This window comes from Streptomyces guryensis (assembly GCF_021261325.1).
Taxonomy (GTDB): Bacteria; Actinomycetota; Actinomycetes; order Streptomycetales; family Streptomycetaceae; genus Streptomyces; species Streptomyces guryensis.
In genome coordinates this window covers 115,343-170,841 of sequence record NZ_JAJSBI010000009.1, presented here as the reverse complement: position 1 = coordinate 170,841, position 55,499 = coordinate 115,343, and the positions used below count along the sequence as shown (strand labels likewise).

The 55,499-nt window shown below is 71.5% G+C and carries 53 protein-coding genes and 2 pseudogenes (2 of these 55 running past the window's edge); 30 read left to right on the top strand and 25 right to left on the bottom strand.

Annotated features, from left to right (window positions below; translation table 11 throughout):
• The 4 genes in view from LJ657_RS19885 to LJ657_RS19870 are tightly spaced (at most 54 nt apart) and all read left to right on the top strand, a layout consistent with a single transcriptional unit that may run on beyond the window.
• Positions 1–982, top strand: partial view of a class I adenylate-forming enzyme family protein gene (locus LJ657_RS19885; RefSeq protein ID WP_232650003.1) — the 3' portion only. The gene continues 596 nt to the left of window position 1, outside the view; only the last 982 of its 1,578 coding nucleotides appear in the window; its start codon lies off the left edge, out of view; its stop codon occupies positions 980–982.
• Between the two features lie 54 nt (positions 983–1,036).
• Positions 1,037–1,900: a class I SAM-dependent methyltransferase gene (locus LJ657_RS19880; protein ID WP_232650001.1), complete on the top strand. Its 864-nt coding sequence runs from the start codon at positions 1,037–1,039 to the stop codon at positions 1,898–1,900.
• Entirely contained in the window at positions 1,897–3,699 is a 1,803-nt protein-coding gene (locus LJ657_RS19875; protein WP_232650000.1) for a CoA transferase, read from the top strand. Before LJ657_RS19880 ends, LJ657_RS19875 begins: the two co-directional genes overlap by 4 nt.
• Entirely contained in the window at positions 3,696–5,384 is a 1,689-nt protein-coding gene (locus LJ657_RS19870; protein ID WP_232649998.1) for a class I adenylate-forming enzyme family protein, read from the top strand. The genes LJ657_RS19875 and LJ657_RS19870 overlap by 4 nt, the downstream gene beginning before the upstream one ends.
• Before the next feature lie 340 nt (positions 5,385–5,724).
• Here the strand turns inward: LJ657_RS19870 and LJ657_RS19865 are convergent, their stop codons facing one another.
• A complete protein-coding gene (locus tag LJ657_RS19865; protein ID WP_232649997.1) occupies positions 5,725–6,147 on the bottom strand; it encodes a secondary thiamine-phosphate synthase enzyme YjbQ in 423 nt (140 codons plus the stop codon).
• A 121-nt stretch (positions 6,148–6,268) separates the two neighbouring features.
• Between LJ657_RS19865 and LJ657_RS48975 the strand changes: the two genes are divergently transcribed.
• From LJ657_RS48975 to LJ657_RS19845, 5 genes are all read left to right on the top strand, one after another.
• Complete coding sequence (locus LJ657_RS48975) at positions 6,269–6,352, top strand: putative leader peptide (protein WP_351276907.1); 84 nt, start codon at positions 6,269–6,271, stop codon at positions 6,350–6,352.
• A 126-nt stretch (positions 6,353–6,478) separates the two neighbouring features.
• Positions 6,479–7,381: an ABC transporter permease gene (locus LJ657_RS19860; protein WP_232649995.1), complete on the top strand. Its 903-nt coding sequence runs from the start codon at positions 6,479–6,481 to the stop codon at positions 7,379–7,381.
• The gene (locus LJ657_RS19855) at positions 7,354–8,094 is read left to right on the top strand and encodes an ABC transporter ATP-binding protein (RefSeq protein ID WP_232649994.1); all 741 of its coding nucleotides are present in this window, start codon (positions 7,354–7,356) and stop codon (positions 8,092–8,094) included. Before LJ657_RS19860 ends, LJ657_RS19855 begins: the two co-directional genes overlap by 28 nt.
• Positions 8,095–8,136: 42 nt before the next feature.
• Entirely contained in the window at positions 8,137–9,159 is a 1,023-nt protein-coding gene (locus LJ657_RS19850; RefSeq protein ID WP_232649993.1) for an ABC transporter substrate-binding protein, read from the top strand.
• A gap of 74 nt (positions 9,160–9,233) precedes the next feature.
• A complete protein-coding gene (locus LJ657_RS19845; protein WP_232649992.1) occupies positions 9,234–10,319 on the top strand; it encodes an NAD(P)-binding domain-containing protein in 1,086 nt (361 codons plus the stop codon).
• Positions 10,320–10,334: 15 nt separating this feature from the next.
• On the opposite strand, the gene mltG is transcribed toward LJ657_RS19845, so the two are convergent.
• Positions 10,335–11,315 carry an endolytic transglycosylase MltG gene (mltG, locus tag LJ657_RS19840; protein ID WP_232649991.1) on the bottom strand — a complete coding sequence of 327 codons (981 nt, stop codon included), beginning with the start codon at positions 11,313–11,315 and terminating at the stop codon, positions 10,335–10,337.
• A gap of 43 nt (positions 11,316–11,358) precedes the next feature.
• Entirely contained in the window at positions 11,359–13,161 is a 1,803-nt protein-coding gene (locus LJ657_RS19835; RefSeq protein ID WP_232649990.1) for an ABC transporter ATP-binding protein, read from the bottom strand.
• 93 nt (positions 13,162–13,254) lie between these two features.
• Here LJ657_RS19835 and LJ657_RS19830 point away from each other — a divergent pair, with 93 nt between their 5' ends.
• Positions 13,255–13,713, top strand: a complete 459-nt coding sequence (locus LJ657_RS19830) for a MarR family winged helix-turn-helix transcriptional regulator (RefSeq protein WP_232649989.1) — start codon at positions 13,255–13,257, stop codon at positions 13,711–13,713.
• Between the two features lie 127 nt (positions 13,714–13,840).
• Here LJ657_RS19830 and LJ657_RS19825 read toward each other — a convergent pair whose 3' ends face one another.
• The 3 genes from LJ657_RS19825 to LJ657_RS19815 form a co-directional block, all read right to left on the bottom strand.
• Positions 13,841–15,187: a cation:dicarboxylate symporter family transporter gene (locus LJ657_RS19825; protein WP_232649988.1), complete on the bottom strand. Its 1,347-nt coding sequence runs from the start codon at positions 15,185–15,187 to the stop codon at positions 13,841–13,843.
• 168 nt (positions 15,188–15,355) lie between these two features.
• Positions 15,356–16,951 carry a peptide-N4-asparagine amidase gene (locus LJ657_RS19820; RefSeq protein ID WP_232649987.1) on the bottom strand — a complete coding sequence of 532 codons (1,596 nt, stop codon included), beginning with the start codon at positions 16,949–16,951 and terminating at the stop codon, positions 15,356–15,358.
• Between the two features lie 57 nt (positions 16,952–17,008).
• Positions 17,009–17,746: a L,D-transpeptidase family protein gene (locus LJ657_RS19815; RefSeq protein WP_232649985.1), complete on the bottom strand. Its 738-nt coding sequence runs from the start codon at positions 17,744–17,746 to the stop codon at positions 17,009–17,011.
• 133 nt (positions 17,747–17,879) lie between these two features.
• On the opposite strand from LJ657_RS19815, the gene LJ657_RS19810 reads away from it, so the two are divergent.
• Both LJ657_RS19810 and LJ657_RS19805 read left to right on the top strand, forming a co-directional pair.
• A complete protein-coding gene (locus LJ657_RS19810) occupies positions 17,880–19,685 on the top strand; it encodes an ABC transporter ATP-binding protein (RefSeq protein WP_232649983.1) in 1,806 nt (601 codons plus the stop codon).
• Positions 19,682–21,463, top strand: coding sequence for an ABC transporter ATP-binding protein (locus LJ657_RS19805; RefSeq protein ID WP_232649982.1), 1,782 nt, complete (start codon positions 19,682–19,684; stop codon positions 21,461–21,463). The genes LJ657_RS19810 and LJ657_RS19805 overlap by 4 nt, the downstream gene beginning before the upstream one ends.
• Before the next feature lie 48 nt (positions 21,464–21,511).
• Here the strand turns inward: LJ657_RS19805 and LJ657_RS19800 are convergent, their stop codons facing one another.
• Positions 21,512–22,021 carry a COG4315 family predicted lipoprotein gene (locus tag LJ657_RS19800; protein ID WP_232649981.1) on the bottom strand — a complete coding sequence of 170 codons (510 nt, stop codon included), beginning with the start codon at positions 22,019–22,021 and terminating at the stop codon, positions 21,512–21,514.
• Positions 22,022–22,125: 104 nt separating this feature from the next.
• On the opposite strand from LJ657_RS19800, the gene LJ657_RS19795 reads away from it, so the two are divergent.
• From LJ657_RS19795 to LJ657_RS48135, 6 genes are all read left to right on the top strand, one after another.
• A complete protein-coding gene (locus tag LJ657_RS19795) occupies positions 22,126–22,725 on the top strand; it encodes an RNA polymerase sigma factor (RefSeq protein ID WP_308117061.1) in 600 nt (199 codons plus the stop codon).
• The gene (locus LJ657_RS19790) at positions 22,712–23,356 is read left to right on the top strand and encodes an anti-sigma factor (protein WP_232649979.1); all 645 of its coding nucleotides are present in this window, start codon (positions 22,712–22,714) and stop codon (positions 23,354–23,356) included. Before LJ657_RS19795 ends, LJ657_RS19790 begins: the two co-directional genes overlap by 14 nt.
• Before the next feature lie 240 nt (positions 23,357–23,596).
• Complete coding sequence (locus tag LJ657_RS19785; RefSeq protein ID WP_232649978.1) at positions 23,597–24,067, top strand: DUF5709 domain-containing protein; 471 nt, start codon at positions 23,597–23,599, stop codon at positions 24,065–24,067.
• 28 nt (positions 24,068–24,095) lie between these two features.
• The gene (locus LJ657_RS19780) at positions 24,096–24,353 is read left to right on the top strand and encodes a type B 50S ribosomal protein L31 (RefSeq protein WP_232649977.1); all 258 of its coding nucleotides are present in this window, start codon (positions 24,096–24,098) and stop codon (positions 24,351–24,353) included.
• 97 nt (positions 24,354–24,450) lie between these two features.
• Complete coding sequence (locus LJ657_RS19775) at positions 24,451–24,621, top strand: hypothetical protein (protein ID WP_232649975.1); 171 nt, start codon at positions 24,451–24,453, stop codon at positions 24,619–24,621.
• A gap of 31 nt (positions 24,622–24,652) precedes the next feature.
• Positions 24,653–24,784, top strand: a complete 132-nt coding sequence (locus tag LJ657_RS48135) for a hypothetical protein (RefSeq protein ID WP_269786680.1) — start codon at positions 24,653–24,655, stop codon at positions 24,782–24,784.
• A gap of 70 nt (positions 24,785–24,854) precedes the next feature.
• On the opposite strand, the gene LJ657_RS19770 is transcribed toward LJ657_RS48135, so the two are convergent.
• Positions 24,855–25,649: a metal-dependent hydrolase gene (locus LJ657_RS19770; protein WP_232649974.1), complete on the bottom strand. Its 795-nt coding sequence runs from the start codon at positions 25,647–25,649 to the stop codon at positions 24,855–24,857.
• A gap of 145 nt (positions 25,650–25,794) precedes the next feature.
• Here LJ657_RS19770 and LJ657_RS19765 point away from each other — a divergent pair, with 145 nt between their 5' ends.
• Positions 25,795–28,308 (top strand): DEAD/DEAH box helicase, encoded by a 2,514-nt coding sequence (locus tag LJ657_RS19765; RefSeq protein WP_232649973.1) that lies wholly within the window; start codon positions 25,795–25,797, stop codon positions 28,306–28,308.
• 31 nt (positions 28,309–28,339) lie between these two features.
• A complete protein-coding gene (locus LJ657_RS19760; RefSeq protein ID WP_232649971.1) occupies positions 28,340–29,206 on the top strand; it encodes an acyl-CoA thioesterase in 867 nt (288 codons plus the stop codon).
• A 1-nt stretch (position 29,207) separates the two neighbouring features.
• On the opposite strand, the gene LJ657_RS19755 is transcribed toward LJ657_RS19760, so the two are convergent.
• Both LJ657_RS19755 and LJ657_RS19750 read right to left on the bottom strand, forming a co-directional pair.
• On the bottom strand, positions 29,208–30,263 hold the full coding sequence (locus LJ657_RS19755; RefSeq protein ID WP_232649970.1) for a DUF6397 family protein: 1,056 nt from the start codon (positions 30,261–30,263) through the stop codon (positions 29,208–29,210).
• Positions 30,264–30,389: 126 nt separating this feature from the next.
• The gene (locus LJ657_RS19750) at positions 30,390–30,803 is read right to left on the bottom strand and encodes a roadblock/LC7 domain-containing protein (RefSeq protein ID WP_232649968.1); all 414 of its coding nucleotides are present in this window, start codon (positions 30,801–30,803) and stop codon (positions 30,390–30,392) included.
• Positions 30,804–30,896: 93 nt separating this feature from the next.
• On the opposite strand from LJ657_RS19750, the gene LJ657_RS19745 reads away from it, so the two are divergent.
• A complete protein-coding gene (locus LJ657_RS19745; RefSeq protein WP_232649967.1) occupies positions 30,897–31,325 on the top strand; it encodes a PPOX class F420-dependent oxidoreductase in 429 nt (142 codons plus the stop codon).
• A 25-nt stretch (positions 31,326–31,350) separates the two neighbouring features.
• Here the strand turns inward: LJ657_RS19745 and LJ657_RS19740 are convergent, their stop codons facing one another.
• The 5 genes from LJ657_RS19740 to LJ657_RS19720 form a co-directional block, all read right to left on the bottom strand.
• Positions 31,351–31,956, bottom strand: coding sequence for a GTP-binding protein (locus LJ657_RS19740; protein ID WP_232649966.1), 606 nt, complete (start codon positions 31,954–31,956; stop codon positions 31,351–31,353).
• 63 nt (positions 31,957–32,019) lie between these two features.
• Complete coding sequence (locus LJ657_RS19735; protein ID WP_232649965.1) at positions 32,020–32,433, bottom strand: DUF742 domain-containing protein; 414 nt, start codon at positions 32,431–32,433, stop codon at positions 32,020–32,022.
• A gap of 22 nt (positions 32,434–32,455) precedes the next feature.
• The gene (locus LJ657_RS19730) at positions 32,456–32,893 is read right to left on the bottom strand and encodes a roadblock/LC7 domain-containing protein (RefSeq protein ID WP_232649964.1); all 438 of its coding nucleotides are present in this window, start codon (positions 32,891–32,893) and stop codon (positions 32,456–32,458) included.
• Entirely contained in the window at positions 32,890–35,412 is a 2,523-nt protein-coding gene (locus tag LJ657_RS19725; RefSeq protein WP_232649963.1) for a sensor histidine kinase, read from the bottom strand. The genes LJ657_RS19730 and LJ657_RS19725 overlap by 4 nt, the downstream gene beginning before the upstream one ends.
• Before the next feature lie 44 nt (positions 35,413–35,456).
• Positions 35,457–36,233: an MHYT domain-containing protein gene (locus LJ657_RS19720; RefSeq protein WP_232649962.1), complete on the bottom strand. Its 777-nt coding sequence runs from the start codon at positions 36,231–36,233 to the stop codon at positions 35,457–35,459.
• 153 nt (positions 36,234–36,386) lie between these two features.
• On the opposite strand from LJ657_RS19720, the gene LJ657_RS19715 reads away from it, so the two are divergent.
• Entirely contained in the window at positions 36,387–36,986 is a 600-nt protein-coding gene (locus LJ657_RS19715; protein ID WP_232649961.1) for a class I SAM-dependent methyltransferase, read from the top strand.
• Positions 36,987–36,990: 4 nt separating this feature from the next.
• Here LJ657_RS19715 and LJ657_RS19710 read toward each other — a convergent pair whose 3' ends face one another.
• Positions 36,991–37,746: an alpha/beta fold hydrolase gene (locus LJ657_RS19710; RefSeq protein WP_232649960.1), complete on the bottom strand. Its 756-nt coding sequence runs from the start codon at positions 37,744–37,746 to the stop codon at positions 36,991–36,993.
• Positions 37,747–37,868: 122 nt separating this feature from the next.
• Here LJ657_RS19710 and LJ657_RS19705 point away from each other — a divergent pair, with 122 nt between their 5' ends.
• Positions 37,869–38,393 (top strand): PadR family transcriptional regulator, encoded by a 525-nt coding sequence (locus tag LJ657_RS19705; protein ID WP_232649959.1) that lies wholly within the window; start codon positions 37,869–37,871, stop codon positions 38,391–38,393.
• Here the strand turns inward: LJ657_RS19705 and LJ657_RS19700 are convergent.
• The gene (locus LJ657_RS19700) at positions 38,379–39,275 is read right to left on the bottom strand and encodes an oxygenase MpaB family protein (protein WP_232649958.1); all 897 of its coding nucleotides are present in this window, start codon (positions 39,273–39,275) and stop codon (positions 38,379–38,381) included. The genes LJ657_RS19705 and LJ657_RS19700 overlap by 15 nt on opposite strands.
• Before the next feature lie 99 nt (positions 39,276–39,374).
• On the opposite strand from LJ657_RS19700, the gene LJ657_RS19695 reads away from it, so the two are divergent.
• On the top strand, positions 39,375–39,671 hold the full coding sequence (locus LJ657_RS19695; RefSeq protein ID WP_232649957.1) for a hypothetical protein: 297 nt from the start codon (positions 39,375–39,377) through the stop codon (positions 39,669–39,671).
• Positions 39,672–39,807: 136 nt separating this feature from the next.
• Positions 39,808–40,695, top strand: a complete 888-nt coding sequence (locus LJ657_RS19690) for a hypothetical protein (RefSeq protein WP_232649956.1) — start codon at positions 39,808–39,810, stop codon at positions 40,693–40,695.
• A 167-nt stretch (positions 40,696–40,862) separates the two neighbouring features.
• Here LJ657_RS19690 and LJ657_RS19685 read toward each other — a convergent pair.
• Positions 40,863–41,036: pseudogene (locus LJ657_RS19685) on the bottom strand (MBL fold metallo-hydrolase); the annotation flags it as partial.
• 242 nt (positions 41,037–41,278) lie between these two features.
• Here LJ657_RS19685 and LJ657_RS19680 point away from each other — a divergent pair.
• Positions 41,279–42,620, top strand: a pseudogene (locus tag LJ657_RS19680) (tannase/feruloyl esterase family alpha/beta hydrolase).
• A 4-nt stretch (positions 42,621–42,624) separates the two neighbouring features.
• Here the strand turns inward: LJ657_RS19680 and LJ657_RS19675 are convergent.
• On the bottom strand, positions 42,625–42,807 hold the full coding sequence (locus LJ657_RS19675; RefSeq protein ID WP_232649955.1) for a tail-anchor membrane protein: 183 nt from the start codon (positions 42,805–42,807) through the stop codon (positions 42,625–42,627).
• A gap of 131 nt (positions 42,808–42,938) precedes the next feature.
• A complete protein-coding gene (locus LJ657_RS19670) occupies positions 42,939–43,991 on the bottom strand; it encodes a fatty acid desaturase family protein (RefSeq protein ID WP_232649954.1) in 1,053 nt (350 codons plus the stop codon).
• Positions 43,992–44,240: 249 nt separating this feature from the next.
• Here LJ657_RS19670 and LJ657_RS19665 point away from each other — a divergent pair, with 249 nt between their 5' ends.
• Positions 44,241–47,105, top strand: a complete 2,865-nt coding sequence (locus tag LJ657_RS19665; protein ID WP_232649953.1) for an SCO1167/SCO6262 family helicase — start codon at positions 44,241–44,243, stop codon at positions 47,103–47,105.
• Positions 47,102–48,376: an SWF or SNF family helicase gene (locus LJ657_RS19660; protein WP_232649952.1), complete on the top strand. Its 1,275-nt coding sequence runs from the start codon at positions 47,102–47,104 to the stop codon at positions 48,374–48,376. Before LJ657_RS19665 ends, LJ657_RS19660 begins: the two co-directional genes overlap by 4 nt.
• A gap of 365 nt (positions 48,377–48,741) precedes the next feature.
• Here LJ657_RS19660 and LJ657_RS19655 read toward each other — a convergent pair whose 3' ends face one another.
• From LJ657_RS19655 to LJ657_RS19645, 3 genes are all read right to left on the bottom strand, one after another.
• Positions 48,742–50,466: an acyl-CoA dehydrogenase family protein gene (locus LJ657_RS19655; protein WP_232649951.1), complete on the bottom strand. Its 1,725-nt coding sequence runs from the start codon at positions 50,464–50,466 to the stop codon at positions 48,742–48,744.
• Between the two features lie 110 nt (positions 50,467–50,576).
• Positions 50,577–51,149, bottom strand: coding sequence for a PadR family transcriptional regulator (locus tag LJ657_RS19650; RefSeq protein WP_232649950.1), 573 nt, complete (start codon positions 51,147–51,149; stop codon positions 50,577–50,579).
• Between the two features lie 92 nt (positions 51,150–51,241).
• A complete protein-coding gene (locus LJ657_RS19645; protein WP_232649949.1) occupies positions 51,242–52,405 on the bottom strand; it encodes a hypothetical protein in 1,164 nt (387 codons plus the stop codon).
• A 17-nt stretch (positions 52,406–52,422) separates the two neighbouring features.
• Between LJ657_RS19645 and LJ657_RS19640 the strand changes: the two genes are divergently transcribed.
• Positions 52,423–52,659, top strand: coding sequence for a hypothetical protein (locus tag LJ657_RS19640; protein ID WP_232649948.1), 237 nt, complete (start codon positions 52,423–52,425; stop codon positions 52,657–52,659).
• 519 nt (positions 52,660–53,178) lie between these two features.
• Here the strand turns inward: LJ657_RS19640 and LJ657_RS19635 are convergent.
• Both LJ657_RS19635 and xylA read right to left on the bottom strand, forming a co-directional pair.
• The gene (locus tag LJ657_RS19635) at positions 53,179–53,592 is read right to left on the bottom strand and encodes a hypothetical protein (RefSeq protein WP_232650193.1); all 414 of its coding nucleotides are present in this window, start codon (positions 53,590–53,592) and stop codon (positions 53,179–53,181) included.
• Positions 53,593–53,760: 168 nt separating this feature from the next.
• Positions 53,761–54,927: a xylose isomerase gene (xylA, locus tag LJ657_RS19630; protein WP_232649947.1), complete on the bottom strand. Its 1,167-nt coding sequence runs from the start codon at positions 54,925–54,927 to the stop codon at positions 53,761–53,763.
• A 195-nt stretch (positions 54,928–55,122) separates the two neighbouring features.
• Between xylA and xylB the strand changes: the two genes are divergently transcribed.
• A protein-coding gene (gene xylB, locus LJ657_RS19625; protein ID WP_232649946.1) for a xylulokinase crosses the window boundary here: on the top strand, positions 55,123–55,499 show its 5' portion. Its footprint extends 1,066 nt past the window's final position; the window shows 377 of its 1,443 coding nt (coding positions 1–377); it begins with the start codon at positions 55,123–55,125; its stop codon lies beyond the right edge, outside the window.

The following is a 55,499-nucleotide window of genomic DNA, read 5'->3' as shown; positions in this document are numbered from 1 at the left end:
CTACCCGGGCATCGGCCTGCGCCGGGACGACACCCTGTGCAACGCCAGCGCCTACGCACACGGGCGCACCTTCTGCTGGACGGCGGTGGTGACGGCGCTCGCACCCGCCAGGATCGTGGTCCTCACCGGCGACGAACCGGACACCGCCGACCCGTTGCTGCGGGCGTACCCGCCGACCGTGATGGAGGCGCTGCCCGCCACCTACGTCCGGCTGCGGCCGCTCACCGCACGGCTGGACAACCCGTTCCGGCGCGTCCGCCTGTACATCAGCACCTACGACGCGATGCACCCGCCCGCGCTGCGCGCGTATCTGGCCGCCAGCCGCCGAGCCCACCCGCTGTGGATGCAGGGCTGGGGCCAGACCGAGACCGGACCGCTGACGTTCCGCTTCCACACGCGGAGCTCCGCGCTCGCACCGGACGCCGCGTCCACGACGCGTCGGCTGGGACGTCCGGTGCCGGGCCGGACCCGGCTGCGCGTGGTGGACCCGGACACGCTGTACCCGGTGCCGCGCGGCCGCCCGGGTCTGCTCCTGATCCGCACACCGGCCCTCGCCCTGGGCTACGTCGGTGAACAGGAACGCTGGGAGGCCAAGCGCGTCGGCGACTGGTGGTCCTCGGGTGATGTGGGGGTGCACCACCGCGACGGCAGCGTCAGCGTCCTGGACCGCGAGGCCGACACCCTGCCCGGAATGAGCTGTCTGCGGACCGAGGACCTGCTCGAGCAGCGGCTGCCACAGGCCCTGGAATGCGTGATCGTCGGCGCCCCGGACGGCGACCCGCTGCCGGCCGTGGTCACCGCCGACGGCCGGCTGGATCCGGATGCCTGGAAACAGGCCGTCCAGGGGCTGCCGCCGATGCGTCAGCCCGCGGTCCTGACCTGGGACGAAGTCCCTCGCACCGGCACCGGCAAGGTTCGCCGCGCCGCGCTGGCCCGGCACCTCACCGGCACCGCGGTCACCGGGACCGGCCGCTGGACCTGACAAGCCACCACGTGACGACCTGACGAGCCACCACATGACGAGTGGAGTCCTGCCGTGTCCCAGCCGTCTCCCGATACCGTGTCTCAGCCGTCCTGCGCCCGGGAGCCGTCCTACGCCCAGGAAGGTGCCCGCGCGGTCTTCGGCAACGGCACCGCGCACAGCCGCGACCAGCACCGCTGCCTGGCTGCCGCGTACGACCCGGTGACCCTGCCCCGGCTTGCCGCCGCCGGTGCCGGTCCGGGCTGGCGCTGTCTGGAGGTCGGTGCCGGCGGTGGCAGCATCGCGCGCTGGCTGGCGGACCGGGTCGCACCGGGCGGCTCCGTGCTCGCCACAGACCTCGACCCCCGCGACCTGGTACCCGGCCCGGGCCTTGAGGTCGCTGCCCTCGACGTGTCCCGCGACCCGCTCCCGGAGGCAGCCTACGACCTGGTGGTGGCCCGCCTGATCCTGCAGCACGTGCCCTTCCGGGACATCGTCCTGCACAAGCTGGTGCGCGCCCTCAAACCCGGTGGCATGTTGCACATCGACGAGATCGACGCCTCCTACGAACCGCCACTGCTCACCCCGAACCCACAGGCCGAGGCACTGTACGTCCGGTTCCTCGAGGCCAAGACGGCGGCGCTGCGCGCCGCGGGCGGCGACCCGTGCTGGGCACGGAAAGTACCGGCCGCCATGCGGGCGGCCGGACTGACCGCCCTCGACGTCCACCTCCACATCGGCGTACGACACGCGAAGGACCCCGGCCTGGGGCTCCAGCTGAACCACACCCGCAACCTCCGGGACCGGCTCAAGGAGCAGGGCATGACCGACGACGACCTGGACCGGGTGCGGGATCTGATGCGGGACCCGTCCTTCCGTGCCGCCTCCAGCGTCTTCTACTCCGTACAGGGCCGTCGGCCCGCCGAGGAGCGACCGTGACGCCGGGACTGCGGGCCGAGGCCCGGCCGGCCGTTGCCACCACGATCGCGGAGCGTCTGCTGCGGCACACCGCACAGGCCCTGCCGGAGGGGGCCGGCGCCGGCCCGGACCCGGTGCGGTTCCGCATCGAGTGGGCGGGCCCCGTCGCGACGGAGCTGCCGGACGAGCGCGCCGTACAGGCCGCCTGCGGTCTGATGCACGTCCACGGCCGGGCCACGGGCGGGCCCGCCCCGCTGGCAGTCGACTACGCGTCGGTCGTGGCAGGGGTGCTCGCCGCTCTGGGCGCCACCGCCCTGCGCGTCGGGCGAGCTCGCGGGCTGGACCTGTGCGAGGTGCGGAGCTCGGTGGCTCAGGGAGCGCTGCTGGCGGTCGGCCAGTACCTGGCCGCCGCGACGGCCGGGGGGAGCGGTGGACCGCCCGAACTCCCATTCCTGCCCGACTCCGCGAGGCAGGCGGGCGGCCCGGCGACCCTGGTCACGTCCGACGGTGTCCGGGTGGAGATCGAGACCCTCGACCCCGACGCCTGGCGGGAGTTCTGGGTCCGGCTCGGTGTGGCGCCCGCCGTCGCGGGCCGCGGCTGGCTTCCCTTCCAGCAACGGTTCGCCACCGCTGTCTGTCCGTTGCCCGACGCGCTGCGGCAGGCCGCACACCGTTGCACGCTGCCGGATCTGCGTGCCGCCGCACACCACAGCGGGGTCAGCCTCCTCGTCGTACGTTCCGACCCGGCCCCCGCCGTCCGCCCCGAACCCTGGGAACTGGCTCCCTGGCCGGAACCGGCGCGGGGCCGTGGGCCGCACGCGGACAGCGCCGTCGGGTTCCCCTCCCCGCGCCCGGCCCGCGATGCCGCCCTGCCGCTGACCGGGATTCGCGTCGTGGAGTCCACCCGTAGAGTGCAGGGCCCGCTCGCCGGGCACATCCTGCGGATGCTGGGCGCTGACGTCGTACGGATCGAGCCGCCCGGCGGCGACCCGATGCGCTGGCTCCCCCCGCTGGCGGGAGAGTGCTCGGCCCGGTTCCTGGCACTCAACGCGGGCAAGCCGGTGATCGAGGCCGACCTCACCACCGCGCACGGCCGCCGCACCATCCGCACCCTGACCGCCGATGCCGACGTGTTCCTGCACAACTGGGCCCCCGGGAAAGCCTCCCGTCTCGGTCTGGCCGCCTCCGACCTGCCGCCCGGTAGGTCCGCTCTGGTGTACGCCTGGGCATCCGGCTTCGGCGACACCTTCGGTGACCGGCCCCCGGTGGGCACCGACTACCTCGCCCAGGTGCACAGCGGACTCGCAGCCGCGCTACGACCGGCCGACGAACCCCCGGCCCCGTCCCTGATGACCCTCACCGACGTGCTCGGCGGGCTGGTGTGCGCCCAGGGCGTGCTGACCGCGCTGGCGGTCCGCGAGGCGACCCACCAGGGCAGCCAGGTCCACTCCAGTCTGCTCTCCGCGGGCGCGCTGGTCCCCCGTCCCGCGCAGCGGGTCCGCTGGACACCACTGGACCGGCCGCTGCGCACGGCGGACGGCCACCTGTACCTCGGCCCCGGTGCCCGGCAACGCCCCGACGCCGTGCGCCGCCTCCTGGACGGCGCCGACACCGCGTCCGCGCAGGACGTCACGGCCCGCTTCGCCCGCCGTACCACCGAGGAGTGGCGGGTGCGACTGGCCGAGGCAGGGCTGACGGCGACACCCGTGCGGACCGAGCTGTCCGACCTGCACCACGACGCCGCCTTCCAGACGGCCGTCGCGCCGCCGGACCCTGCCAACGGGTACGCCCGCCCGTACACACCGTGGGAGTTCGCATGACAGCCCCCACCACGCCGGAGACGACGGGTACGACGGGTACCGAGCAACCGGTGTGGACCTCACGCGCCGGAGTCCCCTTCCCCGACCACGTGCCCCGCGACCGGCGACGGGCCTGGGTGGCGGCCGGCTTGTGCCCGGACACCGACCTGTACAGCCTGTTCACCGCCCATGTCCAGGAACACCCGGACCGTGAGGCGCTGGTGGACGACGCCGGGGTGCTGTCCTATGCGGCCCTCGATATCGAGGTGCGCCGCATCGCCGACGTGTTCGAACAAGCAGGGCTCAGGGCCGGGGACCTGGTCGCGCTGCGGCTGCCCAACGGACGCGACGCCGTCGCCGCGGAACTCGCCGTTTACGCGATCGGCGCGGTGGCCCTCCCGCTCCCTCCGGGCGGCGACGACCACGACCTGCGGGCGCTGCTCGCCCGCTCACGGGCCCGCGGTGCCGTCCTCACCGGGGCGCCTCAGGCGCGGGTCGTCGTGGGTCTTCCCCACCTCCGCACCGTGTTCGTACCCGGCCCCGGCGGGGGACGGACCCAGGGGCTGCACGCCCCGCATCCCACGGCCCGGCACGGCCGGTGGCACCGGTCGGCCGATCCGTACGGCCCCGCCCGCATCCTGGTGTCCTCGGGTACCGAGGCCGAGCCGAAGATGGTCGCCTACAGCCATCACGCCCTGGCCGGCGGCAGGGCCCGCTACGTCCGGGCGCTGCACCCGGACTCCTCGGTGGCGCCCCGTCACCTCGTCCTCGTCCCGCTTGCTTCCTCCTTCGGCTCCCTCGGCACGCCCGTCACCCTCGCCGCCCTCGGCGGCACTCTGATCATGCAGTCGGGGTTCGACGCGGAGGGCGCGCTGCGGCTGGTAGCCGAGCACCGCCCCACCCACCTCTTCGCGGTGCCCACGATGCTCCGCCGGCTTGCCGACCTCCCACCCCGGCCCGACGAGGACACCTCGTCGCTGCGTGTCGTCGTCTCCAGCGGCGCGGCGCTGCCCGCAGCGACCGCTGACGCGTGGCTCAGGCGGTTCGCCCGGCCGGTGGTGAGCGTCTACGGCTCCTCGGACGGCGTGAACTGCCACACCGCGAGGGAGAACCTCCCGCCCGGCGACAGCGTCGGCACCCCCGACCCCACGGTCGCCCGCGTGCGGATCACCGGCCCCGACGGCACACCCCTGACCACCGGGCACACCGGCCAGATCGAGGCCAGAGGCCCCATGACACCGATGTGCTACGTCAACGCGCCGGAACTGGACGCCCTTTACCGCACGTCGGACGGCTGGGTACGCACCGGCGACCTCGGCCGGCTGGACGAGCACGGACGGCTGCACGTCCTGGGACGGCTCAAGCGCATCGTGATCCGCGGCGGCCTCAACATCAGCCTCGCCGAGGTCGAACGTGAACTCGGCAGCCATCCAGCGGTGGCCGAGGCGGTCTGCGTTCCGGTACCCGACCCGGCCTTCGGCGAACGCGTGTGCGCCTGCCTCCGCACGGCACCCGGCGCCCCCGCCCCCACCCTGTCCGACCTCACCACCCACCTGCTGAACCGCGGCCTGGCCCGCCGCAAACTCCCCGAACTCCTCCTGGTGGTCGAGGAGATGCCCCTCGGCCCTACCGGCAAGATCTGTCATCGCACCCTGGCCGCCCGGGCGATTCAGCAGCGCGTCCCGGACCGGTCGGGAGGCGGGTGACGACCTGCCGCTCACACCCTCAGCACTACCCCGGAGGGCAGGCGCCGACCTGTCACCGGCAGGCGCGCACGAGGGCCTGCGGACCAAAGTGCCCCGCGCGCGTCAGGCCGCGGGCGATACCGCTGCGTGCCGCGACGAGAGGCGTTTTCCGTTCCCTCGCCCGGCACGGCGAGCATGTCGCGGACCAGGCCTGGACGTCGTAGCCGCAGAGGTCGAACGGCCGCCCTCCAGCTGCTTGATCCACGACAGCTGCCTTACGCGCAGCAGCATTTGACGCAGCCGTCGTAGGGCGAACACGCAAGGAACGGAGATGCCGCGGCCACCCTCAGGGCGATCTTGCTCAGGCCAAGAAGCTCAGGCGAACCCGACGGTTGGCATTGTCGATGTTGGTATCCACCAGACACACCGACTGCCAGGTCCCCAGCTCCAGCCGCCCGCCCACCACCGGCAGCGTCGCATGCGGTGGTACGAGCGCCGGGAGGACGTGGTCGCGGCCGTGGCCGGGGCTGCCGTGGCGGTGCTGCCAGCGGTCGTCGGCGGGGAGGAGGGTGTGGAGGGTGGCGAGGAGGTCGTCGTCACTGCCGGAGCCGGTTTCGAGGATCGCGATCCCGGCCGTGGCGTGGGGGACGAAGACGTTGAGGAGGCCGTCACGGCCGGCGGTCGCCTCCCGGAGGAAGGCCTCGCAGTCGCGGGTCAGGTCGACGACCCGCTCCGTGGAGCCGGTGGCGACGTTCAGGACTCGGGTGGTGAAGGCATCTGGCATGCCCCCATCCTGACCCACACGCCGGGTTTCGCAGGTCAACGGCCGTTCGTGGGTTGATACCGGCGGTCCAGTCCGCGAGACGCCATTGACCGTGCACCGACGATCTGGCTACTTTCGCCGCATGTTGCGTTCAGCCATGCTCACCACGCGCGGTCACATCGACCTGCTGCGGGTGGCCTCCGCCGCGTGTCGCCGCGGCTGCTGACGCCCCTCCCCCTCTTTCTCACTGCCTCATTGCCTGAACTCCGCCATATCCGCACGCCCGTGTGACGTGGCGGCGCCGAGGCGTACCCCTCCCTCACCGGACGCTCTCCTCTCCCATGGAGCACCCATGAGCATCAGCCGTGCCCCGCCCGGCTCCTCCGAACCCGACATTTCCTCTATATCACCATTGAAGAAGGCCAAGGCCGGTACCCCTGCCCTGGCGTCCCTCGATCTCACGCCCATCGTCCCCGCATCCTCCCGCCGCACCCGCGTCCCACGCTGGCTGCGCCGTACCGCGGGCCCTCTCCTGCTGCTCGCACTGTGGCAACTCCTCAGCACCACCGGCGTGTTGGCGTCGGACGTCCTCGCCTCGCCCGGCCGGATCGCTCAGGTCGCCGGGGATCTGATCGGTGACGGTTCGCTGGCTTCGGCCATGGGCACCTCACTGCAGCGCGTGGCGTTCGGGCTGTTGCTGGGCACCGTCGTCGGGACCGGACTCGCACTGGTCTCAGGCCTGTTCAGGATCGGTGAGGACCTGGTTGACGCCCCGGTGCAGATGCTGCGGACCGTGCCGTTCGTCGGCCTGATCCCGCTGTTCATCATCTGGTTCGGCATCGGCGAAGCCCCGAAGGTCGCCATCATCACGCTCGGCGTGACCTTCCCCCTCTACCTCAACGTGTACGCCGGAATCCGCGGTGTGGACGCCCAGTTGGTCGAGGCCGGGGAGTCCCTCGGCCTCTCCCGCTGGGGGCTGGTGCGGCATGTCGTGCTGCCGGGGGCCCTGCCCGGCGCGCTCACCGGGCTGCGCTACTCCCTCGGTATCGCCTGGCTGGCGCTGGTCTTCGCCGAGCAGGTCAACGCCGATTCCGGCATCGGCTTCCTGATGGTGCAGGCGCGGGACTTCCTGCGGACCGACGTGATCGTGGTCTGCCTGATCGTCTACGCCTTCCTCGGTCTGCTGGCCGACTTCATCGTCCGCTCCCTCGAAAGGCTGCTGCTGCAATGGCGACCGACGTTCACCGGCCGGTGACCCCGCAGACCGCGGTACGGGTCGAGGGGCTGACCCGCTCCTTCGACGGCCGTGCCGTCATCGACGACCTCCGACTCGGCGTGCGGCCGGGTGAGTTCGTCGCCCTGCTCGGTCGCAGCGGCTGCGGCAAGTCCACGCTGCTGCGCATCCTCGCGGGTCTCGACCGTGACATCCAGGGCACCGTCCTGGTGCCGCGCCGCAAGGCCGTGGCCTTCCAGGCGCCCCGGCTGATGCCGTGGAAGAAGGTGTGGCGCAACGTCCTGCTCGGCCTGCCCGGCAAGCCCGCCCGCGCCGTCGCCGAACAGGCCCTGGACGAGGTGGGCCTCAGCCACCGCCCCGACGCCTGGCCCAAGACCCTCTCCGGCGGAGAGGCCCAGCGCGTGTCCCTCGCACGGGCGTTGGTCCGCGAGCCCGATCTGCTGCTGCTCGACGAGCCGTTCGGCGCGCTCGACGCGCTCACCCGCATCAAGGCGCAGCGCCTGGTGGGCGAGTTGTGGCAGCGCCGGGGCTGCGCGGTGCTGCTGGTCACGCACGACGTCGAGGAGGCCGTCCTGCTCGCCGACCGCGTCCTGGTGATGGACGAAGGCGTCATCGCGTACGAGCAGGAGATCGATCTCGACCGGCCACGCGACATCGCCGACCCCCGGTTCGCCCAGCTGCGCGCCGGCCTGCTGGAACGGCTCGGCGTCGACACCGCCGCCGAAACCGCCTGAACTCCCTTTCCTCCAAGTCCAGTTGCACAGAACGGATCCCCCATGCGACGACGTCACGTCCCCGCCGCGCTGCTCCTCCCCATTGCTCTCCTGCTCACCGCCTGCGGCGGGAACTCGTCCGCGAGCACAGGGACCGACACAGACGGCAAGGGCTCCCTCACCCTCAACGTGGGCGACCAGAAGGGCGGTTCGGAGGCCATCCTGCGGGCGGCCGGGGAGCTCAAGAACCTCGACTACAAGATCAAGTGGTCCACCTTCACCTCCGGCCCGCCGCTGCTGGAGGCCGTCAACGCCAGGGCCGTCGACATCGGCGGGGTCGGCAACACCCCGCCCGTCTTCGCCGCAGGCGCGGGTTCGAAGATCACGGTCGTGGCCGCCTTCCACGGCACGTCCAAGGGCGACACCATCCTCGTACCGAACGACTCGAAGCTGTCCAGGCCCCAGGACCTCAAGGGCAAGTCGGTCGCCGTGGCGCAGGGTTCCTCCGCGAACTACCAGATGGTCGCCTCCCTGAAGGCGGCCGGGCTGAGCCTGAGCGACGTCAAGGTCAAGTACCTCCAGCCGGCCGACGCGCTGGCCGCGTTCACCTCCGGCAAGGTGGACGCATGGGCGGTGTGGGACCCGTACACCTCGCAGATCCTGCAGGCCAAGCAGGGGCGCGTCCTCACCACCGGCGAGGGCATCACCAACGGACTCACCTTCCAGGTGGCGGCGCCGAATGCGCTGCAGGACAAGAAGAAAGCCGCCGCCATCAAGGACTACCTGGAGCGGCTGCGGCGGGCCACGGCGTGGGTCCACGGCCATCAGGAGGAGTGGGCGAAGGTCTGGGCGAAGGACACCGGTCTGCCGTACGAGGTGGCGCTGGCCTCGGTGCGGCGCACCAACGCCACGCGGATCTCGGTCGCCGTCGACAAGCCGCTCATCGCCTCCGAGCAGCAGATCGCCGATGCCTTCACCGAGTTGAAGCTCATCCCGAAGAAGGTGGACTTCGCCGACTTCGTGGACACCCGCTACAACGGCAGGCTGCCGGCCTCGACCACGCCCGCCCGGGCGTCGGAGGACTGAGCACGGGGCGGTGATCCGGCAGACCTCGGACCCGCCACGGGAAGATCCACGGCCGCGGCGCGGTTGGTGGAAGCGTGAACGATGCGCGTGAGGTCGAGGTAGTCGTCGTGGGCGCTGGGCAGGCGGGTCTGTCCAGCGCGTATCACCTGCGGCGCACCGGTTTCGAGCCGGGGCGTGACTTCGTGGTGCTCGACCGCTCCCCCGGGCCGGGCGGCGCCTGGCAGTTCCGGTGGCCGTCGCTGACGTACGGCAAGGTGCACGGTATGCATGCGCTGCCGGGCATGGAGCTGGTGGGCGCCGATCCGGCGCGGGCCTCGTCCGAGGTGATCGCCGAGTACTTCGCCTCGTACGAGCGCACCTTCGACCTGCGGGTCCGGCGGCCCGTCGATGTCCATGCCGTACGGGAGGGCGTGGGTGGCCGACTGCTCGTCGGGACCTCGGACGGTGACTGGTCGACGCGGGCGCTGATCAACGCGACCGGAACCTGGGACCGGCCGTTCTGGCCGCGGTATCCCGGTCAGGAGAGCTTCCGGGGGCGGCAGTTGCACACGGCGCAGTACCCAGGGCCCGCGGCGTTCGCCGGGCAGCGGGTGGTCGTGGTGGGCGGGGGCGCCTCGGGTACGCAGCATCTGCTGGAGATCGCCCCGTACGCGGCTGCCACCACGTGGGTGACCAGGCGGCCGCCGGTCTTCCGCGAGGGCCCCTTCAGCGAGGACGTGGGGCGGGCTGCCGTCGCGCTCGTCGAGGAGCGGGTGCGGCAGGGGCTGCCACCGAAGAGTGTCGTCTCGGTCACCGGGCTGCCGCTCAACGACGCGCTCCGGCAGGGCATCGCGGACGGGGTTCTGGACCGCCGGCCCATGTTCGACCGGATCACACCGGACGGGGTGGAGTGGAACGACGGGGGCCGGGTGGAGGCCGACGTCATCCTGTGGGCCACCGGCTTCCGAGCGGCGATCGACCATCTGCGGCCGATGCGGCTGCGCGAGCCTGGCGGCGGGATCCGCGTCGAGGGCACGCGCGCGGTCGCCGATCCGCGGGTCCATCTCGTCGGCTACGGACCGTCGGCCAGCACTATCGGCGCCAACCGGGCGGGCCGGGCGGCCGTACGCGACATCCGGCGGCTGCCGGCCGGGCGGCCGACCGAGCCCGTCGCCGCCTGACGGCCGCCCCGCGGGCTACTTCGTGGCCTGCGGAGCGGGGCTGTTCTGCGTGGCCTGCAGAGCGGGGCTGTTCTGCGCGGTCTGCGGAGCGGAGCTGCTCTGCGCGGTCTGCGGAGCGGAGCTGCTCTGCGTGGCCTGCGAAGCGGGGCTCTGTGCTGGACGAGCACCGCTCTGCTGGGCGTTGAACTCGGCCACATTGCGCTGGTGCTCGGCGAAGTCGGCGGTGAAGCGGGTGTCGCCAGGCTTGACGGTGACGAAGTACAGCCAGTCGCCCGCGGGCGGGTTGATCGCGGCGCGCATCGCCTCCTCGCCCGGGTTGTCGATCGGCGTCGGCGGCAGGCCCATGCGCTGGTAGGAGTTGTAGGGGCTGGCGAGCTTCGTGTCGTCGGCGCTGGTCTTCAGCGTGGCGCGCTTGAGGGCGTAGTTGAGGGTGGAGTCCATCTGGAGCGGCATCCCGCGCTCGAGCCGGTTGAAGACGACCCGCGCCACCTTGCCCATGTCGGCCTTCGAGGCGGCCTCGGCCTGCACGATGCTCGCGACGGTGACCGCCTGGTAGACGTTCATCGCGTTGCGCTGGGCGCCGGCTGCGACCGGGGCGCCGTTGAACTTCTTGTTGGCGGTGTTGACCATGAACGACAGCAGGGACTCGGGCGTCGTCTTCTTCGTGACGGGATAGGTCGCCGGGAAGAGGTAGCCCTCCGGATTGCCCGCCGCGTCGCTCGGCAGCTTCAGGCGGGCCTTCGCGAGTGCCTTCTCGGTGCTGCCGGCGGGCAGGGCGAGGGCCTTGTCGACGGCGCCGTAGACCTGGCTCGCGCGCCAGCCCTCCGGGATCACCAGGGAGGCGGGCTTGGCCTCCTCCCCGCCGTGCCGCAGGTTGAGCAGCGGCATGACCAGGGCGGTGCCGGCCACCACGGCTCCGGTCGCGAGGAGGATCAGGACGAGTCGGCCCCGGCGCGTCAGTCGGATCGTGCTCCGTGGCGGAGTGTTCTGGTGCATGCGGGCACGGTAACCCGCATATCACCATAAACCCGACAGATCTTCAGCCTGTCGGTTCCAGTTGGGCATCCCGGCGTACCAGGGCCGCGTACCGGCCGTCCTGTTCCAGTAGATCTTCGTGGGTACCCCGTTCGGCGGCGCGGCCCGAGTCGAGGACCACGATCTGGTCGGCGCCACGGATGGTGGACAGCCGGTGCGCGATCGTGAGCGTGGTGCGATTGGCCGACAGGGCGTCGATGGCGTCCTGGACGGCTGCTTCGGTGCGGTTGTCCAGGGCACTGGTCGCCTCGTCCAGGATCAGCACCGGCGGGTCGCGCAGGATGGTGCGGGCGATGGCCAGGCGCTGCTTCTCGCCACCGGAGAAGCGGTGGCCGCGCTCGCCGACGACCGTGTCGTAGCCGTCGGGCAGCGACGCGATGTGGTCGTGGATCTGGGCCGCCCCGGCTGCCGCGTGCAGTTCCTCGTCGGTGGCGTCCGGCTTGGCGAAGCGGAGGTTCTCCGCGACCGAGGCGTGAAAGAGATAGGTCTCCTGGGAGACGACGCCGACCGCGCGGGCGAGGGTGCCGAAGTCGAGGTCACGCACGTCGACGCCGTCGAGGGTGACGCGGCCGCCCGTGACGTCGTACAGCCGGGGTACGAGATAGCCGAGGGTCGACTTTCCGGCGCCGGTGGGACCGACGACCGCCAGGCTGCTGCCCGCGGGAACGGTGACGTCGATGCCGTCGAGAGTGGGGCCGCTCTTGTCGTCGTAGCGGAACTCGACGTTCTCGAAGCGGACTTCGCCCTTGATCCGGTCGAGGTGGACCGGGTTCTCCCGCTCGGTGATGTCGATCGGCAGATCGAGGTACTCGAAGATGCGCTGGAAGAGCGCGAGCGAGCTCTGGATCTGGACGCCGGTCGACAGCAGGCTGACCGCCGGGCGGAACAGGCCCTGCTGGAGAGAGACGAAGGCAACGATGGTGCCGATGGAGATGTCGGGGCCGCCCGCCTGGAGCGCGATGCCCGCGGTCCAGTAGATGACGGCAGGCATGGCGGCCATGACGATCGTGATGACGGCCATGCGCCAGCGGCCGGACATGTTCGACCTGACCTCGAGGTCGACCAGGCCCTCGGACTCCTCGGCGAAGGACTTCGTCAGCGAGTCGGAGCGGCCCATGGTGCGGCCCAGCAGGATGCCGCTGACGGAGAGCGACTCGGTGACCGTGGCGGCCATGGCGGCCATCTGCTTCTGGCGCTCGGTGGTGATCTTCTTGCGTTCCTTGCCGACCCGGCGGCTGATCCACACGAAGACCGGGAGCAGGAGCAGCGAGACGACGGTCAGGCGCCAGTCGAGGGCGATCATCGCGACGATGGTGGCGACCACGCTGGTCAGGTTGGAGACCAGGGAGGTGGCGGTGGAGGTGACGGTGGCCTGCATGCCGCCGATGTCGTTGGCTATGCGGGACTGGACCTCGCCGGTACGCGTGCGTGTGAAGAACGCCAGCGACATGCGCTGCAGCCGGCCGTAGACGGCGGTGCGCAGGTCGTGCATGACGCGCTGGCCGACCGTCGTGGAGATCAGGGTCTGGAGCACCCCGAAGACGCTGGTGAGGACGGCGCTGAGGATCATGCCGAGCGCGAGCAGGCTGAGCAGGCCCGTGCGGCCCTGCGGAATCGCGACGTCGAGTGTGGCCTTCAGCAGGAAGGGCGTGGCGACGGAGACCAGCGAGGAGGCTCCGACCAGCAGCCCGACGACGGCGAGGCGGGCGCGGTAGGGGCGGAAGAGTTTCAGGATGCGGCGGACCTGCCGGGGTTGCTCCTTGGCATCGGCCGGCGGTGTCCAGCGGGGTTCTCGATCGGGGTGCAATGGACTCCTAGGGAGTGAGGTGACGAGGACTGGCGGAGCTTAGCTCATTGTTACCTATGCTCACAATGAATTAGATCCTGATATTGTTCCCGCATGGCCACCCCCGATTCCGACAGCCTGCTCGCCGAGCAGCTGCTGCGGTTCACCCGCCGTGTGCACCGCATCCAGAAGCGGCACATCGAGCAGTGCGGCCTGGGCGTCACCCCGGCCCAGTCCCGGCTGCTGCGCACACTGGCGCACTGGAGCTCACCGCCGCGCATGGCCGACCTGGCCGAACGCCTCGAGGTGGTCCCCCGGGCCGTGACGACGCTGGTCGACGGGCTGGAGGCGGGTGGCAAGGTGCGGAGGGTGCCGGATCCGGCCAATCGCCGGGTCATCCGGATCGAGCTCACGGACGACGGGCGGAAGGCGCTGCGGGAGTTGCGCGAAGCACGCAGGTCGGCTGCGGCGGAGATCCTGGCGCCGCTGAACGATGATCAGCGCGAGGTGCTGGGCGGGCTGCTGGACACGCTGGTGGACGGGGCGCCGGAGCGCTGCAGCCAGGGGGCTTGACGGTTCGCGGGCGGCTGCGGGTGAGTGGGGGTTGATCGCGCAGTTCCCCGCGCCCTTCAGGGGCGCGGGGAACTGCGCGACAAGCCACGAACCACCCGCAGCCGCCCGCGAACCAGGGCACTCCGAGCTACTGGGCGACAGGCACCGTCGGCTCCGACACCGAGGACTCCGACTCGTCAGCGCCGGCCGAACCGTCCAGCACCTTCTTCGCCCGCTCCACGTCCAGCGCCCCCTCCCAGCGCGACACCGCGAACACGGCGACGCAGTTGCCGAGCAGGTTCGTCACCACGCGCATCGAGTCCATGATCCGGTCAACCCCCAGCAGCAGCGCCACCGCTCCGGCGGGGATGGCCCCCAGCGAGGAGGCGGTCGCGGACAGGGCGAGGAAGGCGGAACCGGGGATGCCGGCCATGCCCTTACTGGTCAGCATCAGGACCAGGACGACGGTGATCTGCTGGCCCAGGCTGAGGTCGACGCCGACGGCCTGGGCGATGAACAGTGTGCCGATGGAGAGGTAGAGCGAGGCTCCGTCGAGGTTGAAGGAGTAGCCCGTGGGCAGCACCAGGCCCACCGCGTCGTCGCGGGCGCCGGCCTTGCGCAGCTTCTGCATCACCCGCGGCATGACGGACTCCGTGGACGCGGTGCCGAGCGCGAGGAGCATCTCCTCGCGGATATAGCGCAGGAACTTCCACAGACTCAGCCCGGTGACCATGCGCAGGGCGACGGCGAGCAGCGCGACGAACAGCGCCGCGGCGACGTAGCACAGGATGATCAGCTTGGCGTACGTCTCGATCACCCCGAGCCCGTACTGGCCGATCAGAACGGCCATCGCGCCGAACACCGCGATCGGGGCCAGCCGCATGACGAAGCCGACGATCGCGAAGATGATCTCCTGTGCCTGCTCGATCGCAGGCAGCACCTGCGGCACCTTGGTGTGGCCGAGATGCAGCAGTGCGGCACCCACCAGACAGGCCAGGACGAGCACCTGGAGCAGGGAGTTCTCGGCGAAGGCGCCCATGAAACTGGTGGGCAGCGCGTTGACGATGAACTCGGTCGTCGAGGGCAGCGCGCCGCCGCCCGTCTTCGCGTCGACCGCCTTGGTGCTCAGCGTGGAGGGGTCGACGTGCATGCCCGAACCGGGCTGGACGACGTTGGCGGCGACCAGGCCGATGATCAGCGCCGCGGTGCTCGCGACCTCGAACCAGATCAGGGCCTTGAGCCCGATCCGGCCGAAGGCCTTGAGGTCACCGGCCTTGGCGATACCGACGACGACCACGCAGAACACCAGCGGCGAGATGATCGTCTTGATGAGCCGGGTGAAACCGTCGCCGAGCGGCTGGAGGTCCGCGGCGAAGCCGGGCCACAGCTTCCCGACGACGATTCCGAGTACGAGCGCACAGAGAACCTGCACGAAGAGAGAGGTACGCAGTATGTGTGCGACGCGTCGCGGGGCGGACGGGACGGACGGCGGCACGGGCACTCCTAGTGGGGACGTCAACCTCACAGAAGCCGGGGGGACTTCTGCGATACGGAAAGCGGCTTCCGTGACGATCACTTTCGCGCTCCGGATGATCCCGTCCGCAACCTCCGTGTTGCGGACATGTAAATCACACCCCATGTGACACATCGCACACCACCGGCCTCAGCAGCCGTCCCGATCCTCCGTGAGCACCCCCTGAACGGTCGTCAGGGAGCGGTCGTAGCAGCCCGCCGAGCCGTACAGCCGGTACCGCTCGCCGGTCGTGCCGACCGCATGCCGCTGGTCGCGCGGCACGCCCGTCGTGTAGCCGGCGTCGCCGGTGACCGTGTCGTCCAGCCGCGACCAGCTTGTCCGCCGGCCGCCGCGCGTCTCGACGACGGCGGCACGGTCGCCGAGCGTCAGCACGGTGCGCAGCCGGGCGTCGCCGCCGATCGTGGTCGAGCCGTCCATCGTGTAGGTGCGGTGGGTGAGCGTCGTGCGGGCCGGCCCACGCCCCTCGACGGTGACCGACTCGTCGTCGTTCCAGGTGGCGTCGAGGCTGTCGACGTTCTCGCCGTCGGTCCACTGGTGCGCGGAGGTGTTGGCGAGCGTGCGGCTGAACGTGGTGGTCACGCGCCCGTGCGAGGTGTCGACGTATCCGGAGACCGTCAGGCGGTGACCGGCCTGCGTGTCCACCCGCTCCGGCGAACCGGCCGTATACGTGGAGGAGTTCGCGAGGTCGCCCGCCCGGTCGAGGGTGAGCTTCCCGGGCACGTGCGCCCGCCCGGCGTCCTGCCAGACGAGCACATTGACCGGCGCGCTCCAGCCGCTCTGCCCCTCGGGCACGCCCACGACCGAGACGTCGACCTTGTGCGGGCGGCCGTCATTGAGCAGCCCCGCGAAGGGGGTCAGGTCGTATTCGATCGGCTTGACATCGAAGGCGCGCGGTGCCGGAACGACGTACCAGAGGAAGGGATTGGACCAGCCTCCGGTCCACACGTGCGGGAACGGTGCGGCGATTCCGGCCAGTTGGCCGTCGACCTTGATCTGCACCTCACGGTAGGGGCCGCCGTCGGCCTGGCAGGAATACGGCGCCTTGGCGGGCACCGCGAGGTACCAGAACTCCTCGCAGCCGCCGCCCGATCCGGTGGCGTACACCTCGGCGAGGATGCGTTCGCTGTTGCGCGGGGTGGTGAGGGTGTTGCCGTCGCCGAGGGTGAGGACCTTGTCCGCGGGCGCGGCGGCCGGCCTGCCCGGGTAGAAGGTCAGCGTGGCCTTGACGTCGATCACGCCGGTGTAGGTGTCGTCGACGACGTTCCCGATGAGCATCTCGACGTCCTGCCTGCTGCGGAAGGTGTCGCTGTAGCGCGTGACGTCCTTCTCGACGGACCATCCGATGCCGTCGGGCGAGGGCTCGGGGGTGGACGTGCGAAGGATCTCGACCCCGCCGACGTGCAGATAGCCGAGCCGGTCGAACTGCCGCCCCTTGACCTTGCCGTCGAGGCGCAGCACCACCTTGCTCCAGCGGTCGCCGCAGCCGTCGGGGGGTGTGTACGTTCCCTTGTAGGGGGTGAAGTCCTTGAACTGGGCCTCGGCGAGGGTGACTTGGCAGGACTTGCCGGCCGGCTTGGTGATCGGCGGGGCGGCGGTCACCGGGTCGTGCCAGTCGGTGCCGAACTCCGCGGGCACGTCGGCGGCTCGCGCCGGGCCCGCCCCGAGGAGGGTGCTCGCCAGGAGGGACGCTCCCGCGAGCATGGACATGACGATCCGTCTCTTCATGGCCGGTGTTCTACGGGCAGTCGGCGCCTCGTGGCAATGAGGCCTCCGTCAGAAGTGCTATGCCTCCAGGTCCGCTCTGTCCCCCATCACCACCACGGGATGCCGATCCGGGTCGAGCGTGCGCAGCAGGTACTCCATCGCTGCCCTGGACAGGCTGACGCAGGCCGACGTACCGGTGCCGTGGTCCATGTGCAGCCAGATGCTGCCGCCCTTCGCCTCGCCCTCGGGGCGGGTCGGATCGTTGGGCGCGGTGCCCCTGACCCGGTTGTAGTCGATGGCGATGACGTAGTCGAAGTCGTGCCAGTGCGATGCGGCCCACTGGCGCGGGGCCGCGAAGGACGCGTCGCGGGTGTACGGGAGCCGGGCGCCGGGGTCGGGCAGGACGCCGCCCGCGTCGGTGAGGGTGAACACGCCGACGGGGCTGCGCCGGTCGCCCTCGTGGTGGTCGGCGGTCCACCCTTTCCTGCCGTTGTGCGCCGGCCAGCTGCGGGTCCGCTCCCAGGCCGAGCCGTGCTTCGTGTACAGCACGACCGTGGCGTCCGCGGAGTCCCTGCCCGCGCCGTAGACCGCCACGACCTGACGGGAGTTCGCGGGAATCCGCTGTCCCAAACGGTCGCCGATGCCGGGGATGCGGGTGCGATCGGCGGTACGCGCGCGCGTGGCGGCCATGTTGCCGGCGGCTCCTGTCTCTGCGGTACTGCTGTCCTGCGCGCCGCCGCAGGCAGACAGGGCCGTCAGAAGGGTTCCCAGGGCCGCCACCGCGACCGCCGCACGCGGTGCACCGATCTTTCGCATCGCCCCATTCTGTACGGCTCCACGGAAAACCGTTTGCCTCCGACCACGCTGCGACGCGAACCTGTCACGGTTTGCTGCCGCCGTTCGCGGCTCCCCCCACCCCCTGACACGAGCCACTGGGACGTCAGTCGTCATGCAGATTCAAGACCTTCCGTATTCCGACCCCGGTGTGCCGGACGCGCGCTCGGGTCCCCGATTCCTCTGGTGGCTGGGCCGTAATCAACTGGGCGGTCAGTTCAAGTCACTGGCCTGGGGCCTGCTGCACTTCGTGTCGGTCTCCGCGCTGCCCTTCTGTGTCGGCACCGCCATCCAGGCCGTCGTCGACCGCTCGGGCAGCCGACTCGCCCTCGCGGGTGCGCTGCTGGCGCTGGCCGGCTTCGGCACCGCACTCGGCGACACGTTCCTGCACCGCGCCGCGGTCACCAACTGGATCACGGCCGCCGCCCGCGTCCAGCAGCTGCTCGCCCGCAGGGCCGCGGTACTGGGCTCGGCGCTGACGCGGCGCGTCGCGGCCGGTGAGGTCGTGGCCGTCTCCACCGGTGACGTCGAGAAGATCGGCTGGTTCGTGGAGGCCGTCTCGCGGTTCACTGCGGCGGCCCTCACCGTGGTGCTCGTCTGCGTCGCCCTGCTCGTCTACCAGCCGGCGCTCGGCGTGGTCGTCGCCGCGGGCCTGCCCCTGCTGGCCATCGCGGTGCTGCCCCTGCTGCCGCGGGCGACCCGGCGGGCCGACCTCCAGCGCGAGAAGGCGGGGCGGGCCACCGAACTGGCCTCGGACACCGTCGCCGGACTGCGCGTACTGCGCGGCATCGGCGGCGAGGAGCTGTTCCTCGACCGCTACCGCCGCGCCTCCCAGGAGGTCCGGCACGCGGCCGTGCGCAGCGCCCGCATGTGGTCCCTGATCTCCGCGATCCAGGTGCTGCTGCCGGGTCTGCTGATGGTCGTGGTCGTCTGGTACGGCGTCCACCTGGCCCGCCAGGGCCGCATCACCGTCGGTGAACTGGTCACCGTCTACAGCTCGGTGATGGTGCTGACCTATCCGTTGCGGCACTTCGAGGAGATCGCCATGGCGTACTCCTTCTCACGGCCCTCCGCCAAGCGGGCGGCGCGCGTGCTGTCGCTGGAACGGGCCACGGACACCGAGGGCTCACGCACGGCCGACGTCCCCTCCGGGGACCTGTACGACCCGGCTACCGGGCTGCTCGCACCCTCCGGCCGGCTGACCGCGGTGGTGTGCGGCGACCCGGACGCGGCGGGCCTGCTCGCCGAACGGCTCGGCGGACACCCCGCCGAGCAGAGTGACTCCGTCCTGCTGGGCGGCGTCCCTCTCGACGAGCTGCCGCTGGACACAGCCCGGGAGGCGGTGCTCGTCCAGGACAAGGACCCGGTGCTGCTGTCCGGTTCCCTGCGCGAGCTGCTCGACGTGCCCGGTTCGGGCCATGTCGACGCGCGCGACGCGCTGGCGGCCGCCCAGTGCGGGGACGTCCTGGAGGCGCTCGCCCAGGGGTCGTTGGACGCCGAGGACCCGATGGACACCCGGATCACCGAGCGCGGGCGGTCGCTGTCCGGTGGGCAGCGGCAGCGGCTCGCGCTGGCCCGGTCGCTGGTCACCGACCCGGCGGTGCTCGTTCTGGACGAGCCGACCTCGGCCGTGGACTCACACACCGAGGCGCGGATCGCGGAGGGCGTGCGCGCCCTTCGGGAGGGGCGCACGACGGTGGTGTTCACCTCCTCGCCGCTGCTCCTGGACCACGCGGACCGGGTCGTGCTCGTCCACGAGGGCGAGGTCGCCGCGGTGGGCGTGCACCGCGAACTGGTGCACACCGAGCCCCGCTACCGGGCGGTGGTGACCCGGGAGACCGAGGACGAGGCCGCCCTGAGCGGCGTACTCGAAGAAGACCACGTACTGAACGCACTGGAAGAGATCGAGGAGACAGCATGATCGGCGTGGCGCCACCGGCGTACGACCCGGCGGCCCCGACGACGGCGCACACCCTGCCCGTCGGCGCTCCCGCGACCGTACGCGCCTATGTGGCCGAGCTGTTCCGCCGGCACCGCCGCGCCTTCCTGGTCCTGATCGCCGTCAACACGGCGGCCGTACTCGCCTCGATGGCGGGCCCATGGCTGCTGGGCGACCTGGTCGAGCGGGTGTCGGACGGCGCACGGGACCTTCGTCTACCGCCCACCGTGTCGCTGTTCGTCCTCGCGCTGCTCGTCCAGGCCGTCTTCGTACGGCAGGTGCGGCTGCGTGGGGCGATGCTCGGCGAGCGGATGCTGGCCGACCTGCGCGAGGACTTCCTCGTACGGTCGGTCGGGCTGCCGCCGGGCGTCCTGGAGCGGGCGGGCACGGGCGACCTGCTGTCCCGGATCACGACGGACATCGACCGGCTCGCCAACGCGATGCGCGAGGCGGTGCCGCAGCTGGCGATCGGTGTGGTGTGGGCGGTGCTGCTGCTCGGCGGTCTCGTCGTCACGGTGCCGCCGCTGGCGCCCGCCGTGCTGGTCGCCGTGCCGCTGCTGGTGGCCGGCTGCCGCTGGTACTTCAAACGGGCGCCGTCCGGCTACCGCTCCGAGGCCGCCGGGTACGCCGCGGTGGCCGCCGCCCTGGCGGAGACCGTCGACGCCGGGCGCACCGTGGAGGCGCACCGCCTCGGCGAGCGCCGGATCGAACTGTCCGAGCGCCGAGTGAAGGAATGGACTGCCTGGGAGAACTACACGCTCTGGCTGCGGTCCGTGCTCTTCCCCGTCATCAACCTCACCCATGTGACGGTCCTCGCCTCGGTCCTGATGATCGGCGGCGTGTTCGTCCTGCAGGGCTGGATCGGCGTGGGCCAGCTGACGACGGGGGCGCTGATCGCGCAGATGCTCGTCGACCCTGTGAACCTGATCCTGCGCTGGTACGACGAGCTGCAGGTGGCCCAGGTGTCACTGGCCCGGCTGGTCGGCGTGCGGGACATCGAACCGGACGCCGGCGAGGAGTCGTCCGCTCCGGACGGGCGCGCCGTGCACGCGGACCGGGTGCACTTCGGCTACCGCGAGGGCGTGGACGTGCTGCGCGAGGTGTCCCTGCGGGTCGCGCCCGGCACCCGGCTGGCGCTGGTCGGCCCCTCAGGCGCGGGCAAGTCCACCCTGGGCAGGCTCCTGGCCGGGATCTACGCACCGCGGCAGGGCCGCATCACCCTCGGCGGTGCCGAGCTGTCCCGCATGCCCGCCGAGCGCGTGCGCTCCCATGTGGCCCTCGTCAACCAGGAGCACCACGTCTTCGTGGGGTCCCTGCGCGACAACCTCCTGCTGGCCCGGACGGACGCCGCGGACGCCGAGCTGCGGGCGGCGCTGGGCGCGGTCGACGCCGACGGGTGGGCGCGTGCGCTGGACGACGGTCTGGACACGGAGGTCGGCTCGGGCGGGCTGGCGCTCACCCCGGCGCAGGCCCAGCAGATCGCGCTGGCCCGTCTGGTGCTGGCGGACCCGCACACGCTGGTCCTGGACGAGGCGACCTCGTTGCTGGACCCCCGTGCGGCACGCCACCTGGAGCGCTCCCTCGCCCGCGTCCTCGACGGCCGCACGGTGGTTGCGATCGCCCACCGGCTGCACACCGCCCATGACGCGGATGTGATCGCCGTCGTCGAGAACGGCCGCATCAGCGAACTCGGCAGCCACGACGAGCTCGTCGCGGCCCAGGGGGCGTATGCGGCGCTGTGGCGGTCGTGGCACGGGTGAGCGTTCCCGGCCCGGTCGGGGCCCGCCGTTCGGCGGTACCCGACCGGGTCAGTACCCATATCCACCGCCACCGCTGTTGTTCGACGCCGGGACGGCCTTCTTGATCGCCGTGCCCTTGGCGTTCAGGACGTACCAGATCTTGTCGATGCCCTGCCCCTTCAGATCGCCGGCCTTCCGGTCCTTGGCGTAGTAGTACAGCGGGTGTCCGGCGTAGGTGACCTGAGGGGTTCCCGACCCCTTCGTGTGGCCGATGAGGTGCGCGTCGACGCCGGCGCCCGCGTGCGGCTTGCCCTCCATGTGCGGCCACAGCTTCATGCATGCGGCGTTGCAGTTCATCGAGTTGGTGTTCTTGCCGTCCTCGGTGAACAGGTACAGCGTGCGTCCGCCGCCGTCGACGAGGATGTCGCCCACCGCTGAGTGGCTTGTCTTGAGGGTCGAGGTGTTCATGGTGGCCGCTGCCGGGCTGACGCTGTGGGCGCTGCCGCTCGCGCCGCCGCAGCCGGCAAGCGCCAGACCTGCGAGTGCGATCCCCGCCACGGTGATCCTGGTTCGCCTCATGGTCTCTCCGTCCCTTCTGTCGGGGGTTGTACGGGCGAACGATGTGGACGGATTGGGGCGGATTGCGCTCAATCCTTTCGGTGTTCCCGTGCGTACATATCTACGTGGAGCTGTTCCCACGGGCCGACCGGGTCGACGACGCCTCACTCGTCGCCGGTTTCGCGCTGGGCGACGAGCAGGCGGCGGTCGCCTTCGTGCGCCGGTTCCAGGACGCGGTGTACGGGCTGGCGGTGTCGGTGACCCGGGACCCGGTCCTGGCCGAGGACGTGAGCCAGGAGGTGTTCGTACGGGCCTGGCGGGCCGCGGGCAACTACGACCCCCGGCGGGCCTCGGCGCTCACCTGGCTGCTGACCATCACCCGTAACGCCGCGATCGACGCCGTGCGGGCGCGGCGCTCCACTCCCGTCCTGGCCGAGACCCTGGAGCGGCTCCTGGATGTGACCCTGCGGGCCGAGAACGACTCGGACGGCACGGAAAGGCTGGCCCTGATCGCCCTGGAGAGCGAGCGCGCCCTCGACCGGCTGCGGGCCCTGCCGGTCGAGCAGGCCAGGGCGGTCGCGCTCGCCGTGCTCGGCGGCTGCACCGCCGCCGAGGTGGGCAGGCACGAGTGCATTCCGCTGGGCACCGCCAAGACCCGTATCCGTACCGGCCTGCGCAGGCTGCGCGACGCACTGAAGGAGGGAAGCCGCGATGGAACATCCTGACGAGGACGAGCTGACCGCCCTGGCCCTCGGCACCCTCCCCGGCGAACCGGCGGAGCTGCTGCGCCACCTCACCGCCTGCGCCACCTGCCGCAGGGCCTACGACGACCTGTCGGCGGCCGTCGACGCCGTGCTGCCCGCGACCCCGGCCGTCGCGGCCCCGCCGGGCTTCGACGGCCGGGTCCTCGACCGCCTGGAACTGCGCCGTCCCTCCCCCGCCCGCCGGCGCCACCGGACCCCGCTGCTGGTCGCCGCGGCCGCCGCGGCCGGACTGGGTCTGGGCACGGTCGGCACCGCACTCCTGCACCACGACTCGGCCCCGGTCCAGGTGACCGCGAGCGATCACGGAGCCCTGCTGCTCACCGGCACGGGGGCGCGGGTCGGCAGCGTCGAACCGAGCCGCGCCGGCGCGGAGCACGTCGTGGTCATGCAGATCACTGCCGGGCTGCCCGGCACCCACTACACCTGTCGGCTCCTCCTCAAGGACGGCTCCACCCGTGACGCCGGCCAGTGGTGGATGCCGTCCTCCGGCCGGGCCACCTGGATCGCCTACGGAGCGGCCAACGCCATCGACCGTGTCGATCTCGTGACGGACGACGGCCATGTCTGGTCGTCGGCCGAGCTGCACAGCTGACGTCGGCCCGCGGCACCCGGCCATGACCCACGGCGCCGCTTTCCCCCCGGCACCGCACACCTCCTGCTGCCGTGCCGTTGCGCAGTCCCGAAAAGGGGTGGAAGGCTGGATATCGGCACCGGCTCGGGGAGCGCCCTGGGACCGACGGTTCCTCCCGGGCGCAGCCTGTGCTCCGCGTCATGGCACACCGACGCCCCACGCGGTGAGAAACGGGCCCGTCCCCACCACCTGGAGGTACCCGTGAACAGCGCCGACGGATGGGGAGACGACGTCTACCAGCCCGACGGATCCGAGATCCAGGAGGACTCCGGGCTGCTCGACGTGGAGGACACCCTGGTCGACGACGGTGTCGACGACCCCCTGGACCGGGGCTGGTCCCCTCCGGACCGACCATGGGCGGTGGAGCGGGCCGATGTGACGGCGGCGGAACGGCAGCACGGGGAGACCCTGGACCAGCGGCTCGCCGAGGAACTGCCGGACCTCGTGATGCCCGACAGCGACGGCATCGGCGACTGCGAGGGAACCGACGGCGAGCTCCTGGACAACGAGGTCGGCGCCGTCCGCTCCGGCCGTCTCGTGGCACCGGACGAGGGCGCGCACGAGGACGAGGAGAGTGCGCTCGTCGCCAGGGACGTGGGCATCGACGGCGCGGCGGCCTCCGCCGAGGAGGCTGCCATGCACATCGTGGACGAGGACGCCCTGTCCGGCTGACCAGCCGTCGACCAGCCAAGGAGCACACATGCAGCAGGACAGGCACCCCGACTACCACCAGGTCGTCTTCCGTGACCGCGCCGCAGGCTACGCGTTCCTGACCCGGTCCACCGCGACCAGCGACCAGACCATCGAGTGGGACGACGGCGAGACCTACCCGGTGGTGGACGTGGAGATCTCCTCCGAGAGCCACCCGTTCTACACCGGCAAGGCGCGGACGGTGGACACGGAGGGGCGCATCGCCCAGTTCGTGCGGCGCTACGGCGGCGGTAAGGACGACGCCTGAAGTACGCGCGGACGTGCCTGACGCCGGGCGGTCGCATCCGCCCTTCGGGATCCGTCAGTGCGACGTGAGCGTCCCGAAGGCTCCGGAGGGAAACGTCATGACCACGCGGCCGCGTCCGTCCAACCCCGTCAGGCTCGTCCCCGAGTTCGGTCCGATCAACGAAGCCCTGTTCAAGGCCACCGGCAACGGCTCGGTTCCGCAGAGCGCCATCAGCGCCGGCCAGCCGGTCGGCAACACCGCGCCGGCGCGACCCGCTCGGCGTCGGTGAAACAGGGCCGTCCCTCCAGGTCGCCAACCCCGTGTTCCGCTCCTCGGACTCGCCGGCCTTGCGCAGGTTGCCGTCGTTCATCACGGTCAGACAGGTCTGCTTCTTCATCCCGCTCGCCGTGATCGGCAGGCCGCTGCCGGGTGTCTCCCCCGCCCAGCAGTGAAGAGACTGACTCGGAGGGCTTGGAGGGTGGGGCCACGGCAGGCGCGCCCCACTCCCGCGGGCCGGTTTCCTCAGATGAAGTTCAGGGCCGCCGCGCAGCCCACCCCGCCCAGCAGCATGAACACCGGCATCAGCACCTTGAGCTCGACCCAGCTGCCGGCGCGGAAGCGCATGACCTTCGGCGGTCCGATCGGGTACCAGCGCTTGCGGCCCACCGGGATCGGCCACAGGATCGGGCAGCCGGAGACCGTCAGCGCGTCCCCGATGTCGTGGACTATCGCGCCCAGCACGATCGGCAGCCCCAGCCACAGGTACTGCTGGCCGGGCTGGGTGAACAGCCAGTCCGAGCCGTTGCCCGGCTTGTCCAGCACACCGGCGAGGATCCACGCGCTGGTAGCGGCCAGCAACCAGACCAGGACATCGGCGCTGGAGCCCCGGGTCGCCCGCCACAACAGCCCCTCGATGGCCAGCACCACGTGGACGAAGAGGATGGCGAGCACCGCCCAGCGGCCACCGGTGATGGCGGCGACCGACGTACCCCCACCGATCAGGACCGCCCACAGCCAGGTGTGGGTGAGGGTGCGGTGGCCGCCGGAGCGGCGCGGGTCGCCCTGCTTCTTCGTCGCCTTGTAGACGGCGTAGGAGAGCTTGTCGACGATCTCGCACAGGCCGCGGGAGAGGGGACCGAAGGCCCGGGAGATGGTGGCCGCCTTGTGGTCCAGGTCCGGGGCGAGAGCGGCTCCGGCGCAGATCAGAGCGCCGACCAGGATGACCGGCCAGGGCATCGGGTGGCCGGCAGCGGCAGCCGCCGCGCCGACGCCGAGCCAGGCGGCGGCGCCCGACAGTGAGTGTGCTGGTCCCATCATGGCCGTTGCCCGCCCCATTCCTCGTGTGCCGCTGTCCAGTTGACCGGGTGCGCTGACACTCCGTCGGCGACACAGCGTACTGGTCGTGATCTTCCTGCCGACAACCGATTCCCCTATGGGGGAGGTCGCCAGGCAAGATGGGTGCGTGACCCTCATCGATCAGCTGCCGCCGACCGCCGACCCCGACGCCCTCTACGAAGCCTTCGAGTCGTGGGCCCAGGAGCGAGGTCTCACGCTCTATCCCCATCAGGAGGAGGCGCTGATCGAGGTGGTCTCCGGTGCGAACGTGATCGTGTCGACGCCGACCGGCTCCGGCAAGAGCATGATCGCGGCGGGCGCCCACTTCGCCGCCCTGGCCCGGGACGAGGTCACTTTCTACACCGCGCCGATCAAGGCGCTCGTCTCGGAGAAGTTCTTCGAACTCTGCAAGATCTTCGGCACCGAGAACGTCGGCATGCTCACCGGCGACGCGTCCGTGAACTCGGACGCGCCCGTCATCTGCTGCACCGCCGAGGTGCTCGCCTCGATCGCGCTGCGCGACGGCAAGGCCGCGGACGTCGGCCAGGTCGTCATGGACGAGTTCCACTTCTACGCGGAGGGGGACCGCGGCTGGGCCTGGCAGATCCCGATCCTGGAGCTGCCCCAGGCGCAGTTCGTCCTGATGTCGGCCACCCTCGGCGATGTCTCGATGTTCGAGAAGGACCTCACCCGGCGCACCGGCCGCCCCACATCGGTGGTCCGCTCGGCGATCCGCCCGGTCCCGCTTTCGTACGAGTACCGGCTCACCCCGCTCACGGAGACACTGACCGAGCTGCTGGAGACCCGGCAGGCTCCGGTCTACATCGTGCACTTCACTCAGGCGCAGGCCGTGGAGCGGGCGCAGGCGCTGATGAGCATCAACATGTGCTCGCGGGAGGAGAAGGACCAGATCGCCGAGCTGATCGGCAACTTCCGCTTCACCACCAAGTTCGGCCGCAACCTCTCCCGGTACGTGCGGCACGGCATCGGCGTCCACCACGCCGGCATGCTCCCCAAGTACCGGCGCCTGGTGGAGAAGCTGGCGCAGGCCGGCCTGCTGAAGGTGATCTGCGGTACGGACACACTCGGCGTGGGCGTCAACGTCCCCATCCGCACGGTGCTGTTCACGGCCCTGACCAAGTACGACGGCAGCCGTGTGCGCACGCTGCGCGCCCGTGAGTTCCACCAGATCGCGGGCCGTGCCGGGCGGGCCGGTTTCGACACCGCGGGCTTTGTCGTCGCCCAGGCCCCCGAGCATGTCGTGGAGAACGAGAAGGCGCTCGCCAAGGCGGGCGACGACCCGAAGAAGCGCCGCAAGGTGGTCCGCAAGAAGGCGCCCGAGGGGTTCGTCGCGTGGACGGAGAACACCTTCGAGAAGCTCATCACCTCCGATCCGGAGCCGCTGACGTCCCGCTTCCGGGTGACGCACACCATGCTTCTGTCGGTGATCGCCCGCCCGGGCAACGCCTTCGAGGCGATGCGGCATCTGTTGGAGGACAACCACGAGCCGCGCAAGCAGCAGCTGCGGCACATCCGGCGGGCGATCGCCATCTACCGCTCGCTGCTGGACGGCGGAATCGTCGAGAAGCTCGACGAGCCGGACGCCACCGGCCGCATCGTCCGCCTCACCGTGGATCTGCAGCAGGACTTCGCGCTCAACCAGCCGCTGTCCACGTTCGCGCTCGCCGCGTTCGAACTCCTCGAACCCGAATCGCCGTCCTACGCCCTGGACATGGTGTCCGTCGTCGAGTCGACGCTGGACGACCCGCGGCAGATCCTCGTCGCCCAGCTGAACAAGGCCAAGGGCGAGGCCGTGGCCGCGATGAAGGCGGACGGCGTCGAGTACGAGGAGCGCATGGAGCGCCTCCAGGACGTCAGTTACCCCAAGCCCCTGGAGGAGCTGCTCTTCCACGCCTACAACACGTACCGCAAGAGCCACCCGTGGGTGGGCGACCACCCGCTGTCGCCGAAGTCGGTCATCCGCGACATGTACGAACGGGCGATGTCCTTCACGGAGTTGGTGTCCTTCTACGAGCTGGCGCGCACCGAGGGCATCGTGCTGCGCTACCTCGCCAGTGCGTACAAGGCCCTCGACCACAACATCCCCGACGACCTCAAGTCCGAGGACCTGCAGGACCTCATCGAGTGGCTCGGCGAGATGGTCCGCCAGGTCGACTCCAGCCTGCTGGACGAATGGGAGCAGCTCGCCAACCCGGCGGAGATGACCGCCGAGGAGGCCCAGGAGAAGGCCGACGAGGTCAAGCCGGTCACCTCCAATGCCCGCGCCTTCCGGGTCCTGGTCCGCAACGCCATGTTCCGCCGCGTCGAGCTGGCGGCCCTGGACCAGGTCGAGGAACTGGGCGAGTTGGACGCCGACTCGGGCTGGGACGCCGACGCGTGGGGCGAGGCGATGGACAAGTACTGGGACGAGTACGACGACCTCGGCACCGGCCCGGACGCGCGCGGCCCCAAGCTGCTGCTCATCGAGGAGGAGCCGGAGCACAGCCTGTGGCGCGTCCGTCAGACCTTCGCCGACCCGAACGGCGATCACGACTGGGGCATCAGCGCGGAGGTCGACCTCGCGGCCTCCGACGCCGAGGGCCGTGCGGTCGTCCGCGTCACCGACGTCGGCCAGCTGTGAGCCACGTCGTGAGCCAAGGAGAACCCCACGCATGACGAACCCGGCCGAGAGTCTGGTCGACCTGCTCGACCTGGAGCAGATCGAGGTCAACATCTTCCGTGGCCTGAGCCCGCAGGAGTCCCTGCAGCGGGTCTTCGGCGGCCAGGTGGCGGGCCAGGCGCTGGTCGCCGCCGCCCGCACCACCGATGGCGAGCGTCCGGTGCACTCCCTGCACGCGTACTTCCTGCGGCCGGGCCGTCCGGGTGTCCCGATCGTGTACCAGGTCGAACGGGTGCGGGACGGCAGGTCGTTCACCACCCGCCGGGTCACCGCAGTGCAGCAGGGCCGCACGATCTTCAACCTCACCGCCTCCTTCCACAAGCCTGAGCAAGGTTCCTTCGAGCACCAGCTCCCGCCGGCCCGCAAGGTCCCGGACCCGGAGTCCCTGCCGACGGTCACCGAGGAGATCCGGGAGTATCACGGCGAGCTGCCCGAGCAGTTGGAGCGGATGGCCCGGCGTCAGCCCTTCGACATCCGCTATGTGGACCGGCTGCGCTGGACGCCCGAGGACGTCAAGGACGCCGAGCCGCGCAGCGCCGTGTGGATGCGCGCCGTCGGACCGCTCGGCGACGACCCGGTCGTGCACACCTGCGCGCTGACCTACGCCAGCGACATGACGCTCCTGGACGCAGTCCGTATCCCGGTCCAACCCCTGTGGGGTCCACAGAGTTTCGACATCGCGTCCCTGGATCACGCCATGTGGTTCCACCGGCCGTTCCGCGCGGACGAGTGGTTCCTCTACGACCAGGAGTCACCGATCGCGACGGGCGGCCGGGGCCTGGCACGCGGGCGGATCTACGACGTCGAGGGCCGGCTGCTGGTGTCGGTGGTCCAGGAAGGTCTGTTCCGGGCGCTTTGACTTATGGCGTTCTGCGGCGCAGCCGGCCCAGCAGACCGCGTGGGCGTCCCGGTTCTTCCGGCGTGTTCGGATCTTGTTCCACGGTCGTCGAAGGCATGGGCGGGGCCTGTTCCACGGTCGTCGACGGCACGGTTGGGTTCTGTTCCGCGGTCGTCGACAGCACTGGTGGATTCTGTTCCACGCCCGTCGACAGCACGGGCGGGCCCAGTTCCCCGGCCGTCGGCGTTGTGGGTTGTTCCTGTTGCCGTGCTTCCGCCGGCCTCGGCCTTACGGTCGGGCGTGGTGCGGGCTGGACTGCGCGCGCATGGCTGACCGCCTGTGCGAGATCGGCCCGCAGCCAGTCGATCTCGTCCGGGTCCTGCGCCATGGTGAGGCTCTCGGCCAGGTGCGCGGCGGGCGAGTCCGGTGCGCCGTGCGCCTGCGGCCTGGCCCGGAACCGGTTCAAGTGGACGCGCTCGTAGGGGTCCTGCACGATTTCCGCGACCTGGACGGCGTCGAGCTGGGAGGCCACGGCCGCGGCGCACGCCCACGGATGCCTGTCGGCCCGCCGCAGCAGGAATCCGAGGTTCCGCGCGCGCCAGTTACGGGGCCGCAGATCCAGCCCCGCCACCAGCTGCTCCCGCGGGCCTGCGGGCGTACGGCCCTTCAGCAGCGGCGCCTTGTTCTCGTCGGCCGCGAACTGCCGTAGCTCTTCGGCCAGATAGAGCCAGACAACGGCCCGGTACCGGTTGAGGTAGAACTTGACGGGCTTGACCACGCCGAGCCGGGCCAGCCGCGTGAACCTGCCGGGCGTGACCTGCAGAAGGTCCGCTCCTTCCTTGGTGCCCACGGTTTCGACGCGTTGCTTCAGGGTCTCGGGGAAGCCGCCCTCGGCGCGCAGCCGGTCGATCTCGGTGCGGGTGACCCGTCGGCCCCCACCCCCTTCGTCGGGCACGGTGCGGATGCATCCGAGGTCCACGGCGAGATCGAACTCGCCTCGCCTGAGCCCCAGTTCGCGTGCCGCCCGGCTCGGCGTGCAGGAGGTGGGGTGCGGTTGTGTGACGGTGTTGCCTGACATGGCCGGTCTCCCCCGTGGAGTCTGTGGCTCACGCCGTTCGCGTGGCCTCGGGAAAAACCGTAGCCGCTTCGGCGGATCTCGTGGCAAGCCTGTGGATAACTCCAGGGGAGAGGATAAACGTGCAGGTCAGCTCTCTGTGGTCGGGGTTCGCTCGGGCTGTCGGGCCTCTACGCCGAGGTGTTCGCCGACTCGGTTGACGAGCAGGGTCATCTCGTAGGCGATCTGGCCGATGTCGGCCTCCGCTCCGCTGAGCACGCACAGACAGCTGCTGGTGCCGGCGGCGGTGACGAACAGCACCGCGTCGTCGAACTCGATCATCGTCTGGCGCACTCTGCCCGCGCCGAAGTGGCGTCCCGAGCCCTTGGCCAGGCTGTGCAGTCCGGACGAGACAGCGGCAAGATGCTCGGCGTCCTCGCGCCTCAGCCCCGTACTCGCTCCCGTCACCAGACCGTCGTTGGACAGGACCAGTGCGTGCCGCACATGTTCGACGCGCTCGGTCAGGTCGTCCAACAGCCAGCCAAGTCCCTGGTTCTGCACCATGATCCGGTCTCCCCGCGTGATGACTCCCCCTGGCCGGAGGATCTCCACGCCAGCCTTCACCACGACCGCTGCGCGGGCAAGGAGGATAGGGGCATGGCGCAGAAGATGACCGACAAGGAATGGCGGGACTTCGTCTCGCAAGGCACCCGTACCGGAAAGCTGGCGACCGTCCGGGCCGACGGAAGTCCGCACGTGACCCCGATCTGGTTCGTACTCGACGGGGACGACGTGGTGTTCAACACCGCGAGCACGAGCGTGAAGGGGCGCAATGTCGTGCGCGACGGCCGGGTCGCGCTGTGCGTGGACGACGACCGGCCGCCCTTCGACTTTGTCGTCCTGCAGGGCCGTGCCCGGATTTCGGAGGACCTCGACGAGCTCAGGCGGTGGGCCGCCCGCATCGGGGCGCGCTACATGGGCGCGGACCGTGCCGAGGAGTTCGGGGCCCGCAACGGGGTGCCGGGGGAACTCCTCGTCCGTGTCACGATCGACAAGGTGCTGGCGGAGAAGGCCGTCGCGAGCTGAGCGAGGCGCCCGCCGGGAACCTCCGTCAGCCGACCGAGTCGAGGAGCCGGGCGGTGTGCATCCGCCCGGCGTACTCGACGAGCCGGATCAGCACTTCCTTCCCCGAGTCGCGGTCACGGGCGTCGCACAGCACCACCGGTGTTCCCCGGTCGAGGTCCAGGGCGCGTGAGACGTCCTGGGCGCCGTAAGCGCGGGCGCCCGTGAAGCAGTTGACGGCGACCACGAACGGGATGTGCCGGTGCTCGAAGTAGTCCACCGCCGGGAAGCAGTCCTCCAGGCGCCGGGTGTCGGCGAGGACCACCGCGCCGAGTGCTCCCTGGGACAGTTCGTCCCACAGGAACCAGAAACGGTCCTGGCCCGGTGTGCCGAAGAGGTACAGGGAGAGGCCGGACCTGATGGTGATGCGCCCGAAGTCCATGGCGACGGTCGTGGTGACCTTCTGGTCCACACCGTCGGTGTCGTCCACCAACTGGCCCGCCTCGCTGAGCAGTTCCTCGGTGCGCAGCGGCCTGATCTCGCTGACCGCGCCCACCAGGGTGGTCTTGCCCACGCCGAATCCGCCGGCGACCAGTATCTTCAACGCCAGTGCGGCCGTCTCGCCGTCCTGCGCGTCGGAGTGCTCGGAGACCATCGATCACTTCTCTCGGGAGTGCCGGGTTGCCCTGTGCGGGACCGGGTGGTGGTGAAGGTTCATCTACAGCGCCCGTAGCCCTTCGATCACCTCGCGCAGAATCCGTTCGTCAGGAAGCTGTGCGGGCGGTACCGGACGGCTGACGGTGACGCAGCCGAGTTCCAGCAGGTCGCCGAGGAGCACGCGGACCACGCCCACGGGCAGGTCGGCGCCAGCGGCGAGTTCGGCGACCGACTGGGTCTCGGTGCGACACAGGCCGATGAGGGCACGGTGTTCCGGCCCGAGCCCGGTGTCGTCTTCGACGCCTGGTGCGCCCGTGTCCAGGGTGACCAGGGCGATCAGGTCGAAGCGGACCCCGGTGGGGCCGGGCCTGGTGCGTCCGCCCGTCATGGCGTACGGCCGGACGAGGGGCCCGGCCTCGCCGTCGTACCACTGGCTGCCCGGCTCGGGCAGGGTGCCGGTGCTGTCCGCGTTCATGCGCGCGCGCCACCCTCACGCCTCATCGGGCGGCCGGCGGCCGCGCGGCCACGCGCGTCGGCGTGTACAGGTGCTCGCCCACGCGTTTGACCAGTCGTGCCATCTCGTAGGCCACCAGGCCTATGTCGGCGGTGACGGCGGTGAGTACGGCGAGGCAGGAGCCGTCGCCCGCGGCGGCCACGAACAGGAAGCCGTCGTCCATCTCCACCATGGTCTGGCGCACACCCCCGGCACCGAAGTGCCGTCCCGCGCCCTTGGCCAGGCTGTGGAAGCCGGAAGCCACGGCGGCGAGGTGCTCAGCGTCCTCGCGGCGCAGGTCGGTCGAGGCGCCCACGGCGAGTCCGTCGTTGGAGAGCACCACGGCGTGCCGTACTTCGCTCACACGCAGCACCAAGTCGTCCAGCAGCCAGTCGAGTTCGCCGGATCGCCGGTCGGCCCTCGTGCTCGGGTCCTGGATCATGCGCGGTCTCCTTCACTGCTGTCGCTGCGCGGTGTGGGTTCCGGTTTCACGCCGCGGCCGGGTTGCCTGCCGCCGCCGCGCGTCCAGCCCTCGCGGTAGGCGGCCATGCGGTCCCGCACGATCTCGGGGGTACGCCGGTCGTCGCGGGCGGAGGCCGGCGGGTGGGCGGGCTCCTCGGTGCGCTGTTCGCGCAGTTGGGGGGCGAGACTTGCCTGGCGTACGCGGCGGGGCAGGTCGTCGGACTCTTCGGTGTCCTCCGGGGGACGGTGCAGGCGCAAGGTGGTGACTCCGGGGGGTGGGGTGTCGGACGTCGTGTCCACCACGGCCGGTGCGTGGGCCACCAGCGCGGGCCGCTCGGTCGTCGCCGGGACGGAGTCCTGGGTCGGGGTGCCGCCGGGCACGCGCGCGTACTCGCGTTCCGTCGGCCGCTGCGGGTCCGCGGCCTTGCCGGGGGAACGTTCCGCCGCGCCGCCGTGCAGGAGGGCGGTGGGCAGCAGGACGACTGCGGTGGTGCCGCCGTAGGGGGAGGTGCGCAGGTGCACCTTGATTCCGTGGCGGGCCGCGAGCCTGCTGACCACGAAGAGACCGAGCCGGTCGCTGTCGAAGAGGTCGAGGGCCTCGGACTGCTCGATGCGGCGGTTGGCCTCGGTGAGGGTCTCCGAGCCCATGCCCAGGCCGCGGTCCTCGACCTCGATGACGTAGCCGTTGCCCACGGGTTCGCCGGTGATGCGCACGCGTGTGTGAGGCGGCGAGAACTGGGCGGCGTTCTCGACGACCTCGGCCAAGAGGTGGGTGAGGTCGGCGACGACCGAGCCGACGACGGCTGACTCGGGGAGCTGTCGCACCTCCACGCGCGCGTAGTCCTCGACTTCGGACACGGCCGCGCGCACCACGTTGGTCAGCGAGACCGGCATGCGCCAGGCCCGGCCGGGTGCCGCGCCGGAGAGGATGATCAGGCTCTCGGCGTGGCGCCGCATCCGGGTGGTGAGGTGGTCGAGGCGGAACAGGTCGCTCAGCTCGTTCGGGTCGTCGGAGCGGCGTTCCATGCTGTCGAGGAGGCTCAGTTGGCGGTGGACGAGGATCTGGCTGCGGCGGGCGAGGTTGACGAAGACCCCGGAGATGCCGCTGGCGAGTTCGGCGCGCTCCACGGCGGCCCGCAGGGCGGCGCGGTGGACCGTGCCGAGGGCCTCGGCGACCTGTCCGGTCTCGTCCTCGGCCGGTGGTCCCGGCGGGGCCTCGGCCTGGATGTCGATCTCCTCGCCGGCACGCAGCTTCCGCATGGCTTCGGGAAGGTTGCGGCGGGCGATCTCCAGGGCGCTGTTGCGCAGGCTCACCAGCTCGACGACGAGGCCGCGTCCGATGCGGACCGAGATGACGAGCGACGCGGCCACCGCGGCAAGGCCGAGGAGCACCGCGGCGCCGGCCGGGGTGAGCAGGCCGCGCGTGAACGGGTCGGCGCGGTGTGCGACGCCGCGCCCGGCGTCCTGCTCGATCGTCCGCATGCCCTCCTGCACGCGCGTGTGCGCCGTGTTCCAGGTGGCTTCGGGTGCTGCCGCGACCGCCCGCCCACCGGGGGCGGCGGTGAGGATCCGGTCCTCCGTGCTGCCCAGAGCGGCATAGGCGCTGTCGTCGGCGAGGTCGCGCCAGGCGGTGCGTTCGGGGCCGCTCAGGTCGGCCACGGCGCCCTGGGTGAGCGTGCGGCGGGTGTCGACGGCACCGGTGAACAGCCGCAGCCGCTCGCCACTGAGACCACCGGCCAAACGGGCACCCGAGAGCACCGAGTCCTCCTGGGCCAACGCCTCGCCCGCACGGGAGAATTCGAGCAGTACGCGCGCGTCGGAGCCCAGGTCGGCGTCCTGGATGCCGGTGAGCGCGCCACCGACCGCGAAGGCGCTGTTGATGGTGCTGGTGTACTGCCCGTATGCCATGTCCCAGTGCGCGCGGCGGTCGAGCACCGCGGTGCGCAGGGAACGCAGCTGTTGGGCACCGGCGACGAAGGCCTTGAGCCGCTGGGCCACTCCGGAGGGCAGTTCCTCACTGTCGGCCACCGTGTTGCCGCCTCCGAGCCGCAGCGCTGCGACGGCCTGGTCGGTGCGGTCCGCGACCTTCTGGTAGTCGTCGCTCCGCCCGGCCGACGGGGCGGTCGCCCAGCGCACCGCCGCCGAGCGCTCGGCCTGCAGTGCGGCGACCGCCGTGGCGATCGGGGTGCGGATCTCGGAGTCGACGCGCTGCAACTGCCGTAGCCGCGCCACGTCCTGGGCGGTGGTGACGGTGGCGTACGCCCACAGGGCCAGCAGCGAGACGACCGGAACCATCAGCAGGCAGACGATTTTGGCGCGGACGGTGCGCGGCCGTATCCGCCAGCGGCCCCCGGGCGCGGGTGCATCGGTCGGCAGCACGTCCGCGGGTTCGTCGGGGGCCTCGTCGGCGGGTGGACCGGCGTGGGCGCGACGGCCGCGCACGGGAGGCGTTGGCGGCGCCTCGGCGCCGCGGCTGGGGGTCCTACGGGGTGTACGCATGGCCTCCTCGCTCGGGAGTGGTTCGGGGGCGGACCGGGCCGTCGTCAGTTGGCGACGGCGCTCTCGACCGGCCGCTGGGCCGAGGCGGATGCCTCGCGCTCCCCGGTCGTCGGCGACAGCGCGACGAAGGCCGAGGTCAGGAAGAGGTAGGAGCCGAGGCCGACGGCGAGGGGGAAGATGAACTGCATCGCCGTGGCCCCGGGCAGGGCCTGGCCGGACGGTGTGACATGGACGCGCACCGCGAACATCGCGGTGTAGTGCATGCTGGTCACGGCGGCGCCCATGATCAGGGAGGCGACGGTGACGGCGATGGGCGACTTGATGTTGAGCCCCGCCCACAGGGCCGCCGTCGCCGCGACGACGGCGATCAGGACGGAGAGCGCGACGAGCGCCGGGTCGTAGCTGACGTGGCCGTGCAGCCGTACCGCGGCCATGCCCAGATAGTGCATGCTCGCGACGCCGATTCCGGTGGTCAGTCCACCGAGGAAGAGCGCGCGGGTGCGATCACGGCTGTAGCCGACGGCGAAGACGCCTGCCCAGACCACGATCATGGCGACGAGCAGGCTCACGATGGTGAGCGGCACGTCGTAGCGGATGTCGGTGCCGCTGACGCCGAAACCGAGCATGGCCACGAAGTGCATGGTCCAGATGCCGGTGCCGATCGCGGAGGCGGCGGTGATCAGCCAGTTGCGGCGCGAGCGCCCGGTGGCGCCCAGCGCACGGACCGTACAGCGCAGACCCAGTGCGGCGCCTATGCAGGCCATCACATACGACAGCACGGGGGTAAGCCAGCCGAAGGTGGCGTGGTCCAGGTGTCCCATGGCCCCGGGACGCTAGTCCCCACAGGGGCGCACAAAGGGCGCGCATTTCGAAAGCTGTTGGAATATGACACAGAGAGGTACCTGAACGATCGCGCCCCGCTCGAACGTGTGCGCAGCAGCGCCCATCCGTTTCGGTGAGGGATCATGCGGAACATGAGCGACGACCACACGCATGTCCAGGAGTTCTTCGGCGCCCGCGCCACCGACTGGGACAGCCGGTTCCCCGACGACGGTCCCGCCTACGCCGCCGCGGTGGCCGAGTTGGGGCTGCGCGAGGGCGCCCGGGTACTCGACGCGGGCTGCGGCACCGGGCGCGCCCTGACGCCGCTGCGCGCCGCCGTGGGGCCCTCGGGAGTGGTCCTCGGGGCCGATCTGACCCCGGCCATGCTCCGGGCCGCCGTACGGGCCGGAAGGGGCCACGACGGACAGCTGCTGCTCGCCGACGTCGCCGCACTGCCGCTGCGCTCCGAGGCGCTGGACGCCGTGTTCGCCGCCGGGCTCATCGCCCATCTGCCCCAGCCTGCGGAGAATCTGCGGGAGTTGGCCCGCGTGGTCCGGCCGGGCGGCACGCTGGCGCTGTTCCACCCCATCGGCCGGGCGGCGCTGGCGGCCCGCCAGGGCCGCCGGATCACTCCGGACGATCTGCGCGCGGAGCCCAACCTCTGTCCACTGCTGGCCGGTTCGGGCTGGCGCATGACCTCGTACACCGACGAGGACGCCCGCTTCCTGGCACTGGCCGTACGGGAGGACTGACGGCTCAGCAGCGGCTCTCGACCGCTGCCACGAAGGCGTCGGGGTTGTCGAACATGACGTTGTGGCCCGCACCGGCCACGGTCACCACCCGGACGCCCGCCGCTTCCAGGGCTTGTCTGCCCGCGAGTTCACCGCTCAGCTCGCCCTGCAGGTAGACGCGCTCGATCGGCAACTGTTCGAGGATGGAGCGCATGACGGGCTCGGAGCCGCGCCGCAGGCCGACGGCAGAGCGGTGCAGGGCTCGCGGGTCGGCCAGCCGCATGGTCGCCGCCCACAGGGGGCCGACGTTCTCCAGCACGCGCGCGTGGGCGCCGTCGACGAACGCGTCCTCCTCATGGGAGGCGATGCCGCTGCTTCCCGCGGTGGGCGGCGGGAAGGCGTCGAGGTTGGCCTCCGTGAGCACCAGCCGGGATACCAGATCGGGCCGCCGGTGGGCGAGCACGATGGCGACGGCACCGCCCATGCTGTGCGCCACCAGCTCGGCTCCCGTCAGGTCCGCCGCGTCCAGGGCGGCGGCCAGCGCGTCGGCGTGCTCCTGGAGGGTGTAGCCGAAGTGTTCGGGGCGGTCGCTGATGCCGTGCCCGGGGAGATCGACGAACAGGCTGCGCCGGCCGGCGAGTTCGGGGCGGGCCGCGATGTGCGCGTGGTACACGGCCGACATCGAGCCCAGGCCGTGCACATACACGCGCGCGGGTTCCTCGCCGGGCGTCTCCGTCCATCGGATGCAGCTTCCCCTGCCGTCGAACTCGGCCTGCTTCATCGCGTCTCCTTCATGCGCCACGTTCTTTCCCGATCGGACAGGAAGATACATCGTCACCGATGTATAGCGAAGTCGATATACCAGGGTAGTGATGTACAGCGCTGGTGCGGGAGAATGCGGGCATGCTGGAGCTGGCCATCCTCGGATTCCTGTACGACACCCCACTGCACGGCTACGAGCTGCGCAAACGCATCACCGCGCTGACGGGCCATGTGAAACCCGTCGCCGAGAGCACCCTGTACCCGGCGATCAAACGCCTGGAGAAGGCGGGCCTGCTGGCGCGCGCCACAGAACCCGGCTCCGTGGCCGCCCCGCGCCACGTCCTGACCCTCAGCGAGGAGGGCAGAGCCGAGTTGCGCCGGCGGCTCGCCACACCCGACCGGCGCGACATCACCGACGAGAACAGGTGGTTCACCGTGCTCGCCTTCCTGCGCCACCTCGACGACACCGCGGCGCAGGCCGCCGTGCTCCGGCGCAGGCTGTCCTTCCTGGAGGAACCGGCGAGCTTCTTCTACGAGGGTGACCGGCCGCTGCGCGCCGAGGAACTGGACGATCCCTTCCGCCGCGGGCTGCTGACCATCGCACGGGCCACGTCCCGGGCCGAACTCACCTGGCTGCGGGAGACCATCGGGTCACTCGACGGCTGATCCGTTCACGTGCCGCACCGGACATCCCTGTACGCCGGGAACCGGGCGGGTGCCCAGTTCGTTCAGCTCGTAGCCGTTCGGATAGCCCTTGACCTCCCAGTTCTGCCGCGCGTGGTGCGGCGCGCGCCGGGGCGGGAGGAGGCGCACGACGCGTCCACGCGCGCGTACGGCGCCGCGTACCAGTGCGCGGGTGGCGGCGCCCGGGGGCGGGTAGCGGAAGGCGGTCAGGAGGCGGTCGTCGAGCAGGGCGAGGGTCGAGGTGCGCAGGAGGGGGGCGAGCGGGCGCGGGTACCAGGAGGCCATCAGCGCGAGGGTGGCGTCGGAGACGCGGCGCGCGTCCTCGTCCCAGCCGAAGTGCGCCTCCTCGTAGGCGTCGAGGCAGGTCTCGAAGTCCTCGTAGGACTCCGGGATGTCCCGGATGCCCATGTGCCGGCCCAGGGTGCGGTAGTGGACGGCGGCGGCGACGGTCTCGTGGCGCGACAGCCGGCGCCACCCATAGGCGTCGATCCACCGCTTGGGCATCACCACGAAGGTGCACAGCACGTAGCGCATGTCGCCGTCGGCGATGTCGTAGCTGCGGTGCATCTGGTTGATCCTGCGGATCGCTGTGCCGGCCTGCGGGCTGCCGAAGCCGTGCTCGACGACGGCGTCGAGGAGGAGGGTGGTGTCGTCGTAGCGCTTCTGGGACCGCTGGGTGAGTTCCGCCGTCTCGGCGAGCAGGCGCCCGATGCCGGGTACGGCGTAGGTGCGGTACAGGGCCAGTTCGAGGGCGCGGGTGAAATCCCACGGGAACTCGTAGGCGGCGCTGAGCCGGTAGATCTCGGAAGCGTCCTTGCAGGGGTCCATCCGCAGGATCTGTTCGAGCCGTTGGAAGCGCTTCACCGTTGCGTCCCCCTTCTGCCGCCGGAGCTCCAACTCTACGTTGAACAGCAGGAGATGAACGTTCCGCCAGGGCAACCACGCAGGGGGAAGGTGGTCAGCATGTTGGGCAGGGTGCGCAAGTCCTGTGCAAGATTCCTCAACGCCGTTCGCGCGGACAGCGGCAACGGCCGGGAAAAACATACACACAATCTTTTCGAAGCCGCAGCCGCGTACGTCTCGGCGTGCGCGGAGGACGACCAGGACCGGATCGAGGAGGCGGCGGGCTGGGTGTCGCCGGAGGCGCTGTCCTTCGGGGTCAACGAGCTGGCCTGCCGGGCTGTCATCGCCCTCGCACGGGAGCGCGACGAGTCGCCGGGGACGGTGGCCCGCGCGCTTCTGGGCCTCCCGGCGGCCTGACGCGTCGGGTCAGGTGCGGTCGATTCGCCCCGTCCAGCCGGAAAACTGCAGCTCCGGGTGTGCTTGTGAGTCGTGACAAGCTGCTTCCGCTCGCACTAGGGTGCGCCCGATCGGATGAATCGATGGGGAGGCTGGGATGGCCGGGACGGACGAGGACGCCGTCGCCGCCGCGGACGATGCGCTTTATGTGCTCACGGCGGTACTTCTGACGCCGGCGAAGTTCCCGAGCGTGCTGGGCGACGACTACCCGGAGGCCTGCGCGGCGCTCGGCCTCGCGCCGCTGGCCGACGGATACGGCCTGGTGCTCGGCCAGGACGGTGACGGCGCCCGGTGGACGGTCGTGGTCGACGACGTCTCCCTGGTCGCCGTCGCCATCGCGTCCTGGGACTGCGGGATGGAGTACGACCTGTCGCCGGACGAGCGCTCGGTCGTGGCCGCGCTGCCGGGCTGGCCCCTCGCGGTCGCCGTGGCGGCTCCCGGCGTGCCCGAGCCGCATGATCCCGGCCCCGAGGTCGCGGACGGTCCGCCGCTGGCGCCGCCGGACACCAGCAGGTGGGGGCCGGCTCAGCGGCGCCTGGGTGCCGACGAGATCGCGCTGCAGTGGGCGGTGTGGCGCGAGCAGATCGGCGACGACGCCTTCCCGACTGTGAACGGGGCCTCCCCGGCCGCCGAGGGCACGGCGGAAGAGCCCTTGGAGGACGCGGAGAAGCAGGACGCTCAGGCCGAGGAGGCCGAGCCGGCGGGCAGGCCGTCGGGACACGGCGGGGTCCGGCGGGTGCTCGCCGAGGCTCGCGCGTACGTGGAGACTCCGCCGCCTCTCGGCCGCGTCCGGTCGTCCTTCGCCCCGGGCGACGCGCGGACGCTGCGTGCCGACGGTCCGGGCTGGTCGCTCGTCGCCCGGACCGACGACATCGCGTTCGTGCTGCTCGACGCGGAGCCCGGCGAGGTGTTGCCGGTCGGCCGCGGAGCGGAGCTGCCGGGTCTGCTGGAGGCGCTCGACAAGATGGCCGTGCGCCCCAGCTGAGGCCGGACCGCCCCCGCACGCGACGCCGCGGCGGGGCGCGGGTGCCGTGCTCCCGGGCGACGACGGGCCGTCGGCGTGCGAGCCGGGCAGCGCAGGAAGCCGGGAGTGCGCAGGCGGGCGGACGCACGAGTCCGGGGTGCGGCCACGGCGTGAGGCTGTTGGGCGGGGTGGAAGAGGGCGTTGCCGGGCCGCTCGCGGCCGTTGCCCACCCCCGTGTCGACCAGGACGGTGCGGTCGCCGCTGCGGACCACCCAGGTCTGCAGCGCGACCACGGCCCGGTCGCCGCCGGGCTCCCAGTGGTCCGGGACGAGCGCCTGTCGGTTGTCCCGCCACACCTCCGCGACGCCAGGAGCCCCGTTGTCGGCGTACACGGTGAAATCCGCGCCGCGCCTCCTTGCGTCGATCTCCTTCCTCCGCACGGGACTTCGCCCGCGGGCACTGTTCCGGGCCGCCATGCGGTGGGCGCGTTCCATGTGGTCCCGGCCCATGGATGCAGCGGAGGCCGGACCGCACGATGGGGCAGCCGTCGGCGCCCGCTCCGCTGCGGGCGCCGTTCCCTCCCGTCCTGCCCCGGAGGTCCGTCATGCGTCCGTCCCGCGGTGTTCCGCTCGCTGCCGCCGCCCTGCTGACCGCTGCCGTCACCTGGCCGGCCCCTGCCCGGGCCATGGCAGTCGGCGGGGATCACTGTGTCCGCCAGGAGCGGGTGCACGTGCCGGGCGCCGCCTTTCAGCAGAGCGTCTGTCTGCCCGACCTGACCACGACCGGGCTCGCCGGCACGCCGTACACCGACATGGCTGATCAGGCGGGCCTTACAGCCAAAGCGACCCGTACCGCACTTCAACACCACCCACGGCTGGCGCCACGACGCACAGTTCGTGATCCGGTTGCCCGACCACTGGAACGGCGGCCTGGTGGTCACCGGCGCTCCCGGCACGCGCAGGCAGTACGCGACGGACACGGCGATCTCCGACCAGGTGATCGCCCAGGGTTACGCATACGCGGCGACCGACAAGGGCAACAGCGGCGCCGACTTCTACCGCGACGGAACCCGGCCCGGTGACGCGGTCGCCGAGTGGAACGCGCGGACCACTCAGCTCACCCGGGCGGCCAAGCGCGCGGTGGCCCAGCGGTACGGGCACGCCCCGCGCCGTACGTACATGACCGGCATCTCCAACGGCGGCTATCTCACCCGCTGGCAGCTGGAGCACCACCCGGACCTGTACGACGGCGGCGTGGACTGGGAGGGTGCGCTGTGGACCGCGGACGGCCCGAGCCTGCTCACCTCGCTGCCGACGGCGGTGGCGCGGATGCTGGGCTCGGCGCGGGACGAGGACCTGTACGCGGTGGGCTTCGCGCGTGGCTCGGAGTTTCTGTGGCCGTACCACGAGAAGGCGTACTGGGGCGCCACGCAGAAGATCTACCGCGCCGAGTTCGACCCCACATACGACCCCGGCTGCCCCGGTCCGTCCGCCGGCAGCACCCCGGAGCAGATCCTGTCGCCCTGCCCCGCCGACGCGGTGTACGACTACGCGTCGCGGCCGGTGTCCGTCCATCGCGCCGTGGCTCGCGTGGCACTCACGGGACGCATCGGCCGACCGCTGATCACGCTGCACGGCGACCTGGACGCGCTGCTGCCCAAGGCCGCCGACTCGGACGTGTACGCGCGCATGGTCGCCGCGAGCGGACAGGGTGCGCTGCACCGCTACTACACCATCCAGGGCGGCACGCACGTCGACGGGTTGTACGACACGCATCCGGACCGGCTGCGCCCGATCCTGCCCTGCTACCGCTCGGCGTTCGAAGCGCTGGTCTCCTGGGTGGAGGCGGGCGCGCGACCGCCCGCGGACCATACGGTCGCACGGCCCGCGGACGGCGATGTGGTCGACTCCTGCGCCCTGGCCGACCGGGTCGATCCCCTGCGGTAGTGCTTCAGCGGCCGAGCTCCTTGCGACGGAGGCGGCGCAGCCTGCGCCGCTGCGAGGGGTCCAGCGTGAGGTATGCGGCGGTCGGGATTCCGAGGACGATCAGGACCACCGCCCAGAAGGGCAGCCAGATCCACAGGAAGAGCCCGAGAGCCACACCTCCTATGGCGATCTTCGCGTTGTTCGACATGTACGTCGCCTCCTTCGCGGCCTGTGCCGCTCTCTGTCATGAAAACGGGCCCGCGCCTCCCGCGGTTCCGGACCACGACCCTGAGACGTCCCTGAGGTGCGACCCCGATTCGTCCCTGACAACACTGTCCGTCATTCCGCCCTGAGCGGCTCCCCCACGGCGTGCAGGTGTCGCAGGGCCTGCCGGTAGGAGTCGACGAGGCCGGTCTCCGCATAGGGAATACCCAACTCCCGGCAGTGGGCGCGCACCAGGGGCTGGGCGAGCCGGAGATGGGGGCGGGGCATGCTGGGGAAGAGGTGGTGCTCGATCTGGTAGTTGAGGCCGCCGAGGAACCAGTCGGTCAGGACGCCGCCGCGGATGTTGCGCGAGGTGAGCACCTGCCGGTGCAGATGTCCCCACCGCTCGCCGTTCGGGTCGGGCATCGCCATGCCCTTGTGGTTGGGGGCGAAGGCCAGTCCCAGGTGCAGGCCGAACAGTGCCTGGTGGACGGCGGCGAAGGCGAGGGCCTTGCCCGGGGAGAGCGAGGTGAGCAGCAGCGTCCCGTACGCGGCGACGTGGGTCACCAGCAGCAGGCCCTCCACGGCGCGCTCCCGGGGTGTCTGCCGGCGCAGGTCCTGAAAGCCGTGGATCTTCAGGGCGACGCCTTCGAGGAGGGTGAGGGGGAAGAAGAGCCAGGCCTGGTTGCGGGTCAGCAGGCGCCGGAAGCCCGACCGCTCCTTGGCCTGTGCGCCGGTGAACACGAGGACGTCGGCGACGACGTCCGGGTCCTTGTCGATGTGGTTGGGGTTGGCGTGGTGGCGGTTGTGCTTGTCGTTCCACCAGGCGTAGCTCATACCCAGGAGCAGGTTGCCGTGAATCAGGCCGATGACCCGGGCGGCCGTCCTGTCGGCGGTTATCTGGGAGTGGCCCGCGTCGTGGCCTATGAAGGCCGTGCGGGCGCCGAACACGGCGAGCAGGGGTGCCAGGAGCAGCGACCACCAGGAATCGCCGGTCAGGACGATGCCCGTGACGATGCCGGCCAGGGCGAGTGCGTTGGTGGCGATGCCGAACGCGTACCAGGTGTGGCGCCGTTCCAGGAGTCCCTGGCCCCGGACCGTGCGCAGAAGGGGGGCGAACTCGCTTCCGGCGGGCGGTGCGTCACGCGTTCCCCGGGGTTCGGCGACGGCTGTGGTGGGCTCGGGCATGTCCGGTCTCCGGCTCTCTCAGGCAAGGGGCTGACCTGAGGAAACGTACGAAGCGACGACCTGTTGCGACCATGAAGGCACCACCCGTGTCCGGGCGGGGGTCTGCCGGGGGCGCGCCGGGGGGCTGACAACACCCCCCACAGTGAGAGGGGCCGGGTGGCGGCTCGGCCGTGCCCCGGTTGCCCGCAGATTGATGTACCCTCGGCGACCCCGACCCCAGTAGTCAAATTTGAGGAATGCGGCTTCGCTGTGCAGAGGATCCCCGCGGCAACATCGTCCGAGATCTCCGAACTGGCCCGCTGCTGCGCCGTTTTCGTGCCCGGTGACCCGGCGCGCACCGGCCGGGTCGCCTTCTGGCGGCCCGACGGCAGCGCCCCTGCGCCTCTCCCGGCCTGGCCCGCCGAGGATCTGGCCGTCGTCCTGCCCGGCGGCGACGGCGTCGAGCTGGCCCAGGTTCCCGCCGTGCTGCTGCCAGTGCGGGCGGCGCTGCCGGTCCTCACGCGTGCGCGTGCCGATGCACACGCGCACCGGGGGCCGGTCTTCTGGGGCTCGGCTGCCGTCCTGGCCCTGCAACTCCTCGCGCGGGGACTGCTGTTGCCCGGCCTGTCCCCCGGCGATCACGACGCCTGGCGCGTGGGCCCCCTGGCCCTGGACGACGTCGACCGGATCCGCCGGCTCGCCGCCGCGATGCCGCCCGAGGCGCACGCCGTGGCGGTGGACGGCTCCGGCCCACTGCGACTGCCCGACCCGGCAGGGCTGGTGCATGCCTTCCTGGACGCGGTGGCCGACTCGCTGCCCCGCTCCCCCGCGGCCTCCCTGGTGACGGGCGGACCCGCCTACGCGGCGCAGGCACCGCAGCACCTGCCGGGGCAGCGGGCGTGGGCCGCCGATGTAGCCGCGGGCCACGACGCGGGCGTACGGCTCTCACTGCGGATCGAGGTGCCCGGTCTTGCCGAGCTGACGCAGGAGGACGCCGCGGTGCCGTTCCGGGCCGTCCTGCAGGTGCACAGCGTCAGTGATCCGGCGCTGGTGGCGGACGCATCCGAGGTCTGGGGTGGTTCCGGCGACGGGGGCCGGGGTTTCGGTCCGCGTGTGCGGATGGACGCCCTGCTCGCGCTGCGGCGGGCGGCCCGGTCCTGGCCGCCACTGACGCCCCTGCTCTCGGCGAGCGTGCCGGATGCCCTCGAACTCGCCGACGAGGAGATCACCGAACTGCTCGGGCAGGGCGCCCGGGCCCTCGCCGCAGCCGGAGTCGACGTGCACTGGCCGAAGGAACTGGCCCGCACCCTGACCGCCCGCGCGGTGATCGGCCCGCCGGACGAGGAGCCGGCGGCCGACCGGGCCGCCTCGCTCAGGCCGTCGTTCCTGTCCGCCGACGCGCTGCTCGCCTTCAACTGGCGGTTCGCCCTGGGCGAGGAGCGGCTCACGCGCGCGGAACTGGACCGGCTCGCCGAGGCCAACCGGCCCGTCGTGCGCCTGCGCGGCCAATGGGTCCTCGTCGACCCGCAGGAGGCGCGCCGCGCCCGCGCCCAGCAGGACCGCAAGATCACCCCCATCGATGCACTGGGTGCCGCGCTCACGGGCTCGACGGAGGTCGACGGCCACCGGATCGACGTACATCCGACAGGGTGGCTGGCGGCACTGCGGGAGCGGCTCGCGGCCCCGGAGGCGCAGGAGCCGGTCGCGCAGCCCGCCGCTCTGGCGGCCACCCTGCGGGACTACCAGCGCCGGGGCCTGAGTTGGCTGGTCCGGATGACGTCCCTGGGCCTGGGCTGCTGTCTGGCCGACGACATGGGTCTCGGCAAGACGATCACGCTGATCGCGCTGCATCTGCACCGGCAGAGCGACACGTCGACAGCCGGTCCGACGCTCGTGGTGTGTCCGACCTCGCTGATGGGCAACTGGCAGCGCGAGATCGAGAGGTTTGCGCCCGGCACGCCCGTGCGCCGCTTCCACGGTGCGCGGCGCGGCCTGGACGCCCTGACCGACGGGGAGTTCGTGCTCACCACGTACGGGACGATGCGCCTGGACGCGCGCCGGCTCGCCGATACGCCGTGGGGCATGGTCGTGGCGGACGAGGCGCAGCACGTGAAGAACCCGTACTCGGCGACCGCACGGGAGCTGCGTTCCATCGGTGCACGCGCACGCGTGGCGCTCACCGGGACCCCGGTGGAGAACAACCTCTCCGAGCTGTGGGCGATCCTCGACTGGACGACCCCCGGGCTGCTGGGCCGGATCGGCTCCTTCCGCACGCGGTACGCGCAGGCCGTCGAGGGCGGTCGGGATCCTGCCGCGGCGGAGCGGCTCGCCCGGCTCGTAGGGCCGTTCCTGCTGCGCCGCCGCAAGTCGGACCCGGGGATCGCGCCGGAGCTGCCGCCGAAGACCGAGACCGACCGTGCCGTCTCCCTGACCGGGGAACAGGCGGGCCTGTACGAGGCGGTGGTGCGCGAGACGCTCGCGGAGATCGCCGCCGCCGACAGCATGGTGCGGCGCGGGCTGATCGTGAAGCTGCTGACCGGGCTGAAGCAGATCTGCAACCACCCGGCGCAGTTCCTCAAGGAGGAGCGGCCGCGGATCGCCGGTCGTTCGGGGAAGCTGGAACTGCTGGACGAACTGCTCGTCACCATCCTCTCCGAGGGGGCGAGCGTTCTGGTCTTCACTCAGTATGTGCGCATGGCGCGCATCATCGAACGGCATCTGACGGCCCGCGGCGTCACCTCGCAGTTTCTGCACGGCGGGACGCCCGTCGCCGAGCGCGAGGCGATGGTGCGGCGCTTCCAGGACGGTGAAGTCCCCGTCTTCCTGCTGTCGTTGAAGGCCGCCGGCACCGGACTGAACCTGACCCGGGCCGAGCACGTCGTGCACTACGACCGCTGGTGGAACCCGGCCGTCGAGGCGCAGGCCACCGACCGTGCCTACCGCATCGGTCAGACCCGGCCTGTGCAGGTGCACAGGCTGATCGCGGAGGGGACCGTCGAGGACCGCATCGCCGACATGCTCCGCCGCAAGCGGGAGCTGGCCGACGCCGTACTGGGATCCGGCGAGGCCGCGCTCACGGAGCTCACGGACGCGGAGCTGGCCGATCTGGTGGAACTGCGAGGGGGCACGCGATGAACCGGTACGACGAGGACACGGAGCGCACCTTCGCCGCGCTGCCGCCCGCACACGGGCGGGGGTTCGCGCACACCTGGTGGGGCCAGGCCTGGCTCCGGGCCCTGGAGGACACGGCGCTCGACTCGCAGCAGCTCAAGACTGGCCGCAGACTCGCGCGTGCGGGAGCTGTGGGCGCGGTGTCCGTGCGTCCGGGGCGTATCACGGCCGTGGTCCAGGACCGCGATCGTACGGCTCACCGGGCCGACGTCCTGCTGGAGGAGCTGGACCGCGAACAGTGGGACCGTCTCCTGGACATGGCGATCGAGCGGGCCGGACACGTCGCGGCGCTGCTGGACCGGGAGATGCCGCCGCATCTGGTCGAGGACGCGGCGGCCGCGGGCGTCGAACTGCTGCCGGGTATGGGCGATCTGGAGCCGGAGTGCGACTGCGGCGCCTGGGACCACTGCGGGCACACGGCGGCCCTGTGCTACCAGGTGGCGCGGCTGCTGGACCAGGATCCCTTCGTACTGCTGCTGATCCGCGGGCGGGGCGAACGCGCCCTGCTGGACGAGCTCCAGGCCCGCAGTGCCACGCCCGCACCCACCGAGGAGCCGACCGAGCCGGAGGGGGTGGACGCCGCCGAGGCATACGCGACCGGCGGCATCCTGCCGCCCCCGCCCACCCCGCCGGAGCTGCCCGCGGAACCCGGTGTGCCGCCGTCCCTGGACACCGAGACCCCGCCCGGGCCGGGCGTGGACCCGGTCGCGCTGCACTGTCTGGCCGCCCGGACCGCCGCCGAGGCACATCGCCTGCTCGCCGAGGCTCTCCGCCCGGGGACCGAACAGCAAAGCCCGGAAGAGGAGTTGACGTTCGGGCAGGATGCGGTCCGTCTTGCCGCAGGAGCCCATGAGCCGGCTGTGGCGAACCGGCTGGCCGACGGGTCGGGTCGCGACCGGGAGGGGCTGGCGCGCGCCACGCGCGCGTGGCGCCTCGGGGGTGTGGCCGCGCTGTCCGTGCTGGAGGAGGAGTGGACCGTCCCGGCCGACGTTCTCGCACGCGCGCGTGCCGCCCTGGAGTCGGCCTGGGACGAGGACGAGCGCCCGTCGCTGCGGGCGAGCGGCAACCGGTGGACGGTGGTCGGCGCACCGGCCCAACTGCGCCTGGGGCGGGACGGACGGTGGTGGCCGTATCGGCGGGAGGGGGGCTGCTGGTTGCCCGCCGGAGCCGCTTGCCAGGATCCGGCGACGGCTCTGGCCTCGGTGGAGCCGGCTCTCGGGGAGGAGCCCGCCTGAGGATCGCTGCGGTCGGCTCGGTCGGCGGAGCCGAGCCGCCCGGCCTCAGACGGGCTGTGCGGGGCGCCGAGCCCGGAACAGGGCCTGCCCGAGTCTCCCCCTCATCGGGGCGCCGCCGAGTCGGCTGTGCTCGCTGCCGATCCAGGCACGATGTCCGGTGGCCGGCAGGAACCCGACCGCCGGATGCAGCCATCCGGCGGTCCGCCGCAGCGGGGCGGCATGCCCTGGTCGAACCAGCGGGACCTTCCCGAACGGGCCACCCGTGGCAGACGCGCAGAAAGATCGTCACCTTGGCAGGCTGAACCCTTGCCGACGGGTGGCCGGGCCCCCGGGCCCAGCCACCTTTGTTGATGCGTAGAGCGCGCCTACTGGTCCATCTCGTACGCGCCGGACAGCGCCTCGACCCGCTGCCAGACCCGCTCCGTGCGTGCCTCGTCGACGACCGGCCGCCGGATCGAGGACAGCGCCCACTCCTGCTGCTGTTCGGTCGCCGAGTCCTTGCCGTGCAGTTCGACGGCGTGTGCGGAGAAGTCCCGCACGAGGACGGCGAAGAGTTCGTCCAGCACGTCCTCGTCGAGGCCGGTCAGGGCGGCCTGCTCCAGGACGAGCTGTCCGTGCACGACGAGGGCGAAGAGCTGACCGACAGCGAGGACGAGGTCGAGGTCGCGGCTCTGCTCCGTGTCGGGAGCGGCCGTGGCGACGAACTCGCAGAGCGCGTCGGCCTGTTCACGGAAGCGGGCCACGTTGGGCAGGTGCGCGTACGCGTCGTAGGCGGGCCGCCAGTCGTGGAAGCGCACCGCGCCCAGGCCACGGGCCGGCCCCTGCCGGAAGAGGAAGTCGTCGTCGGCCGCGTCGAGGCGGGTGGGCACGTCGGGATACCCGGCCGGGTCCAGGAGGTGGCTGCGCAGGAACTTCAGGATCAGCGCCAGATTGACGTGGACCGTGCCTTCGAGCTTGGGCAGACTGCGGATCTCCACGGCCGCCTGGGCGAAGTAGTTGTCCTTCTCGAAGCCCTTGGCCGCGATGACGTCCCACATCAGGTCGATGACCTTCTCGCCCTCCGTGGTCACCTTCATCTTCGTCATCGGGTTGAAGAGCAGGTAGCGGCGGTCGTCCGGGCCGGCGGAACGGAAGTAGTCGACGGCGCGGTCGCTGAACGACTTCATGCCGACGAGCCTGACGTAAGCGTCGGTCAGCTCGCGCCGCACGTGCGGGAAGGCGGTGACGGGACGGCCGTAGAGGATGCGGTTGTGGGCGTGGGTGACGGCCTCGTACATCGCGTGCTCGCAGATGCCGATCGAGGCGGTGCACAGGTTGAACTTGCCGACGTTGACGGTGTTGAGGGCGGCGTCGAAGGCGGCGCGGCCGGTGTGCAGGACGTCCTCGGCCGCTACGGGGTAGTCCTCCAGCCGGAACTCGCTGACGAACTTCGAGGAGTCGACGACGTTCTTGACCAGGTGATAGGCCGGGTTACGGCTGTCGGCGGCGAAGAACACGTAGCCGTCGGGGCCCTCGACGTCGGTACGGCGGCCGAAGACAGAGACGAGTCCGGCGGCGTTGCCGTTGCCGATGTAGTACTTGGAGCCGGTGGCACGGAAGCCGCCGTTGCCGTCGGGTTCGAGCAGCATGTCGGTGGAGTAGATGTCGGCACCGTGGGCCTTCTCGGACAGGCCGAACGCGAACACCTCACCCTGGCTGAGGAGTTCGGCGGCGCGGGTGCGAGCAGCGGCGTTGTCGCTCTGCCAGACCGGGCCGAGGCCGAGGATCGTGACCTGCCAGGCGTACCAGTAGTCGAGGCCGTAGAAGCCCAGGATCTCGTTGAGCGCAGCGATCCGGCCGGTGTCCCACCGCTTGTCCGGTTCCCCGGCCCCCGCGGCGGACGACGGCGTCAGGAACGTGGCGAACAGGTTCTCCTTCGCTGCGAAGGCGAGGAAGTCACCGAGCCAGGCGCGGGTCCGGTAGTCCTCGATCAGCCGCCTCCTGCCACGTTCCTCGAACCAGTCGACGGTGGCACGCAGCAAGCGGCGCGTCTCGGGGTCGAAGTGCGCGGGGTCGTAGGTGCGCGGGTTGAACAGCAGCTGGTCGGCCATGGGATGACGCCTTTCGGCTGGTGGACGGGTGGGAAACGGAAGGTCTGACGGCCGGACGGTCTGACGGCCGGATCGGGGGATCGGAAGGATCGGCGACGGAACGGCGGCGATCAGCGGCTCGGGCCGAACCGGGCCAGGGTGGCGAGCACGTCGTCCAGCCAGTCGATCATCATCTGCTCGTACGCGATGCCGCCGCGCAGGACGACGTGCTGGAGCTCTCGCTCCGCGTCGAGCGGTGCTCCGGGCGCGGCCGTGCTTGCTTCGGGCCCGGGGAAGTCGCGTGTCTCTCCCGCGCGATAGTGCGCCAGCCGGTCCCGGTGCGCCTGGCGGTGCCGCTCCACCTCCCGGGTCAGGACGGCCGGGTCGTCGAAGGCGGCGCCGCGGATCTTCACGGCCAGGTCGTGGCGCACGCTCTCCGGTTCGATCGGATCCTGCAACCAGGAGGACAGCGCGGCCCGGCCGAGGTCGGCGACCGAGTACTCCTTCTTGTCCGGCCGGCCCTGCTGCGGGACGTCCCGGACATCGACCCAGCCGTCGTTCTCCATGCGCTTGAGCACGCGATAGATCTGTTGGTGGGTCGCGGTCCAGAAGTAGCCGATGGACCGCTCGAAGCGCCGGGCCAGCTCGTAGCCGGATCCTGGCTTCTCCAGAAGCGACACCAGGATCGCGTGTTCGAGTGCCATGTCGCCGATCCTGCTATGCAACTCGTTGCATAGCAACCTCGCCCGCCCCGATGCGACGCGGCTCACCCCGGCCACGTTCCGAGGGCCACGCCTCAAGGGCAGACGTAGGTGAAACCCGCCTTCACCTCCATCGGGACCGACTGGTGTGCGATCCGCAGGCGGGCGACCCCCCGGAAGCGGCCCGGACCACGGACCGTCCAGCGCAGGTGCACCCTGACCCGGCGTTCACCGCGGTGGGTGGTGCGCACCAGCTCGCTCGAGTCCTGACCGTCCGCGCGCAGCCACCGGTAGGTGACGGGGCCTTCGTGCCCGTCGGTGTCGACGACACCGATCAGGTCGGCCGTCTGACCGCAGTGCAACGGCCCCGCGGGGGCCTGGACCTGGACGGAGACGACCTGGGGAGCGGGGGCCGGGCGCAGCAGCAGCCACAGCAGGACGGCGGCGATCGCGACGAGGGCGGTGGTGACGATCCAGCCCCGTCGGCCGCGCCACGAGCGGCGGGCGGCGGGTACCGCTGCCTGGGTCCGCCATCGGGCACGCAGGACGTCCTGCTCCTCGACGGGCGCCCCGGGCCCGAACCGGAGCAGGATCCCGCCGGAGTCCTCCCCTGCGCTCGCCGGAGGCAGGGGGACGCGGTTGCGCTTGCCGAGAACGGTCGCCTGGATGTCCGGTGCGGTGGAACGAGAAGCGCGACCGACGGTGGTGAGCTGGTCGGCAACGGCCGGCGAGTGAGGTCCGGGGGCCCGCGGGTCCGGGCCTGCGGAACTGTGGGTGTGGGCCGCCGTGGCGGGTTGATCCCCGGTGTCTGAAGGACGGGACGAGCGGTCGGGTGCGGCAGCAGGGTTTTCGGGCGCGGTGGGGCGTGGTGCGGGTTCGGCTGTGTCCGGCGCCGGGTGAGGGTCCGTCGGCGGAGCCTGTCGACCGGGCGCGACTACGGCGGCCGGCGCCTTCGGCGGCGCGAACTCCGGGATCGACCCGGCTGCCGCCGCGCGGAGCGCCGTGCGACGCAGGAAGTCCGCCGGGAGCGCCGCGCGTCCGGCGGCCAGCGCGGCCCGGGCCGCGCCCAGCCCCTGCGACTCGGCGGTCGCTGGGCAGCGGGCGAACAGGTCCGCCGCGGGGGTTCCGGGCTGCGTCCAGGCGGCCCCGAGGGTGCGGGCCAGAGCGGCCCAGGCAGCGGTGGCGACTGCTGCCTGGCGGTCGGCGCGCGGTGTGTCGCCGGGCAGCGACGATGACGAGCGTGCCGGGTCTCTGTCCACGCTGCCAGGAGCCGACGGTGAGGGTGACCGTGCCGGGGGTGGCCGCGCTCGGGGACGCGGTGGGCGGCGGCTCGGCGGCGGGGGTCGTCGTCGGGGAGGAGGGCGGCGAGGACGACGGGCTGTCCGAGAGCGCGACGGAGGGCGGCGCGTCGGCCGCGGGCGGCGGGCGGCGGGCGGCGAGGTGGCGGGCGGCGAGGTGGCGGGCGGCGAGGTGGACGCAGGAGGTGAAGATCCCCCCTCCGTGGGCGAGTTGACCGGCGAAGGGGTTGAACTCGCCACCGTCGTCGATGTCTCGTGCGGGCGGCCCGTCGCGTATGTCGCTCCGCCTGCGAAGACCACCGACGCGGCCACCCCGCCGGTCGCCACCTTTTGCCCATTACCTTCGTCGTAGAGCCCGGTTCGGATTCGTGGCCATCGGGGCCGGTATGACTCTTTGCCCCTGCCCTTGATGATCCGGGGGGGTGCTGTCGCCGGTCCCGGCGGCACTGGTTGATCGCTGATGGAAGCGTGTCCGCCCACGGGCAGGGCTGCGTAATGTGGCTGCCGATCTCCGCTCCTGACGTGCGCTGTTCCGCCACGACAGCACTCCGGCCCGACCCGCGCGCAACAGCAGCTGGTCAACGACGGCCAGCAGGGTCAGCACGATGACCAGGCCGGGCGGGGTCATGAAGAAGACGAACTGCATGTCCCCGGTATCCGAGGTATCCGGCCATCCGGCCTTCACCACTTGGGCGTTGGCATCGTGTGTTCTTCTCACGATGCCTGCCCCCGTGTCACGGCAGCTCGACGTCCCCCAGTGAAGGGATCAGCGATTCGAAGTCACTGGGGACACTGCTCGGCAGTTCGCTGGGCAGCTTCGACGGCAGCCGGCTGGGCAGCTTGCTCGGCAGTTCCGTCGGGATGCTCAGGGACGGCGACGAGGTGTGGCCGGCGCTCGCGCCCGTCTCCGTGGGTGACTTCCTGTCGGGCGAGTCCCCGTGGCTGGAGGCCATCAGCACGACGGCGACCACTGCGGCGACCGCCGCGAGACCGACCAGGAGGACGAAGAGCGGGTTGCGTCGTCGCCCGGGCGGCGGAGGGGGCGGCTGCCAGTCGCCGTAGGGGGGAGGAGGTCCGAACCCGCCACCCGGTGGCGGTGTGTCACTCGGGGGCCCGGGCGGCTGAGGCGGTACCGGCGGTATGGCCATACCATCCAGAGTCGCCGCACATCGGGCAGGCGGCGACCCCCGCACGGAAGTTGGTACGGCTCCCTGCCATGGACCGTACGGTTCCGGCGCATTCCGCACGGGGATCGCTCGGGCACGCGCGCGTGCGCACACGGATCAAGCACGCGCGTGCACACGTACGCGTGCCGTTCAGCCACGCGCCCCCAGCAGATGGTCCATGGCCAGCTGGTCGAGGTGTTCGAAGGCCATCCCGCGCGAGGCGGTCGCCTCGACGTCGAACTCCTCGAAGGCGCTGCGGTCGGCGAGCAGCGACTGCAGGCCGTCGGCAGCGGTGGGCTGGGCGAGCTGGTCCAGGCGCGAGGCGCGCAGGGCCTCCTGAACCTCCGGGTCGGCACGGAAGGCGGCCGCCCGCTCCTTGAGGATGAGGTAGTTGCGCATGCAGCCGGCGGCCGAGGCCCACACGCCGTCGAGGTCCTCGGTCCGCGGCGGCTTGAAGTCGAAGTGCTTCGGGCCCTCGTAACCGGCGCTCTCCAGGAGGTCGACCAGCCAGAACGCGGCGCGCAGGTCGCCGGCGCCGAAGCGCAGATCCTGGTCGTACTTGATGCCGGACTGGCCGTTGAGGTCGATGTGGAAGAGCTTGCCCGCCCACAGGGCCTGCGCGATGCCGTGCGGGAAGTTCAGCCCGGCCATCTGCTCGTGGCCGACCTCGGGATTGACGCCGTACAGCTCCGGGCGCTCCAGGCGCTCGATGAAGGCGAGGGCGTGGCCGACGGTGGGCAGCAGGATGTCGCCGCGGGGCTCGTTCGGCTTGGGCTCGATCGCGAACTTGAGGTCGTAGCCCTGGGAGGTGACGTACTCGCCGAGGAGGTCGAAGGCCTCCTTCATGCGGTCGAGGGCGACGCGTACGTCCTTGGCGGCGCCGGACTCGGCACCCTCGCGGCCGCCCCAGGCGACGTAGGTCCTGGCGCCGAGCTCGGCCGCGAGGTCGATGTTGCGGATGGTCTTGCGCAGCGCGTAGCGGCGCACCTCTCGGTCGTTCGCGGTGAACGCGCCGTCCTTGAAGACGGGGTGCGTGAAGAGGTTGGTCGTGGCCATCGGCACGGTCATGCCGGTGGCGTCCAGGGCCTGGCGGAAGCGCTTGATGTGCGACTCGCGCTCGGTGTCGGAGGATCCGAAGGGGATCAGGTCGTCGTCGTGGAAGGTGACGCCGTAGGCGCCGAGCTCGCTCAGGCGCTGCACCGTCTCGACCGGGTCGAGGGCACGCCGCGTGGCGTCGCCGAACGGGTCCCTTCCCTGCCAGCCGACGGTCCACAGGCCGAAGGTGAACCTGTCCTCGGGGGTGGGCTGGTAGCTCATGCCGCGGCTCCTTGCTCGTTTGCGACCGTTGCCTTGCGACTATTTCGTCATGGCGGTTTACAAATTAGTATGCGGACGCATCCCTGGGAAGGGACAAGATGTCCCCGAAGGGGTGAGGTTCCGGGTCACCATGGCCCGGAAACCCTCGAACCAGCAGGTCAGAGCCCGCAGAGCCGCGGAAAAAGGGAGAGCCCGATGTCAGCAGCCGAGGGTCCGCTCGTCGTCGGCGTGGACACGTCCACCCAGTCCACCAAGGCGCTCGTCGTCGACGCGGCCACCGGTCAGGTCGTCGCGAGCGGCCAGGCACCGCACACCGTCTCCTCCGGGGCCGGCCGCGAGAGCGACCCGCGCCAGTGGTGGGACGCCCTGTGCGAGGCGCTGCACCAGTGCGGTGACGCGGCGCACGAGGCCGCCGCGGTGTCGATCGGCGGGCAGCAGCACGGCCTGGTCACGCTGGACGGGCGGGGCGAGCCGGTACGCCCGGCGCTGCTGTGGAACGACGTGCGCTCGGCGCCGCAGGCCCGCCGCCTGGTCGAGGAGCTGGGCGGCCCGAAGGCATGGGCGGAGCGCAC

Excerpts from the sequence above, each read along its gene's own strand:
- LJ657_RS19870 (WP_232649998.1), top strand. The coding sequence starts at position 3,696 with ATGACAGCCCCCACCACGCCGGAGACGACGGGTACGACGGGTACCGAG.
- LJ657_RS19865 (WP_232649997.1), bottom strand. The coding sequence starts at position 6,147 with ATGCCAGATGCCTTCACCACCCGAGTCCTGAACGTCGCCACCGGCTCC.
- LJ657_RS48975 (WP_351276907.1), top strand. The coding sequence starts at position 6,269 with ATGTTGCGTTCAGCCATGCTCACCACGCGCGGTCACATCGACCTGCTG.
- LJ657_RS19860 (WP_232649995.1), top strand. The coding sequence starts at position 6,479 with ATGAGCATCAGCCGTGCCCCGCCCGGCTCCTCCGAACCCGACATTTCC.
- LJ657_RS19855 (WP_232649994.1), top strand. The coding sequence starts at position 7,354 with ATGGCGACCGACGTTCACCGGCCGGTGACCCCGCAGACCGCGGTACGG.
- LJ657_RS19850 (WP_232649993.1), top strand. The coding sequence starts at position 8,137 with ATGCGACGACGTCACGTCCCCGCCGCGCTGCTCCTCCCCATTGCTCTC.
- mltG (WP_232649991.1), bottom strand. The coding sequence starts at position 11,315 with ATGCACCAGAACACTCCGCCACGGAGCACGATCCGACTGACGCGCCGG.
- LJ657_RS19830 (WP_232649989.1), top strand. The coding sequence starts at position 13,255 with ATGGCCACCCCCGATTCCGACAGCCTGCTCGCCGAGCAGCTGCTGCGG.
- LJ657_RS19820 (WP_232649987.1), bottom strand. The coding sequence starts at position 16,951 with ATGAAGAGACGGATCGTCATGTCCATGCTCGCGGGAGCGTCCCTCCTG.
- LJ657_RS19815 (WP_232649985.1), bottom strand. The coding sequence starts at position 17,746 with ATGCGAAAGATCGGTGCACCGCGTGCGGCGGTCGCGGTGGCGGCCCTG.
- LJ657_RS19810 (WP_232649983.1), top strand. The coding sequence starts at position 17,880 with ATGCAGATTCAAGACCTTCCGTATTCCGACCCCGGTGTGCCGGACGCG.
- LJ657_RS19805 (WP_232649982.1), top strand. The coding sequence starts at position 19,682 with ATGATCGGCGTGGCGCCACCGGCGTACGACCCGGCGGCCCCGACGACG.
- LJ657_RS19800 (WP_232649981.1), bottom strand. The coding sequence starts at position 22,021 with ATGAGGCGAACCAGGATCACCGTGGCGGGGATCGCACTCGCAGGTCTG.
- LJ657_RS19790 (WP_232649979.1), top strand. The coding sequence starts at position 22,712 with ATGGAACATCCTGACGAGGACGAGCTGACCGCCCTGGCCCTCGGCACC.
- LJ657_RS19780 (WP_232649977.1), top strand. The coding sequence starts at position 24,096 with ATGCAGCAGGACAGGCACCCCGACTACCACCAGGTCGTCTTCCGTGAC.
- LJ657_RS19775 (WP_232649975.1), top strand. The coding sequence starts at position 24,451 with ATGACCACGCGGCCGCGTCCGTCCAACCCCGTCAGGCTCGTCCCCGAG.
- LJ657_RS19770 (WP_232649974.1), bottom strand. The coding sequence starts at position 25,649 with ATGATGGGACCAGCACACTCACTGTCGGGCGCCGCCGCCTGGCTCGGC.
- LJ657_RS19760 (WP_232649971.1), top strand. The coding sequence starts at position 28,340 with ATGACGAACCCGGCCGAGAGTCTGGTCGACCTGCTCGACCTGGAGCAG.
- LJ657_RS19755 (WP_232649970.1), bottom strand. The coding sequence starts at position 30,263 with ATGTCAGGCAACACCGTCACACAACCGCACCCCACCTCCTGCACGCCG.
- LJ657_RS19750 (WP_232649968.1), bottom strand. The coding sequence starts at position 30,803 with ATGGTGCAGAACCAGGGACTTGGCTGGCTGTTGGACGACCTGACCGAG.
- LJ657_RS19745 (WP_232649967.1), top strand. The coding sequence starts at position 30,897 with ATGGCGCAGAAGATGACCGACAAGGAATGGCGGGACTTCGTCTCGCAA.
- LJ657_RS19740 (WP_232649966.1), bottom strand. The coding sequence starts at position 31,956 with ATGGTCTCCGAGCACTCCGACGCGCAGGACGGCGAGACGGCCGCACTG.
- LJ657_RS19735 (WP_232649965.1), bottom strand. The coding sequence starts at position 32,433 with ATGAACGCGGACAGCACCGGCACCCTGCCCGAGCCGGGCAGCCAGTGG.
- LJ657_RS19730 (WP_232649964.1), bottom strand. The coding sequence starts at position 32,893 with ATGATCCAGGACCCGAGCACGAGGGCCGACCGGCGATCCGGCGAACTC.
- LJ657_RS19725 (WP_232649963.1), bottom strand. The coding sequence starts at position 35,412 with ATGCGTACACCCCGTAGGACCCCCAGCCGCGGCGCCGAGGCGCCGCCA.
- LJ657_RS19720 (WP_232649962.1), bottom strand. The coding sequence starts at position 36,233 with ATGGGACACCTGGACCACGCCACCTTCGGCTGGCTTACCCCCGTGCTG.
- LJ657_RS19715 (WP_232649961.1), top strand. The coding sequence starts at position 36,387 with ATGAGCGACGACCACACGCATGTCCAGGAGTTCTTCGGCGCCCGCGCC.
- LJ657_RS19710 (WP_232649960.1), bottom strand. The coding sequence starts at position 37,746 with ATGAAGCAGGCCGAGTTCGACGGCAGGGGAAGCTGCATCCGATGGACG.
- LJ657_RS19705 (WP_232649959.1), top strand. The coding sequence starts at position 37,869 with ATGCTGGAGCTGGCCATCCTCGGATTCCTGTACGACACCCCACTGCAC.
- LJ657_RS19695 (WP_232649957.1), top strand. The coding sequence starts at position 39,375 with ATGTTGGGCAGGGTGCGCAAGTCCTGTGCAAGATTCCTCAACGCCGTT.
- LJ657_RS19690 (WP_232649956.1), top strand. The coding sequence starts at position 39,808 with ATGGCCGGGACGGACGAGGACGCCGTCGCCGCCGCGGACGATGCGCTT.
- LJ657_RS19675 (WP_232649955.1), bottom strand. The coding sequence starts at position 42,807 with ATGTCGAACAACGCGAAGATCGCCATAGGAGGTGTGGCTCTCGGGCTC.
- LJ657_RS19670 (WP_232649954.1), bottom strand. The coding sequence starts at position 43,991 with ATGCCCGAGCCCACCACAGCCGTCGCCGAACCCCGGGGAACGCGTGAC.
- LJ657_RS19660 (WP_232649952.1), top strand. The coding sequence starts at position 47,102 with ATGAACCGGTACGACGAGGACACGGAGCGCACCTTCGCCGCGCTGCCG.
- LJ657_RS19655 (WP_232649951.1), bottom strand. The coding sequence starts at position 50,466 with ATGGCCGACCAGCTGCTGTTCAACCCGCGCACCTACGACCCCGCGCAC.
- LJ657_RS19650 (WP_232649950.1), bottom strand. The coding sequence starts at position 51,149 with ATGGCACTCGAACACGCGATCCTGGTGTCGCTTCTGGAGAAGCCAGGA.
- LJ657_RS19635 (WP_232650193.1), bottom strand. The coding sequence starts at position 53,592 with ATGGCCATACCGCCGGTACCGCCTCAGCCGCCCGGGCCCCCGAGTGAC.
- xylA (WP_232649947.1), bottom strand. The coding sequence starts at position 54,927 with ATGAGCTACCAGCCCACCCCCGAGGACAGGTTCACCTTCGGCCTGTGG.